Raw genomic sequence first — 57,052 nt, 5'->3', positions numbered from 1 at the left:
CAGGGAGTGCGTGTCGGAGCCACGGATACCGAGCTTGTTCTCCTTCGGGCCCACCACAAAACCGGGCATGTCCTTATCCACTATCAGCACGTTGATGCCGCGGTGCTTCAGCTCAGGGTTGGTTTGAGCTACTACCAGATATACAGAGGCTGAGCTACCGTTGGTAATCCAGTTTTTGGTGCCGTTCAGCAGGTAGTGGTCACCTTTGTCTTCGGCTGTGGTGCGCTGCATCGTCGCATCGGAACCGGCTTCGGGCTCGGAGAGGCAGAAGGCCCCGATGATTTCGCCGCTGGTGAGGCGGGGCAGGTACTTACGCTTCTGCTCTTCCGTACCGTACTTTTCCAGGCCCCAGCATACCAGCGAGTTATTTACCGACATAATGACGGAGCACGAGGCATCGACCTTGGAGATTTCCTCCATAGCCAGCACGTAGGAAACCGTATCCATGCCGCCGCCGCCGTACTCGGGGCTCACCATCATACCCAGAAAGCCCAGCTCGCCCATCTTCTTGATTTGCTCGGTAGGGAATTTCTGGTGTTCGTCGCGCTCAATAACGCCGGCCCAGAGTTCACTCTGTGCAAAATCACGGGCAGCTGCTTGTACAGCGAGTTGTTCTTCGGTGAGCTGAAAATCCATTGGTAATACGCTTGGGTGGGAGGGAAAAGTAGAGCCAGTAGACGGCGGAATAGGGTTCAAAATTAACCCTTAGATGTTGGACAATAAGCAGGACGCTGGCATTTTTATTCGTCCCGCCGCTACTACCGCTACTATAACTAGTAGATGCCCGGCAGGTTTGGGCTGGCAGTTTGACAGATTACCGTTTAGGAGCCACAAAACAACAGCCGCCCCAGAAGATAGAGCGGCTGTTGCAGAAGACTTTTACCAGCAATCCGGGATTAGCGCCGGTCGCGGCTGCCCATGAAAATGCTGACGTAGTAGAGCAGCGTAGCCAGGGAGCTGAGGGCCGCTACTACGTAGGTCATGGCAGCCCACCAGAGAGCATCCTTGGCCATCACGTGCTCCTGGGGCGTTACGATGCCGCGCTTATCAATCCAGGCCAGGGCCCGGCGGCTGGCATCGAACTCGACGGGCAGCGTAACGAAGGAGAACAGCGTGGTCAGGGAAAACAAGGCAATACCAACGCCCAACGGAATGAGAGACGTGCGAATCATCAGCACGCCGGCCAGCAGAATGAAGGGCATGAACTTGGACACGCCACTCAGGGCCGGCACCATGGCCGAGCGGAACTGCAGCATGCTGTAGGCCGTGGCGTGCTGCACGGCGTGGCCGCACTCGTGGGCCGCTACGGCCGCCGCCATGGCACTGCGCTCCTCATACACGGTTTCGCTGAGGTTAACGGTCTTATCGGCGGGGTTGTAGTGGTCGGTCAGGCGGCCTTCGGTGGAGATGACCCGCACGTCGGTAATGCCGTGGTCGGCCAGCATTAACTCGGCAATCTGCCGGCCGGAGAGGCCCGACTGCAGGCCAATCTGGGCGTATTTCTCAGACTTGCTGCGCAGCCGCCACTGGATGATCCAGCTTACGACCATCGCCGCAATGACGAGGAAATAAATAGGGCTTGCGTTGTAGAACATGGAGGAGGTTGCTTAGGAGTGAAGGTGGGCCTGAATCCGCTCGACGATTCGAGTAGTGCTGTAGCCCTGCACGAGCGGCACGGTGAGTACCTGCCCGCCATTAGCTAACACTAATTCGTGGCCGACAATTCCGCTGATGGCATAGTCGTCGCCCTTCACCAGAATGTCGGGCTTGATGAGCGTAATCAGCTCCAGCGGGGTCGGCTCGTCGAACAGAACCACGGCATCCACAAACAAAAGGGACGCCAGAATGCGCGCACGTGACACTTCGTCCTGCAGGGGGCGGCCCGGCTTCAGCCGGCTCACCGAGGCATCCGTGTTGAGGCCCAGCACCATTACGTCGCCCAGGTTGCGGGCCTTCTCCAGGTAATCGACGTGGCCCAGGTGCAGCAAGTCGAAGCAGCCGTTGGTGAAAACGACGCGCTTACCCTGCTCCCGCCACTGCGCCAGTTGGGGCAAAAGCGCCTCCTGGCTGACAATTTTATCCTTGCTCCACATCGGTTGTTACGGCGAGGGCCGGCTCGGCAACTACCTGCCTCAGCGTTCTGCCCGATTTCATCATACTGGCGACAAAGCTGATACCGCCCATAAACACCACTAGCAGGGTTTGGGAGCCGTGCACTACCAGAGCGTAGGCAATACCGGCTTCCTTGCTGATACCGTAGGCCAGCAGAATACCCTGCACCATCACGTGAAACGGCCCGATACCACCCGCCACGGGAGCGGCCATGCCAAAGGCGCCGAAGGTGAGAACGGCCAAACCGGCCCGCATATCGAGCGAGTAGGTAGCCGGGAAGCACCGGAAGGCCAGGTAATCCATCAGGTAGTAGACAAACCAGGTGAAGAAGGTGTGGAGCAGAAAAATACCCTTGTTCTCCATCTTCAGGATGCTGAATACGCCGGCCAACAGGCCTTTGGCAAAGACAACTACCTTGTTGAACAGCCGGTTCTGCCGCAGCCGCTCCAGATTCTGGAACAGGGCGTAGGCCAGGCCCAGCAGCAGCAGCAAGGCAATACCGCCGGCCACGAGCAGGGGCGTGCGGTTGCGGGCCAGCGCGTCGTAGCGCCCACCCAGTATCTTATCGGTTACGAACGACCAGAACGTGTTGAAGTCGAGCAGCAGGGTGCTGCCCAGCAGGCCCAGCAACACCAGCACATCGATTACCCGCTCCGTGACGACGGTGCCCAGAGCTACTTGCACCGGCACTTTACTCGTGCGCTGCAGAATAGAGCAGCGGATTACTTCGCCCATGCGCGGCAGCACCATATTGGCCAGGTAGCCCACCATCATGGCGTGGTACACGTCCCAATACGGCGCCTTGTGCTTGCTGGCATCGAGCTGCATTTTCCAGCGGTAGGCCCGGCTGAAATACCCCAGCGCCGAGAGAATCATGGTGATAATCAGCCAGGAGTAGTTGGCCTCCCGCATGTGCCGGCCAATACTGCTCAGGTCCTGTCCCTGCACGGCATACCACATCAGCAGCCCCGATACCGACAGCAGCAGGGCGTACTTTAAAATATTAAGTAGCGTTTTCATGAATACCGAACGGGCAATAAATACCGAAGAGAAGGTCGTCCAAGGGCCATACTCGGCTCTGGCCGAAAGCGTTGCCCTGCGGTAGCAGCCAGTGCTTATACCAACCGATTATGCTGGTCCGGAAACACGAGCGTGGGCTTGTGGGCGCGGGCTTCAGCAAAATCAATCAGGGCATACGAGAAAATAATAACGATGTCGCCCACGGCGACGCGCCGGGCGGCCGGGCCGTTGAGGCACACCATGCCTGAGCCCCGCTCCCCCCGAATCGTGTAGGTTTCGAACCGCTCGCCGTTGTTAACGTTGACGATGGTCACTTTCTCGTTTTCCACCATGTTGGCCGCGTCCAGCAGGTCTTCGTCGATGGTGACGCTCCCGACGTAGTGCAGTTCGGCCTGGGTAACCTTGGCCCGGTGAATCTTAGACTTGAGAACTTCGATATGCATGGGTACAGAAGGGGGTAATTTTCAGGGCGCAAAGGTAACTAAATCGGGCCGAACGCCTGAATGCCTCTCCTTGGAACCCATTTACTCCGGCAGCGTCACCAGCACGTTGTCGATCAGACGCACGCCACCCAAGTGCGCGGCCAGGCACAGAGCCACGGTGCGGCCGGCCACCCAGCCCGTGGTCAGGGGCTGCAGGGTCTGGGCATCAGCCAGGGTAAAGTACTCAAGCTGGATAGCCGGCTCAGTAGTCAGAAACTGCGCTACGGTCTGCTCCACGGCCTGGGGCGCGTGCTGCTGCTGCTGCACCAGGCCCGCGCCCAGCATCAGGGCCTGGTAGAGCCGGGGTGCCACGGCCCGGGCCTCGGGCGACAACCGCCGGTTGCGCGACGACATAGCCAGCCCGTCCGTTTCGCGGATAGTCGGATAGGCTACTACTTCCAGATCAAACGACAAATCGGCCACCAGCTGCCGGATAATGGTGACCTGCTGCAAATCTTTCTGGCCGAAATACGCGCGGTGGGGCCGGCTCAGATGAAACAGCTTGCTGACCACTGTGGCCACGCCGTGGAAGTGGCCCGGCCGGTGCTCGCCCTCCATCACCTGCTCCAGGGAGCCGAAATCGAAGCGCAGCACCGTGGGCTGGGGATACATCTGCTCTACCGAGGGCATAAACAGCGCCGTGCAGCCCGCCGGGCCCAGCAGCTCGGCATCGGCGTCGGGCACGCGCGGATAGAGGCGGAAGTCCTCAGGGTTATTGAACTGCGTGGGGTTCACGAACACGCTGACGACGACCACATCATTTTCCCGGGCGGCGGCGCGCACCAGCTGCAAGTGTCCTTCGTGCAGGGCACCCATGGTGGGCACCAGTCCGACGCGTAATTTGTTTTGTCGCCAGATTTCGGTTTGGGCTTGCAACGCGGCGGCCGATTGGAGTATCTCCATAGGGTGAAAAGGCCCGTTGGCAGAGTGCCCAGGCTGGTTTAATTGATAATTCGCTCAAAAATGCTTAATTTTGTGCATCCCAAAGTGTTGCCCTATCCCAATCACACCAACTGACTCTATATGTCCAAGTTGAGAATACTCTACGCTGCCACGGAAATTAACCCGTTTTTGCAGACGACCAAGGTAGCGGAGTTTCTGCGCATGCTACCGCAGGGAATGCAGGAGATGGGGATGGAAATCCGCATTTTTGTGCCCCGTTTCGGTATTATCAACGAACGTAAGAACCGCTTGCACGAGGTAGTGCGCCTCTCTGGTATCAACATCGCCGTGGGAGAAGAAGAAAAGCCGCTGATTATCAAAGTGGCCTCTATCCCCAATGCGAAGCTGCAAGTATACTTCATCGACAACGAAGATTACTTCCACCGCAAGTCGGTGCTCGTCGACAAAAACGATAAGTTCCACGCCGACAACGATGAACGGGCTATCTTTTTCTGCAAAGGCGTGCTCGAAACCGTGAAAAAGCTAGGCTGGGCGCCGGATATTGTGCACTGCAACGACTGGATGACGGGCCTGATTCCGATGTACCTGAAAACTACCTACAAGAAGGACCCGATCTTCAAGGACGCCAAGTCGGTATTCACGGTTTACAACAACGAGTTCAGCCACAAATTCGAGAGCGACATCATTGAGAAGGCTAAAATGCTGGATATTGATGACGAAATGCTGGCGGCCCTGAAGTCGGCTGACTTCGGCGGCTTCATTAAAGTGGGCATGGAATATGCCGACTCCGTGGTGAAATCCGACGAGGATTTCAGCGACAACCTGAATGCCCTGTTCTCCGAGTACTCGCAGAAGCGGCAGATCGGCCAAGTTGGCACCGGCGACAACCTGCTTTCCTCTTACTACACGCTTTATAATGAATTGGCTAATTAGTAACGCCTTCCGAATAGCCTCGGTTACTTTTTGCTCCTCTGCCCTGCTCTTCACCGCTACCGGCTGCGAAGATGCCAACGACCTAGGAGTTGAGGTGCCCGGCACCTCCCCCATCAGCACTGAATACCGCGATTATAGCGTTACTGCTTCCACCATCCTGCAGGACTCGGCCGAAACGCTGAACGCCGAGCGGGCCTTGGCCGGACGTATCAACGATGATGCTATTGGCACCACCACCGCCAAGGCGTTCTTTAACCTGCGGGCGGGCTCCGAAGAGCTGCCCAGCCTGTTCACCAACACCAAGCTGGACTCGGTAGTGCTGGTCATGAGCTTCGACCAGGTGTATGGCAGTGCCGCCCGGCCCATCAGCTTCGACCTGTATAACCTGGCATCGAGCCTGGAGGAAAAGAAAAGCTACAACGCCGGCGTAAGTGTGCCCCTGGGCACCCGGGTAGCTACGAATCTGATCAGCTCGCTAAACCGAACCAAAACCGAACAGCGGAAAAACGGCCTGAAGAAGCTGGCTGTGGATGCTAACGGCAAGTTTCTGTTGGACGCCACCGGCAAGAAGTATCCGGGTACTGTTGATAGCACGACGAGCATCACGGTACCAGATCAGACCATTCGCCTAGTACTCCACAAAGACCAGGTCCGCAACTCGGAGTTTGCAACTCAGCTGTTTACGGCCATGAAGGATGCGTCCTTTTCCCAAACCAGGCTGAACGAGCTGTGGAAAGGGTTGGGCCTGGTACCATCCGACGGCTATGCCGGCGCCGTGGCTGGCCTGAACCGGCTGTTTGACAACCGGGTATACTTCTACTTCACTGGCACTAAAACCGGCGCTACGGCCGTCACATCTCAGTCGTACAGCGTCCGGCTGGCCAACTCCTACGGCATAAACGACCCCAACGCTCCGCGCTACTACACCCAGCTCACCACGGATTTCAAAGCCCCGTTCAATGTGCTGACCGATCCAACCAAGTCGGCAACGACGGCGGATGGGCTGGCCTATATGCAAGAAGGCATCGGTTTGGGCACCAAGCTGGTGATTTCGGACATTGATGCGCTGAAAGGCCAGAATGCACTGGCCATCAACCGGGCCGAGCTGCTGATTCCGGTCAAATCGTCGGGGGCCCTGCTGTTTCCTTCCCCCACGCAAGCTTATCTCTACGAGCTGAACGCCAACAACCGGGTGCTGCTGCGCACGATAAACACCTCTCCCGCGGAGCGGATTGTTCAAACCAACTTAGCCAGCCCGCTGGGGCAGGGCAATGAAGCCATTGTAAGTCTTTACAATGTGAGCCCAACCAATAAGTATTACAGCGTAGTAATCACCACCTACCTGCAGGCCTACCTGGCCAATCAGTTGGGCGAACAACCCGCTGCTTTCATGTTGAGCCCATTTCTGCGGCGGTCGTTTGGCCTGTCGCTAAATAGAAGCGTGCTCGACGCCCGGAATATCAAGCTACGCGTATACTCCTCCAAGTTGCGCTAGCGCTCAGCTACTGTCACACGAATCACTCCGGCACGGCCTTTGTTAATGGGCCGGGCCGGAGTGATTTTTCTCTCAACATCTCTTTCTCTGACACACTATGTGCGGAATTGTCGCTTACATCGGGTACCGTGAGGCTTGCCCTATTATCCTGAAAGGCCTGCGCCGTCTGGAATATCGTGGCTATGACTCAGCCGGCGTGGCCCTGCTGAACGGGTCCCTGAACGTTTATAAGAAAAAAGGCAAGGTCCAGGAGCTGGAAAACTTCATTGCCGAGAAAGACACCCACGCCCACATCGGCATGGGCCATACGCGCTGGGCTACCCACGGTGAGCCAAACGACTCGAATGCCCACCCGCACTACTCCACCTCGGAGCGGATTGCCATTATTCACAACGGCATTATCGAGAACTACGCGGCCTTGAAGACCCACTTGCAGAAGCAAGGCCATGCGTTCCACTCCGATACGGATACGGAAGTATTCGTGAACCTGATTGAGGAGATTCAGAAGCAGAACAGCTGCTCGCTGGAAGAGGCCGTGCGCCTGGCCCTGCACGAAGTAGTTGGCGCCTATGCCATTGTGGTTCTGAGCAAGGACGACCCAGGCCAGCTGATTGCGGCCCGTAAAGGCTCCCCCCTGGTAATCGGCATTGGCAAGGACGAGTTCTTCCTAGCCTCCGACGCGACACCCATCATCGAGTACACAAACGAGGTTGTATATGTGAACGACTACGAAATTGCGGTTATCCGTGATGGTAAGCTCGACATTCGTACCAAGGAGGACGTGCAGCAGACACCCTATATCCAGAAGCTGGAAATGGAGCTGGACAGCATCGAGAAAGGTGGCTACGAGCACTTCATGCTGAAGGAGATTTTCGAGCAACCCCGCTCTATCCTCGACTCCATGCGGGGTCGTCTGGAGCTGGAGGCCGGCCATCTGAACATGGGCGGCATCCGGGCCTACGAGCGGAAGTTTGTGAATGCCGACCGGATCATCATCGTGGCTTGCGGCACCTCGTGGCACGCTGGCCTAGTGGCTGAGTACCTAATTGAGGATCTGGCGCGCATTCCGGTCGAAGTGGAATACGCTTCGGAATTCCGCTACCGCAACCCGATTATCACCGAGCGCGACATCGTTATTGCCATTTCCCAGTCGGGCGAAACGGCCGATACGCTGGCAGCCATTGAGCTGGCTAAGAGCAAGGGCGCAACCATCTTCGGTATCTGCAACGTGGTGGGCTCGAGCATCGCCCGCGCTACCGATGCGGGTGCCTACACCCACGCCGGCCCCGAAATCGGGGTGGCTTCGACCAAGGCCTTCACGGCTCAGGTTACGGTGCTGACGCTGCTGGCCATGATTGTGGGCCACAAGCGCGGCGCACTCACCGACTCGAAGATGCGTGAGCTGATGGTGGAGCTGAGCAACATTCCCGCGAAAGTGGAGAAGGCACTGAAGCTCAACGACGAGATTGAGGCTATTGCCGAAATCTTCCGCGATGTGCCGAACTTCCTCTATCTGGGCCGGGGCTACAACTTCCCCGTAGCTTTGGAAGGTGCTTTGAAGCTGAAAGAAATCAGCTACATCCACGCGGAAGGCTACCCCGCCGCCGAAATGAAGCACGGCCCGATTGCCCTGATTGACGAGAACATGCCGGTAGTGGTTATTGCCACCAAAGACAGCTCGTACGAGAAGGTCGTATCGAACATTCAGGAAGTGAAGGCTCGCAAAGGCCGCATTATTGCCGTCGTAACCGAAGGTGACACGGTGATTCCAGCTATGGCCGAATTCGTGATTGAGGTGCCCGCTACGAGCGAAGTGCTGATGCCGCTGGTATCGGTGATTCCGCTGCAGCTGCTCTCTTACCACATTGCGGTGCTGCGCGGCTGCAACGTCGACCAGCCCCGTAACCTGGCCAAGTCGGTTACGGTAGAGTAATCCACCCGCTAGCTTACGACAAAGCCCTGCCAGAGCAATCTGGCAGGGCTTTTTGTTGCGTTGATTCACGTATGCTCTACAGCGCGAAAGACTGGTTTCGCAGGGCCATGCTTTTCAGCAGCGGCGCAACCCGGTAGCGGGCATCGTGCGTGTCCTGATACAGCGCTTCGAGCACTTCGTACACCCGCTCTATCCCGAGGGCATTGGCCCACCCAAAAGGGCCCAGGCCGCTACTAGCGGCGGGCCGCACGGTGCGCTCTATATCGGCCAGACTGGCGGCCGATTCCTGCAGGGCATGGCAAGCTTCGTTGATGGCCGCGCAGACCACGCGCGGCGTGAGCAGCCCGACGCGGTCCTGCACCAGGCAGTAATCGGTGCCCAGGGCAGCGCATAGCCGTACCAGCTCCGGAGAATCTTCCGGCCGGTACAGGCTTGCTTCCAGCACCGGCCGGTCGAGTAAAGTGGGCAGGGCACAAAAGCCAAACACTGGCCCGAACGGTGGCTCTTCGCCCCGGAAAATCTCGGCCAGGGTACGGCTGCTGGTGTGGTAGAAAAGCGGCTGGCGCGGCTGTTCGTAGTGCAGCTCGGGCCAGGGCCGCAGGTCGAAAGCTACATCGGCCGCGCCAAGGCGGGTAAGCAGGTCGGGGGCCGTACCAGGGCAGAAGTCGTAACTGTGGGCCGGGCCGAACTTGCGCCGAAACTCCGCTTCCAGGTAATGGCCGTCGACGATAAAGAGGTGCATATTTTTCCGCTTACTTTTGACCTAAAGATAAACCATCCACCCGCACGCTCTTTTCTATGGCCAACACCATCATTTACTCGCCCGACGCTCCTGCTCCCATCGGCCCCTACAGCCAGGCTATTCAGGCCGGTAACACCGTGTACGTCTCGGGCCAGATTGCCCTGGATGCCACCTCGGGCCAGCTCGTCGGCAACGGCGACGTAGCCGCCGAAACCCACCAAGTAATGCGCAACCTGCAGGCCGTGCTGGGCGCGGCCGGCATGACGCTGCGCGACGTAGTGAAGTGCAGCATCTTCGTCAAAGACCTCGGCAACTTTGGCCTGATCAACGAAATCTACGGTAGCTACTTCAAGGACGACTATGCCCCGGCCCGCGAAACTGTGGAAGTGAGTCGCCTGCCCAAAGACGTGCAGGTCGAAATTTCGTGCATTGCGGTGAAGTAGCGAGATGGTGAAATAGGGAAATGGTGAGTTTTTCGTTCTGACTGCGCGTCATTGCGCATATTGAACAACAACTCCCTATTTCACCACCTTACAATTTCGTCTTATGAAAGAACTTGGACTAGGCCTGCTGCTGCTCGGCTTGCTGTCGTTGATTCTGCCCTTCCTGGGTATGAAATCCATGTTGCTCACCTGGATTGATCAATGGGGCACCACTGTGGCCTGGGTTATCCGGGGCGGCATCACGCTGCTGGGCCTCATCCTCTACCTTGCCTACCGCAACCGGGACTAGCAGTGAAATAGTGAGCTGGTGAAATGGTGAGTTGTTGTTCCGCTGACGGCGTTTGCGCGGATTGAACAGCAAACTCGCCATTTCACCACCTCACTATTTCACCATTTGATCTTTGTACCTTCGCGGCGCGTTTCTAGTCAGATTCGACGCGAATTTCTGTTTTTATGGAGAGAGAAGTACGGGTGCGCTTTGCGCCCAGCCCTACGGGACCGTTACATATCGGCGGCGTGCGCACGGCGCTGTATAACTATTTGTTTGCACGTAAGATGGGCGGCAAAATGCTGCTGCGCATCGAGGACACCGACCAGAACCGCTTCGTGCCCGGCGCCGAGCAGTACATTGCTGAATCCCTGAAGTGGTGCGGCATTGAGCTGGACGAAAGCCCCTGGAGCGAAACGCCCGGCCCGCACGCGCCCTACCGGCAGAGTGAGCGGAAGCCCATGTACATGGAGTACGCCATGCAGCTCATCAGCAGCGGCCACGCCTACTACGCCTTCGACACGCCCGAAGAGCTAGACGCCATGCGCGCCCGCCTGACGGCGGCCAAGGTGCCTAATCCGCAGTATAACAGCATTACGCGCACCCAGATGCGTAACTCCCTGACCCTGCCCGAAGACGAGGTAAAGCAGTTGCTGGACAGCGGCTCGCCCTACGTCATTCGCCTGAAGGTGCCGCGCAAGGAGGAAGTCCGCTTCAACGACATGATTCGCGGCTGGGTAGTAGTACACTCCAGCAGCATCGACGACAAGGTGCTGATGAAGTCGGACGGCATGCCGACCTACCACTTGGCCAACATCGTGGATGACCACCTGATGGAAATCACCCACGTCATTCGGGGCGAGGAGTGGCTGCCCTCGGCGCCGCTCCACGTGCTGCTCTACCGCTACTTTGGCTGGGAAAGCACCATGCCGCAGTTTGCCCACCTGCCCCTGCTGCTCAAGCCCGACGGCACCGGCAAGCTCAGCAAGCGCGACGGCGATAAGCTCGGCTTCCCCGTATTCCCGCTCGAATGGCACGGCACCGACTCCGAAACCGGCCAGCCCACAGTGAGCAGTGGCTACCGCGAAAGTGGCTACCTGCCCGACGCTTTCATCAACTTCCTGGCTTTCCTGGGCTGGAACCCTGGCTCCCAGCAGGAGATTTTCTCGATGCCCGAGCTGATTGAGGCCTTCAGCATTGAGCGGGTGAGCAAGTCGCCGGCCCGCTTCGACCAGAACAAGGTGCGCTGGTACAACGAGCACTACCTGCGTGCCAAGCCCGACGCCGAGCTGGCCCAGTTCCTGCTCACGGCGGTGAAAGAGCACAACATTGAGTGCTCCGAGGAAAAGGCCGTGCAGATTGTGGGCGCCATGAAGGAGCGCGTCACCTTCCCGCAGGACTTCTGGCGCGAGGCCCAGTACTTCTTTATTGCTCCCGAGAGCTACGACGAGCAGGTTATCAGCAAGAAGTGGAACGCGGCTACGGCTTCGGCCCTGCTGGCTTTTGCTCAGGAGCTGCCCGCCCATCACGACACCACACCCGACGGCATCAAAACCCTGCTGACAATGGTGCTGGAGCGTCAGGGCGTGAAAATCGGGCAGGTGCTGCAGGCGCTGCGCGTGGTAGTAACCGGCGTAGCCGCCGGCCCCGACTTAATGGCTATTATGAGCATTATCGGGGCCCGGGAAACGGCGCAGCGCATTACGGCGGCCGTAGAGCGCCTGGCGGCTAATACCAACGCCTAGAAGCTCGTTTTAAAATTCGCGCATCCGGCAGCAAGGCCGCTTCGTACTACGTGGTACGGAGCGGCCTTCTCGTTGGGAAGGGGCGCTGGCGTGGCAACCCCAACTACGGACGCGACATCATGGCTAAGAAACCCGTCAATAAGACCAAGAAAAACGACCCCGAGAAAAAAGCCCGGGTGCACAAAGACCTCGAAGGCTTCGAAATCAAGGTGAATCCGCTGGGAGAAATCACCTCGAACTACTCGATTGAGGAAATCAACACCTTCCTCAACCAGCACGTGCGTGACAAGAAGCTCGTGAACCGCGACGGACAATTCGGCGAAAAAGTAGAGGAGGAAGACGAGGACTTTCCACTCGAAAACGGCGCGGCCGAGCCCGAAGAATCGGATGAGGACTTCATGCGCCGCACCAGCAGCGAAACCAAGAAGAAGGGTGGCAAAAATGATCCGGAAGCCGATACCGAAAACGAAATCCGAGGGGAGCTAAGCAAAGAATAACCCCGGCTACCCGCCATAATAATCAGTACGCCAAGCCCTTCTCAAACGAGAAGGGCTTTTTATTTTCCTGCCGAGTCCCCGCAATTATTGCCAGTTCGCTATACTTGAATCCGTTATCTGACTTAACCTTTTTCCCTATGCAGTCCCACGACGTAGATTACCGCATTCTTGGCTCCGACATACAGGTGCTGGAAATTGAGCTGGACCCGAACGAAACTGTCATTGCCGAAGCCGGCGCCATGGTGTACATGGAAGAGGCCATAGCGTTTGAAACCAAGATGGGCGACGGCTCGGAGCCCGACCAGGGCATCTTGGGCAAGCTGTTTTCGGCCGGCACCCGCCTGATTACCGGCGAGTCGCTGTTCATGACCCACTTCACGCACCGCGGCGGCTACGGCAAAAGCCGCGTGGCTTTCTCGGCCCCCTACCCCGGCACCATCATTCCCGTCGACCTCAGCACCATGCCCCAGGGCCTTATTGTGCAGAAAGATGGCTTTCTGGCAGCGGCCCGGGGCACCAAAATTGGTATTCACTTCAACCAGAAGCTGGGCGCGGGCTTTTTCGGCGGTGAGGGCTTCATCCTGGAAAAGCTCACCGGCGATGGCAAAGCCTTTATTCACGCCGGCGGCACCATCATTGAAAAGCAGCTCAACAACGAGCTGCTGCGCGTGGACACGGGCTGCGTAGTAGCCTTCGAGCCCAGCATCAATTTCAGTATTGCACGCGCCGGTGGCCTAAAATCAATGATTTTTGGCGGCGAAGGGCTGTTGCTGGCGACACTGCAGGGCACGGGCCGGGTGTGGCTGCAGTCGATGCCGGTGAAGAAGCTGATTCAGGCGCTGGCACCGAATGGCGGCAATGCTTCGAAGGAGAGTGGTAGCGTTTTAGGTCGAATGGTGGGGGGAGTACTGGACCAATAATTGACTCTCGGATAACTGGCAGCGCCACGTTTATCGGTTCAATTCTGAATCGGTGAAGGTGGCGCTGGCTGTCTGGGCAGAAGCGTTGGATTTGTCCTGAGTGAGGTTGGCGGCAATAATTGCCAGGCTCGCCAGCAAAGCAAACACCAGCAGGCTGAGCAAGCCTAGCGTTGCTTTGGTACTTAGCGAAGATGGTTCCGAGGAACGGCTACGTTTCCGGCGGGACACGTAGGGGCGAGAGGAGGAGGTCGAAATAGCGGGCACGGGTGTGGTCGTGAACGTTAATAATCCGACAATATATGCTTTATTGGATTAAATCAACGCCATTTCGAGTGAAAATATTCTTAGTAGTAAAATTCTTATTGAAATAAGCACAACCATTTAATAATCAGTTTAGAACAGACACCCCCTAACGTCACAGCCTGTGTTATCTGCGTTGTTTAAATTTGTGTTTTAGGAAGTGCTTTGCCTTTTGCAATGGCCACTGAAACTAGCACTATACAAGGCCGCCGTATGGGGACGGCAGATGCTAAAGCTGCTGTAGAATTTCCTCCATGATTTCCCGGGAGTTGCTCAGCCGTGGCACTTTGTGCTGACCGCCCAACTTGCCTTTGCTGGCCAGCCAGCGCGTAAAGGCTCCGGAGCTGGCTACTGTGAGCAGTGGCGGCCCCAGCGCTAGGTCGCGGTGCCGCTTGGCGTCGTAGTCGGAGTTTAGCTGCCGTAACGTCTGGTCGAGGATGGTGCTGAAGTCGGCGGGCTGCTGGGGGGCGGTGCTAAATTCCACCAGCCATTGGTGCCCGCCGCGCGAGGTATCGGAAGCGTCGAAGTAGATGGGGGCCGCGGTGTAGTCACGGACGGTGGCGCCCGTAGCCTGGCAGGCGGCGGCTATGGCCGCATCGGCGTTTTCGATGACCACTTCTTCCCCGAAAGCATTCAAAAAGTGCTTCGTACGGCCCGTAATCCGAATGCGGTAGGGCGCCAGACTGGTAAAACGCACCGTATCCCCGATTTTGTAGCGCCACAGGCCGGCATTCGTCGTCATGACCAGCGCGTAGGTCTGGCCTAGCTCTACCTGCTCCAGCGTGAGCGTCTGCGGATTTTCGGCATCGAACTGCTCCAAGGGAATGAACTCGTAGTAGATACCGTGGTCAAGGAGCAGTAGCAGGTCTTCCGAATCGGGCTCGTCCTGCAGGGCAATGTAGCCTTCCGAGGCGTTGTAGATTTCCAGATAGCGCATCTGCTCCGAGGGAATCAACTGGCGAAACAGCTCCCGGTAGGGTCCAAAAGCCACGGCTCCGTGCAGAAACAGCCCCAGATTAGGCCATACTTCGGTGATGTTGTCGGCCCCGGCCAGCTCCGTGACGCGGCGCAATAACATAATCATCCAGGTAGGCACTCCGGCCAGCGCGGCCACGTTTACGTGGAGCACGTGGCGGGCAATCCGCTCAATCTTTTCCTCCCACTCATCCAGCAAGGCCAGCTCCAGAGGTGGAGTGCGCAGAAACTCGGCCCAGGACGGCAGGTTCTGCATAATCACGGCCGACACGTCGCCGACTCTGGACTCTGCTTCCAACGGCCGAAACGGGTTGGGTGCGTGCGTACCGCCCAACGACAGCGTTTTGCCGGACAGCACGCGGCTTTCGGGATAGATAACGGTGGCCAAGGCCGTCATGTCGCGGCCGGCGCGGTAGTGGCCCTCCTGCAACGACTCACGGGTGACGGGAATGTACTTGCTACGGGCGTTGGTCGTGCCGCTCGACTTGGCAAACCACTGCACCGTGCCCGGCCACAGCACGTCGGGCTCACCGCGCAGTACCCGCTCGATGGCCGGGTAGAGCTCCTCGTAGCTGCTGACGGGCACCCGCTGGGCAAACTCGCCGGCACTCGGTGCATCCGCAAACCCGTAGCGCTGCCCCCATTCCGTGGTGCGGGCCTTTAGCAGTAATTCCTGCAGTACCCGCGCCTGAACCTCATGCGGATTCTGGCGAAAATGGTCGATGCTGGCCAGCCGCCGCTGTACGGTCCACGTCAGAATAGAGTCAATCATTCAGGGTTCGTTGCCGGTGGTTCGGGAGCGGTTTGATGGTCGAGGGGGCCCATAAACGAAGCTCGCTGTGGATGGGTGGGGCGTATACGCAAATGTGGCCCGCGTAGCTGCCCCGCACAGGCCAACAAGCAGGCAGGCGGCGCAGCCTCAGACTTGTACGTTGCGTTTCAGCTCGAAATTCTTGCCCAGATACACCCGCCGCACGGTTTCGTCGGCGGCCAGTTCCTCGGCCGTGCCAGCCTTCAGCAGCTTGCCTTCGAAAAGCAGATAGGCCCGGTCGACGATGCTCAGCGTGGAGTTTACGTCGTGGTCGGTGATGAGAATACCGATGTTCTTGTTCTTGAGCTTGGCGACGATGCCCTGAATTTCTTCGGTAGCAATGGGGTCGACGCCGGCAAAGGGCTCGTCGAGCAGCACAAACTTGGGGCTGACGGCCAGCGCCCGGGCAATTTCAGTGCGCCGCCGCTCGCCCCCGCTCAGCACGCGGCCCAGGTTTTTGCGCACGTGGTTCAGGCTGAACTCGTCGAGCAGCTCCTCTACCTTGTCGCGCTGGGCCTGCTTGGGCATATCCGTCATTTCCAGCACCGACAGGATGTTTTCCTCCACCGACAGGTCGCGAAACACGGAAGCCTCCTGCGCCAGGTAGCCCACACCGCGCCGGGCCCGCTGGTAGATGGGCAGCTTGGTGATTTCCTCATCGTCCAGAAAAATGCGGCCGCTGTTGGGCTTCACCATGCCCACCGTCATGTAGAAACAGGTGGTTTTGCCGGCGCCGTTGGGGCCCAGCAGACCCACAATTTCGCCCTGCTCCACCGACAACGACATGTCGTTGACAACGGTACGGGACTTATAGGTTTTTACGAGGTGTTCAGCGCGCAGAATCATCAGTGCAAAGGTAGGCGTTAGAAAGCAGAAGCCTGAAGGCCAGCCGTAGCAGCCTAACCCAGCGGCTTCAGCACCTGATTGCGCAGCTGCAGCTGGGCCGGCGTAGGCGCGGCTACTTCCTCCACGCCATTTTTGACTTCCACCTCAAACTCCCGGGGCGTGGCCTGCCGTTCCTGGGCCGCCGCCGTGCCCGACTGAAACTGCAGGCGCACGGCATCGGCGGTGGTGGGCTCTACCAGGGGCCGCAGCATCTTCTCGGCGTTGGCCATCGTCACGGGTGTCCCGTTCACGGCCAGCACGGCGTCGCCGTCCTGCACGCCGAAGGCATTCTGATCAGGCTTGGTACTGGCCACGAAAAACTGCTTTTTATCGGTGTCGTAGCGGAAGCCCAGGCGGCCGAAGGCCTTCACGGTGCCGCGGCCGGTGGCCTGGTAGCGCCACCCAATTTTGTCGAAGTACTCGGCGTAGGGCAAAGGCTGCTTGCCAATGACGTACTGGTCGAAGAACTGCTGGATGGCGGGGTTGGTCAGGGCCACGACTTCGGGAATCAGCTCGGCATCTTCGAAGGAACGCGTGGGGCCGTATTTGGCGCGCAGGGCCAGCAGCACGTCGCGCAGGGTTTGCTTGCCCTGGCTCAGCTCCTGAATGCGGATATCGAGCAGAAAGCCGATGAGCGCGCCTTTGTCATACACGGTTTCGTACATGTCCTTGTAGGGTGCCTCCAGAATCTTGCGGCTCATCTCGGTGAACGATACGGCCGGGTGCTTGGCGGCCTTATCAATCTTGCCTTTCATCCGTTCCCGAAACTCGGCGGGCGTACTCAGGCCCCCGCGCACCTGTACCAGCTGGGCAATGTACTCCGTTACGCCCTCGTACAGCCACAGGTGCTGCGACATCTTGGGGTTGCGGAAGTCGAACTCCCCGATTTCGCGGCTGTGGATATTCAGCGGGGCCAGCATGTGCAGAAACTCGTGGGAGGCTACCTCCTGTACCATGCTGCGCAGGCCGTCCTCGTCGGGCACTTCGGGTAGGAAATACACCGACGAATACGAATGCTCCATGGCGCCGTAGCCGCCTTTTTTGCTGGCCAGCGGGGAGTTGAAGCTCGGGAAGTACATTAGGAAATGGTAGGTCGGCACGGGCATCTGGCCGAAGAACTTGGTCAGGGCCTCGGCCATGGGGCGCATAATCTCGCGTACCTGCACGGCCTTCACCGCCCCCGTTTCCGACACTACCGACACGGCAATGCGCGCCCCACCGGTGCTGAAGCTGGCCGTATCGGGGCGGCTGTAGAGAATGGGCGAGTCGGCCAGCTCCACGTAGCTGGCGGCCGTGAAGACGTCCTGGGTGGGCGTGGCACGGCGGGCGGCCAGGGAGCTGGCCCCGTAAAGGTCGGCCGGCTTGGCCACAGTTACCTGGTAGGGCTGCATCTTGTAGCCTTCGAGGTAGCCGTAGAGGCCGTAGTGGTTGAGCACGAAGTTCTGACCAGCCTCGAAGTTGGTGCCGCCGGGCTGGAAGATGAAGCTGTCGTCCTGCTTCACGTCCCAGGTGTCATTCACCAGGTACTCGATGCGGGCCAGGCTGGGGGCTTTGTCAATGATAAACAGGTTGTCGCCCTGCTGCTTCACTTTCAGCTTCTGGCCTTTGCGGTCGAGGGCCGTGAAGCCCTGCACGAAGCGGCCATAGTCTTTCTTGGAATACGAGCCGGGCACCACCGAGGGCATTACGTAGGTAGCCTGGGCTTCCTTCACCGGCGGCGTGTTGATAACCACCTTCACCTGGTCGTTGGTCGTGTGCTCCAGGTCGAGGGTAATCTGATAGCCAGCGGGCTGCTGGGCAACGGCGGGCATAGCGGTAGCCAGCCCAAGGCCCAGGGCGAGATATAACAATTTCATGCGGGAGGGAATAGTAACAGGGACTAGAGTTACAACGTCTGGCGAAGGTACGCAGTACGCCGGGTCAGCCAAAATTGCCCTTCTGAAACCCTTCGGTGAGAATTTCCCTGCTTTCTTATGCCGCGTCTTAAAACCATCAGCCGCTACACGCTGAGCCTGGTGTTCATTGGCGCCGGCCTGCTGCATTTCATCAAACCCGAACCGTACCTGCGCATCATGCCGCCGTATTTGCCCTGGCACCGGGAGCTGGTGCTTATCAGCGGCGTGGCGGAAGTAGCGCTGGGCCTGTTGCTCCTACCCTCCCGCACCCGGCGCGGGGCCGCCTGGGGCATCATTGCGCTGTTGCTAGCCGTGTTTCCGGCCAACGTGTACATGGCCCAAACCAGCGGCGCGGGCCTGGGCGTAGCGCCCTGGCTGCTCTGGGCCCGGCTACCCTTGCAGGCAGTGCTCATCTTGTGGGCATGGTGGCACACGCGGCCCGACGAAGCACGCGCTACATCCTAGGCACCGAAGCGCTCAGCCAGTTCAGCTATTCTACCCAGCGAATATCCTTCACCCGCAGTTGCAGGGTGCGCTGCCCGCGGTACTCGTTTATTTCCACCGTGTAGCACACGTTAAACGGGTGCCCGTCGGAAATTCGCTCCTGGTACTCGCCCAGCCCAAAGCCAATGGCATCCACGGTGTGGTGGCCGTCCTGGGTCAGGGTCAGCTTCAGGTGGGAGTTGCCCACGATGCGGGCCGAGTCTGGGGTGGCATACACGTACTCCGACTCGAATACCGGATTGGGGTTGCCGGGGCCGAAGGGCTCCATCTGGTGCAGCAGCTTGTAGAAGCTCTCGGTGATGTCGGCCAGCTTCAGCACGCTGTCGATTTCCACCGGCGGAATCAGCTGCTCGGGCAGAATACGGCCGGCTACTACCTGCTCGAACCGCTCCCGGAACTTGGGCACGTTTTCGACCGGCAGCGTGAGGCCGGCGGCATACATGTGCCCGCCGTACTGGTCGAGCAAATCGGCGCACTCACTGATGGCCTGGTGCACGTCGAAGCCCACTACCGAGCGGGCCGAGCCGGTGGCCTTACCGTTGCTCTGGGTCAGGATGATGGTGGGCCGGTAGTACTTGTCGAGGCAGCGCGAGGCCACAATGCCGATGACGCCCTTGTGCCAGTCTTCCTTGTAGAGCACCGTGGAGCTGGCGTTGCGCAGCGAGGCATCGTCCTCAATCATGCTCAAAGCCTCTTTGGTGATGCTGGTATCGAAGCCGCGGCGCTCAATGTTGGTTTTATCCACCACGCCGGTTTTCTCCACCGCTTCTTCCTTGCTTTCGGCCAGCAGCATAGCTACCGAGCGTTTGGCGTCGCCCATGCGGCCCGCCGCGTTGATGCGGGGGGCAAAGCCAAACACGAGGCTGCTGATCGTCAGCTCCCCGTCGCGCAGGCCGGCCAGCTCGCGCAGAGCTGCCACGCCGGGCCGCTGCCCCTGCACCCGGTCGTTGAGCAGGCGCAGGCCGTGGTAGGCCAGAATGCGGTTTTCACCGGTGATGGGTACAATATCGGCCGCAATGCTGATGGCCACCAGATCCAGCAGCTCATACAGCGGCGCCTGGTCCATGCCCAGGTGCTGGCACAAAGCCTGCATCAGCTTGAAGCCCACGCCGCAGCCGGAAAGCTCCTTGAAAGGGTATTCGCAGTCGGCGCGCTTGGGGTCGAGTACGGCCACGGCCTTGGGCAGCTCGGTCCCGGGCAAGTGGTGGTCACAGATAATGAAGTCGATGCCCCGCTCGTTGGCGTAGTCAATCCGGTCGATGGCCTTCACGCCGCAGTCGAGGGCAATGATGAGGCTGAAGTTCTGAGCAACGGCGAAATCGATGCCGGCGTCGGAAATGCCGTAGCCTTCCTTGTAGCGGTCCGGAATGTAGTAGTCGACCCGCTCGGGACCGAACAGGGTGCGCAAATAGGAAAATACGACAGCTACCGAGGTGGTGCCGTCCACGTCGTAGTCGCCGAACACCAGCACCTTCTGGCCTTCGTGCAACGCGGTCAGGAGGCGTTCCACGGCCCGGTCCATGTCGCGCATGCGCAGCGGATCAGGAAGATGGTCGAGGCTGGGCCGGAAGTATTCGTAGGCTTCGTCGTAAGAACACACCCCGCGCTGGCAGAGCAGCGCGATGATGGCCTCGTTTACGCGCAGGGCGTCAGCCAGGTGACTGACCTTGGTAGGTTCAGGCGCAGGCTTGCGGATCCATCTTTTTTCCATGATTCAGCGGCGGGCCCTAACGGGCGTTATCTTCAAAAGTAAGAAGAAAACGGCGGTCCTTCCGAATACCGGCGTTTTGGCGCGGGCTGAATTCCTATTTTTGCCTTCCTCTTGCCCGAGCCCGCACCCATGAAGAAGCTGATTGCCTTTTACAAGCAGTACAAACAGTACATCCTGACCGACGGGCTGATGTATCTGATATTCCTGCTGGCCCTGGCCATCATGTTCACCTTCTTCCGGTAAGCAATTATTACCTGCGGCCATCAGTCCGAGCAGCGCGAGGAATCTCGCGTGCTGACGTTGCTGGAGAAAGAACAGCCTAGACAATATTGTCATGCTGAGCTTGCCGAAGCATCTCTACTGCAGCAGTAATTAATTGCCATTGCAACGAAGCGGTAGAGATGCTTCGGCTGCGCTCAGCATGACGTTCAACACGCCGACTAGTTTACTGCGTCGCCGCGCAGCTTGCGGAAGCGCTTGCGGGCTTCCGCCGTGTAAATGCTGCCGGGGTATTTCACCAGCAGCTGGTTGTAGAGCGTTTTAGCTTTTTCGCGGTCCTGCAGGTTTTCCTCGGCAATGCTGGCCGTCAGAAACAGGGCGTCGTCGCTGAGCACGTCGTATTTAGGGTTGGCCGTAATCTTCTCCAGCGTGGTGAGGGCCGCCGGGTAGTCGCCCATGCGGCGCTGCAGCTGGGCCTTCAGGTACCAGGCATCGTCGGTGAGGGCGTGGCCGGGGTACTTCTGCAGGAGGTTATCGAGGCCCTTGAGGGCGGCAGGCAGCTTATTCTGGAACACGAGCAGCTCCACGGCCGAGTAGTCGCGCAGGGCCACGCCCGAGGTGTCCATGGCCGTGTTGTCGGTGATGAGCAGGCTGAGTTGCATGGCGTCGTTAGCAATTTCGCGGCTGGTGGCTTCCTTCAGAATGTCCAGGTGGCTTTTGGCCAGCTTGAAGTCGCCGGCGTAGTAGCTCAGGCGGGCATTGCGCAGCTTGGCCTCGTAGCCCACCGGCGAGTCTTTGTGCGACTTCTCCACCTGCGAATACAATAGCGTGGCTTCCCAGGGCTCACTGCGCAGCAGGAAAATGTCGGCCAGGTTGATTTTGGCTTCATCCACCACGTCGAGGCTGGCGCGGGGCAGGTCGATTACCTCCTGCAGCATGGTCATGGCCTTGTCCTTCTCATCGAGCTGGAAGGCATACAGGGCTGCCATGTTGCGCAGCACCGGAGCGGTTTCGGGCGTTTTACCCAGCTCCGTCAGCACCTGCTGGTACTCCCCGATCAGGCCGCGGATCTTGGCCGGGTCGACGGGGTAGGTGGAGCGCACCTGCTCCTCGCGGGCCTGCACCAGCCGCTGCCGGGCCAGGCGGTAGTACATGCCGCTGCGGTACTCGCGCGTCACGTAGTCGAAGCCGGCAATGGCGCTTTCGTAATCTTTGTTGCGCTGGGCAATGCTGGCCAGCTCCATCACGCGGGCTCCGTCGGTGCGGCCGCGCCGGTCGAGGGCTTTGGCCTGTACTAGGGCCCCGGTAAAGTCGCGGCGCTGGGTCTGGAGCCACAACAGCAGCTCGCTGTACACAGCCCGCTCGGGAAACTTCTGCACGTTGGCAAACAGCACCTTCTCTAGGGCATCGAAATCCTTGTCTTCGCGCAGGCTGTTCTGCAGCATGTTGCGCACGAAAGGCAGCTGCTGCTCGTCGTCCTGCACCAGGCGCAGGGTTTCGCTCATCACCTTATCCGTCTGGCCCGACTGGGTGTAGAGCTGAATCAACTGGGGCGCATACTCGGTGTCGTCTTTAGTCAGGATGCGGCCCTTCAGGTAGGTTTTCTCGGCCCAGTCCGGCAGGTTGCGGCGCATGAATTCGGTAGCAACAGGCGCTACCTGGGCCGCCGTCAGCTGGCTCACGACCCGCTCGTACTGCTTGGTGGCGGCCGGGGCGTCGCCGGCGGTGGTGTAGAGGCTGCCCAGCGCCACGCCGTAGGATGGCTCCTCGGGGCGCTGACGAATGGCCTTTTTCACCAGCTTTTCCGCCTCCTTGTAGCGCTTCAGGTTTTCGAGCACCGTCAGGTATTCGGGCAATACGTTGGGGGCCGCCTGCTCCTCGCTGCGCAGCCGACCGAAAAGAAAGGCAGCCTTCTCGTTTTCGCCCTTGCGCGCATACTCCCGGGCCAAGGCAATGCCGCCGTCATCTTGGGCCTGCACCGCGTGCAAACCCAGCCCCAGGCACAGCACCAAAGCCGAACCAACCTTTGTAAACCGACGCAAAGAAAACAGACGCATAGCGCAGAAGTCAATCAAGTAATAGTCTGAGACTGTAAACCGGGGCGGGCCTACTTTCATTCACTCCGGTTTGAAAACCAGCTTGCTAACGTACAACCGGCCCCTGGCGGACTTGTCTACGGCCGAAAAGAAGCCGCTGGAGAAGGCAAGGCTGCTTGTGGGCAAACAAAAAGGGCTGTACCCGAAGATACAGCCCTTTTTCGTGCTTCTGGTTTTCTAGTGGCCTAGAAGAACTTGGTGCGCTCGTCTTTGATGTTGGCGTTGGCCTTCACCGCTTCGTAGATGGCACCATCGGCGCGGGCCGTGCGCTGAGCCGTCAGTTGCTGACGAATCTGCTTCACATCGGCGGGAGCAGTGGGCTTCTCTACTTTCACGGGCTCTACAATCAGCACACCCTGCTCACCCTGGAACGGGGCCGACTGCTGACCGGGCTTCACCCCAAAGGCTTTGCCCACGGCCAGAGGCTCACCGCCCAGGCCCTGAATTACGCCGGTGCCGAGCACCACGTTGTCAGCGGTTTTCACCTGAGCCGTGGGGCCGTAAGCGGCGGCAATCTGCTCCAGCGTGCCTTTCTTACCGTTCAGCTTAGCAATGATCTGCTTGGCTTTCTCCTCGTTGCGCACGGCAGCCGTCAGCTCGGGCTTCAGGCTGGCTACGGTGGCGGTGCCTTTGGCGCGCTCCTCGGTCAGGACAGCAATTACGTACTGGTCGCCCAGCTCGTACACTTCCGATATGTCACCGATTTCGGTTTTCTTGCCACCGGGGTTGGCCCCATAGGCCCAGCGCACTACTTCGCGGGCATTCTGGATGTTGTTCACCGCCCGGTCGCTGGCACCCAGACCTTTGGCCTCCTGCTTCTGCAGGGTCTTGTCGGCGGCTACGGCCGCGCGGAACGAAGCCAGATCCGTGGCTTTACCCTTCAGCTCCTGCGCCCGGGCGTAGGCAGCTTCGCGGGTAGCCTCAGAGGGCACGATGCTTTTCTGCACGGCCGCAATCTGGTAGGTCTGGTTGGTTTTGGGAGCGGTAACCTTGATGATGTGGTAACCGAAGGAAGTCTCTACGGGGTTGGGCAACAAGCCGGCCGAGGTAGCACCGAATACGGCTTTCTCGAACTCGGGCACCATGCGGCCCTGCGTAAACCAGCCCAGGTCGCCGCCAGTAGCGGTGGTACCGTCGGTGCCGAACTGACGCGCCATGGCGGCGAAGTCAGCGCCACCTTTGATTTTGGCCAGCAGGTCTTTGGCTTTGGCCAGGGCCGCGGCTTTGGCTTCGGGCGTGGTGCCTTCGGTCTTGATCAGGATGTGGCTGGCGCGGGCGGCAGGCTGGGCACCGGCTTTCTGGCCGGTTACTTTGAAGATGGAATACAGGCCGTTTTCGGCGTAGGGGCCATATACCTGACCAACCGTGAGGGGCAGCTGCTGACGCAGCTTCTCGGGCATATCGGCCGGCGACACGTAGGCCGAGCTGTAGGGGTGCTCGGGGTCGGTGTTTAGCTTGGCAAACAGCGAATCGTTGGGAGCGGTACGGAACTGGGCAGCCAGCTCGTCTACCGATTTGCGAACGGCCGTGCTGTCTTCCACCGAAGCCGTTACCGGAATGGTCACGTACTCGATAGTACGGCCGTCTTCCACTTTGTAGCGGGCTTTGTTCTTGTCGAGGTAGGCCTGCAGCTGCGCATCGGTCACCTTCACGGCCGAATCCGAAATCGAGAAGTAAGGCACGAACAGGTAGCGGATGCTAGCGCGCGTGTTCTGGTTCTCGTTGTAGAGCTTGGCTTCGGCCGTCGTTACGTAGGTCGAGAGCTTGAGCAGGTTGTTGTACTTGTTGCCCATGCGCTCGGCGGGCAGGTTGGCTTCGAAATTGCGCCACGCGTCCTGCGACTGAGGGGGCAGCTTTTCGAGGTTGCGCAGGTACTCAATCACCTTAGTGCGGTCGAACTGGCCGGTCTGCTGGTCGGTGAAGGCTTGGCGGATGCTGGGATGAATGTTCTTGCCCTGCACCATGTCGGTCAGCTCGTCATCCGATACCGTGATGCCCAGCTTTTCGAACTCCTTCTGGAAGGCAATGCGGTAGATGGTCTGGTTCCAGGCCTGGTCGCGCAGGTAGCCCATCGTGGCTTCGTCGGGCTGGCGGCCCTGCTGCTGGATGAAGTTTTGCTTGGCCTGCTCCAGGGCAGCCTGAAACTGTTCGTAGTCTACTTTTTCGCCGGCTATTTCGCCTACCGAATTATCATTACGGTTAAACAGACGGTTGTTACCGCCTATCAGGTCTCCCCCGACGATAAAGAGCAGCAAGCCGATGGCGACGATGCCAACAGCCCAACTCGATTTTTCTCGGATCGTGTTAATTAATGCCATTTACTTGAAAAAAAGCGCGGTAAGAGAAGTAGAAAGAGGCGCAAAATAACCAGAATCTGCCGGACATTCAAAGCCAGCCGAATGCAACGCCGCCCGCGGGCGGGTACGGAGACGCAACTTTCAGGTAGAAAGCTAGTTTCGGGGCTTCTTGCGGGGTTCGGCTATGCCGGATTTTGTCGGCGTTTTTGGGGCTTGCCGCTGCTGCGCCAGGAAGTTGGCTTCCTTTTCCCGCTGTTTGAGGTAGCGGTAGTACATAATGCAGCCCAGGGAAATCATGAACAGCCAATAATTGCGCTGCAGGCTTTCCAGGGGCACCTTGGGGTTGTTTTCTACCAGCGTCTGGTACACCCCGATGACGAAAGTGACGACGCCCAGCGAAAACAGGATGGTGCGTCCCATGGACGGGTCGATGCGCATGCTCATACGGGTAAATCGTTATTGCTTTGGAGCATCCGGGTTGATGCTGAACACGCCGGTAGGCTCCGCAATGCTGTAGCGCGAAAAGTCCTGGTTGGCCGTCAAGCCTTTACCCGTCAGGATTTCGGTTTGGGTCTGCACCCGCACCAAGGTGGCTGGCTGGGTGTAGATGATGGCCTTGACCCGGTCGTAGAACAGCTCTTCGGTGTTCATCTTCTGCTGCTTCACCTGGTTGGCCACGCGCACGTCGCCGCGCACCACATACAGGTTTTTGGCCTTGTCGTACTTGGCGTACTTGCCCTCCAGGGTGTTAATTACCGTGCGGCCGCCTTCCCCGTAAAAGCTCACCTTCACGCCCTTAGGGTAGATCTGGTCCCCGGTTTCGAAGGTTTGCTCCAGCGGGGCCGTGAGCCGGATCTGCAGCTCGGCCGAGTCGCTGAGCAGGGTCAGTACGTTGGTCGTCTCGGCGGCCGGGCCGGTATACACAACCTTCTTCTTGGCGACTTCCGTTTCCTTTTCCTGACAGCCCGCGCTACTGCCTGCTGCCAGCAGAACACCCCACAACAACCAACTTGCGCGCTGAACCGGCATAGCGAAACGGACCTTACTCAATCCGACGTTTGATAAACCAACGGTTATTCAGCGTCACGCCCAGTTGCATGCGGATGTAATCTTCCTTCACGTTGCTGATCGTGCGCGAGGTGCCGCCTTCCACCAGGGTGCTGGCGTCGGTGTTGCCGCGCTGCCCGTAGGTGAAGCCCAGGCTGACCACGGTGGCATCGAGGGGCGTAGCCGAGGGCATGGGGAAAGCAAAGCCCCAGCTCACGGCCCGGTCGTAGAGGGTTTTGCCATTGGGGCGGTAGGGCAGCTGGCTTACGCTAAGGCCGGCCCGGTAGCTGATGCGCTTAAAGTAGTTCTCGACCGAGGTAGCATCGGGCGTGTACTCGCCGCCCAGGCCCAGGCGCAGGGTGTTGTCGAGCGGAATGGTGGCCCCGATACCGCTGAAGCCTTTGAATTTGGACCACTGCTGCTGGGCCACGTCCAGGCTGGCGCTCCAGTTCTTGTTGTTGTCGAAGCTGACGCCCAGCTGCGCGAGGGCCGGCAGGTTGGCGGCACCTTTCTCGTCGTTGGCCAGCGTTATCTGCTCCAGCACCAGCCCGTTCACATCCGTGCGGCTGAGCGTGGTAGTGCGGGTGCCGCTCAGGTTGCTTTTGAAGCTATAAACCGCGCCCAGGTTGTAGTTGAGCTTTTCACTGGCCTTGCCGCGGTAGTGCACGCCACCCCGGAAAGCAAAGTCTGAGTAATGAACCCGGTCGTTGAGGGCCGACTTGGTAATGTCGTCCGTGGTGGTAGTGCCGGCTGGCACCACGGTAGAGCCCACGGATTCATCTATCGTTCCGAACACATACGCCGCCGTAACGCCAACCGAGAGGCCCTTAGCCAGCCGGTAGGCGTGCGACATATAGGCCTCGGAGATTTCGCCTTCCCCTTTCTGCTGAATAATCTGAGTGCTGTTCGGGTCGTTGGCTACCGTGCCCACGTTGTTTGACTCGTAGTCGACCGAGCTTAGCGGACGCAGACCAACGGATGCGGCCCAGCTTTTGGAGATGGGCAGGCTCAGGGCCAGATAGCTCAGGTTGCCGCTGCCGGTCTTGTTAGAAGACGTAGCGTTACGCAGCGTTTTGTACTGCCCGTTGAAGCCTACTTCGTAGGTGGTGCGGGCCGTATAGTACAGCAGCGCCGGATTCAGATCGTTGACGTTGATGCTGTTAGGCGCGGCCACGCCGACGCCGCCCATGCCCATCTGCCGCACCCCGCCCACGTTGGCGCTGTAGTCGCCCAGCCCCAGGCGCGAATAGGGAGAGTTGCCCAGGCCTTGGCCATAGACGTTGGGGGCGGCCATCAGGCCCAATACTACCAGCCCTACAAAGCCAGCGGATTTAGTTTTCAACATTATGCACCAGTATTCGGTGAAGCCCAATGAGCACGAGCTCCGGAATGACAAAGATACGGCCTTTCAGCCGTGGTTGAAAAAAGCCGGCGTCGCCCCCGGCCAGTACCACGCGCAGCCCAGGATTCTGGGCCTGATACGCGTCAATAAAACCGTTGACTTCGGCCACGGCTCCGTTCAGCACGCCGCTTCGAATAGCGGCCTGCGTATCGTCGCCGGTCAGGGTCACGGGAGCCGCCGTGTCAGTCGGCATTGCTACCAACGGCAGGCGGCCGGTAAACGTGTGCAGGGCCTCAAACCGCAACCGGAGTCCCGGCGCGATGCTGCCGCCCCGAAACGTGCGTCCGTCTTCCACCCAGTCGCACTTGATGGCCGTGCCCGCATCAATGATGAGCGTGCTTTGGCCCGGCCAGAACCAGGCAGCTCCTGCGGCCGCGGCCAGTCGGTCGGCGCCCAGCGTGTGGGGCGTAGCGTAGGCATTGCGGATGGGCAAGGACGTGGTGGCCGGCACAAACTCCAGCACCCGGCCCCGCACCAGCTGCTGCCACTGCTGCGCCCAGCGGCCGGTATCCTCGGCCACGGAACTGACCACCACGTGCTGCGGCGTCAGCCTGGCCAGCAAGGTATTCACCTGCTCCACGGCCGGTAGCACCGCCGTTTCCAGCAGTACGTCACCCTCGAAGCAGCCGTATTTCACGGCAGTGTTGCCAATATCGAGGGCCAGGGTACGCATGAGGAAAGAAGACAGAGAGGTGCTTACTGGTTTCAAGCCAGCTTGCTGGTGCCGCCGCAGGGCGCGGCCGTAAACCAAACAGGCTGGCTGTATGAGTCAACAGCCAGCCTGCAGGTTGCTTGGTTACAGGAAATACTTCAGTCGGATAACTTCCTTTTCGCTCAGGAAGCGCCATTTGCCGCGGGGCAGGTCCTTTTTGGTAAGGCCCGCGTACTGCACCCGGTCCAGGGTCACGACCTCGTAGCCCAGATGCTCGAAGATGCGGCGCACGATGCGGTTACGACCCAGATGCAGCTCGATACCCACGAAGTGCGGGTTGCCCGCTACCACGGCAACGTCATCCACATCGGCTTTGCCATCCTCCAGCTCCACACCGGCCGCAATTTTGCCCAGGTCCTCTTCCGTCAGCGGCTTGTTCAGCTCTACCTGGTAGATCTTCTTGTTCTTGTGTGAGGGGTGCGAGAGTTTCTGTGCTACTTCGCCATCGTTGGTGAACAGCAGCAGGCCCGTCGTGTTGCGGTCTAGGCGACCTACCGGGAAGATGCGCTCCTTTGAGGCCGAAGCCACCAACTCCATTACCGTGCGGCGGCCTTCGGGGTCGTCGGTGGTTGTCAGGAAGTCCTTCGGCTTGTTGAGCAGCACGTACACGTGCTTTTCCCGCTTCAGGTTGGTCTTGCCGTACTGCACCGTGTCGGTGGGCTGCACCTGGTAGCCCATTTCCGTCACCACCTCCCCGTTCACCTTAATTTCGCCAGCGGCAATTAGCGCATCGGCTTCCCGGCGCGAGCAAATGCCAGCATTGGCGATGTAGCGGTTCAGCCGCGTCGTGTCGGCCTGCTCTTCCTCATCGCGCCGGCGCTTGTTGCCGCGGTTTTTGTCTTCCTCGTAGTGGCGCAGGTTGCGGTAGTCGGGCGCTTCGCCGGCTACTTCACCCCGCTTGGGCTTATCAGCCCGGTTGTCAAACGCTGGCTTGGCTGGGCGTTCCGTGCGCTCGGGCCGGTCCCCGTAAGGCCGGGCCTCCCGCTTGTCGCCATAGGCTGGCTTATCGCCGAATGCACGCGGCTTGGCGTCGCCGCCACGCGACGCACCTTTGTCGCCATACGGCTTGCTGCCAAAGCTAGGTCGCTCACCGAAGCTGCGATTGCCGAAACCACCTTCGCGGCGGTCGGGCGTGCTCCGCCGCTCATCCCGGTCGCGGCTAAAGCCACCCTCACGGCGCTCGGGCCGCTGGCCTTCCTCCCGGTTGAAACCGTTCTCCCGACGTTCAGCGCGAGGCTGCTCGTCGCGGTTGAAGCCTTCCGGCACGCCACGAAAGTCGAACGGACGCGCCGGCCGGATGGCCCGGTTGGGCCCGGTGTCGCCGTCGCGCTCCTCGCGGTGGAAATCTACCGGGGGCTCGGGCATGCTGGGCTTAGGCTGAGCGAACGGATTTACCTTATTGAACTTACGGTTCCGCTCACCGGCACCACCGCGGGGCACGGCGGGCTTGCCTTCCTGCCGGTAGGGCTGGCCGGGCCAGTTGGCCTTGGGGTTGTAGGGCTGAGCAGGACGCTCGTCGCGGCGCTCTTCGTTACGGCCCTCAAAGCGGCGCGGACCATTGCGGTCATTGTCGCGGCCGAAGGAGCGGCGGTCGTCGCCTCCTTCGCGGCGGGGGCCACCAAAACCGCCCCGGTTGCCAGCGCCCTCGTTACGGCCGAAGCCGCCGGAGCTGTTGCCGAACTTACGCGGGCCACCCTCGCTGCCGCCGAAGCGGTTGCCGCCCCCATAGCTCGGACGGTCGGAAGAAGGGCGCGAGGAGAAGTCGCGGCCACCGGAATCATTGCCGGAGCGGCTACCACCAAACCCACCTTCGCCGGGGCGGGAAGTGAATTTGCGCGGCCCACCGCTGTTGCCAAAATTGCCGGCCGGCCGGTCGCCGGGGCGTCCCCGCCGGGCGGAGTTATCGTTGTTGTGTTTCTTGCCCATGGTTGCAAGTATAAGTGCCGTATCGCTACGGTACGAGTTAAAAAGTAATAGGGAGAAGGGCTAACGAATTAGCCCAGAAAACAGTGCCCGGACCAGCGGCGCGGATGGTGAAGGCCGCCTGCCGAAAGTCCGGGCAAGGAATAAGGGAAGGAACGCGGCTAGTCGCGGCGCGCCATTTTAGCTTCGATGGAGTGCTGGGTGTGCGGTACGGCGCGCAGGCGCTCTTTCGGAATCAGCTTGCCGGTGCCGATGCACACGCCGTAGGTGCCGTTCTTAATGCGTACCAGTGCGTTTTCGAGCTGCTGAATGAACTTCATCTGGCGCGAGGCCAATTGGTTCATGCTTTCCTTTTCGGCCGTGTCAGCACCGTCTTCCAGCACTTTGGCGGAGGAGGCAGTGTTGTCGGTACCCGAATCGTTTTTACGGCTCAGTGTTTCTTTGATGAATGCTACTTCCTTGCGGGCTGCGTTGAGTTTATCTTGGATGATTTCCGCAAACTCAGCCAGTTCTTCCCTGGAATAGCGTAGGTTTTCTTCACTCATGGGGTTTCAGGGAGAGGTTAATAAATTGAATATTAAGTTCTTACCAAGCAAGGTCTTAGCAAAATCCCGGCATATCTGGCTTTTAAACAGCATCCTTTTCAAATAAGTTTGCTATTCAGCCTCCCGCAGAGGTTGGGTTCCCGGTTTTGGCGTATTCCCGCGCTATTTGGCCGCAAAGCTACGCTTTTGTCCGATAATCAGCCAGCTACGATTTTTCTTTGCCGAAAGCTCGACGCTACCGTTCGGCTAGAAGCTCAGCATGTGAATAGCCGCGGCAGCAGCTTCCACGCCTTTGTTGCCGTGCTTGCCACCCGCCCGGTCCTGCGCCTGTTCCAGCGTATTGGTCGTTACCAATCCGAAAATAATGGGTTTATTGAACTTCAGCCCGACGTTGGTCAGGCCCTGGGCCACGGCGTGGTTGATGTAGTCGTCGTGCTTGGTGTCGCCCCGGATAACCACCCCGAGGCAGATTACCGCATCTATTTCCTCGTGCTGGGCCAGAAACTGAGCCCCCAGAGTTAGTTCGAAGCTGCCTGGTACCGTGTTGCGGTAGATGTTCTCGTCTTTGGCGCCGTGCTGAATCAGGGTATCGTAGGCACCCTGGGCCAGCACATCGGTGATTTCGCGGTTCCATTCGGCTACTACAAGGCCAAAGCGCTTCTCGGAGATATCGACAAAGGTGGTAGCGGTGTAGTCGCTCAGGTTTTTCAGGGAAGTAGCCATAAGCCGGTCTTCGTTAAGTTGGGCACGTTACTATAAAATAAAGCTGCGCCCTCCTTACGGAAAAGCGCAGCTCTTATTTGTGTCTTCAGGGAAGCTTACTTACCCGTCAATCCTTCGGCGCGGGCCTTGAACTGCTTGGCTTCGGCTACTTCCTGGGCGTTCTGGTAGTCGTTCAGGATTTTGTCGTAGGCCTTCACGGCTCCGTCGTAGTCCTTGGCCATTTCGCGGGCCGCAGCTTCCTTCATCAGGTAGCCAGGGGAGAAGAACTCATTGGCGTTGTGGCTGGCGGCTTTGCTGTACAGATCAGCGGCTTCCTTGTACTTGTTGAGCTCCATGTTGGCATCGCCCAGCAGCGCGTAGGCCCGGGCCTGCACCAGCAGGTCTTTCGAGCTGAAGTCTTCCAGGTAGTCGATAGCGGCCTGGTATTGTCCCTGCTTTAGGGCGCCTACGCCAGCGTAGAAGTTGGCCAGGTTGCCGGCTTTGGTTCCACCGTACTCCGAGGCTATGGCTTCGAGGCCGTCGTACTGACCGTCGCCCTTCATGGCTTTCTTCAGCGAGTCGGCCTCCCAGTAGTTCACCGCCTGGAACATGGCCGCCTGGGCCTTGGTGTCCTGCGAGGAGCGCCAGGTGAAGTAAGCAAAAGCACCAACTACGGCTACGACCAGCACCGTCAGCAAGCCCAGCAGGATACCTTTCTTGCGACGCAGGAAATCTTCGGTGTCGGCTAGGCGGGCAGCCAAAGCATCCGGGTCTTCGAGCATGGGGTGCGCCGTTACCAGGTCACCTTCGAGCGGCTGGTTCGGGTCCGCCGGAACGGGAGTCTGCTGCGGACGATTCTGCGGGCTATTGCGCGTGTAGGGAATCTTAGACATTACTAGGCTTTCAAAAAGGGCGGCCGGACAGCCGGGTAAAACTCCGCTTCGACGTTAGTCGCGGATGTATGGGTAATCCTGCTGTACGTAGACGTCTTTGTACAGCTCGTCGGCAGTGGGGAAAGGCGAATTCTCGGCAAACTCGACCGACTCCAGCACCTGCGCTTTTATCTTCTCGTCGATAGCCGCCAGCTCCTCTTCCGTCGCCATGTTATGGGTCAGGATGGTGTGGCGTACCGATTCGATAGCATCACGCGAACGGTAATCTTCCAGTTCCTCTTTCGTACGATATTTAGCCGGGTCGCTCATCGAGTGACCTTTGTAGCGGTAGGTTTTGAACTCCAGGAACGTGGGGCCTTCCCCGGCGCGGGCGCGCTCGGCGGCCCGGGCCACAGCGTCGTGAATGTCTTCCACGTTCATGCCGTTGACGGGTTCGGAGGGCATGTCGTAGCCGCGGCCGATGTGGTAGAGCTCCGTTACGTTGGAGGTGCGCTGCACTGAAGTACCCATGGCGTAGCCGTTGTTCTCAACCACGAAGATGACGGGCAGCTTCCACAGCATCGCCATGTTGAAGGCCTCGTGCAGGGCACCCTGCCGAACCGCGCCATCGCCCATGTAGCAGATGCAGAGCTTGCCGGTTTTGTTGTACTTCTCAGCAAAGGCCAGGCCGGCACCCATTGGTACCTGCCCGCCCACGATGCCGTGGCCACCGACGAAGTTCACTTCCTTGTCGAACATGTGCATGGAGCCACCCTTGCCTTTCGAGCAGCCGGTAGCTTTAGCATACAGCTCGGCCATGATAGCATTGGGCGAGGTGCCCAGGGCCAGCGGGTGCGCATGGTCGCGGTAGGCGGTAATCCATTTGTCACCTTTTTCCAGGGCCGATACGGCACCAGCGACGCAGGCTTCCTGACCAATATAGAGGTGGCAGAAACCCTTAATCTTCTGTTGACCGTAGAGCTGACCAGCCTTCTCCTCAAACTTGCGCATGAGCTGCATCTGCTCATACCAAGCCATGTAGGTTTCCTTGGGAAATTGCGGCTCAGCAGGCGACGTAGCCCGGGGAGCATTGCTCTCGGGCTGCTGATCGTGCGTCGGCGGCAATACTGGGTCGGGTTGCTTCACCGTACCGGTGGCACCGTCTGCCTTAGGGGTGGTCTTCTTGCTCGACGATTTTTTCGCCGAATTGGAAGCGCTTGGGGTAGCCTTTACTTTCGTCTCCGCCATCGTACTCTCGGTTGTTCGCGTTTGGGATGCGAAAGTACGTAAAAGGATTGCAATTCCGAACCTGAATGATTCTTGAAACACTACATCTGCTGTTCTTCAAAAACTATGATGAAGCGACGCTGCAGCTCTCGCCTCATATCAATTGCTTTATCGGCGACAACGGCAGCGGCAAGACCAACCTGCTCGATGCTATCCATTACTTGGCATTAACCAAAAGCGCTTTTACCACATCTGACGCCCAGAGCATTAAGCAGGGCGAAGAGTTCTTCGTGGTGAAGGGCCGGTTTTGCACTCCTCCCGACGATGTGCGCGAAACCATACAGTGCAGCCTACGTGCCGGGCAGAAGAAGGCCGTGACACGCAACAAGCAAGCCTACGAGCGTATCTCCGACCACATCGGCCGTTTCCCAGTGGTGCTCATCTCTCCGTACGACACTGACCTTATCCGACAGGGCAGCGAGGAGCGGCGGCGCTATTTCGACAGCCTGATTTCGCAGCTCAACCATGAGTACTTGGAGTTGCTCATTCAGTACAACCACATTCTGCGGCAGCGCAACGCCCTACTCAAGCAGGCCGCCGACCGCCAAGGCTACGACCGGGACTACCTGTTAGCATTAGATGAGCAGCTGGCCCCCGTGGGCACGCAGCTCGTGCAGCTGCGGCAGCAGTTCCTAGCCGACTTCACTCCTATCTTTCAGCGCCACTATCAGCAGCTAGCCGACAGCCGGGAGCAGGTAACCTTAGACTATAAGAGTCAGCTACCCGGCGCTGACTTTGGCCATCTGCTACGCACCTTCGAGCGCAAAGACCTGGCCCTCCAACGCACTACCGTCGGGCCTCACAAGGACGACTTTGTATTCCTAATGGATGAGGTATCGGTGAAGAACTACGGCTCGCAGGGACAGCAAAAATCGTACGCTATTGCACTCAAGCTGGCTCAGTTTGAAATAGCGGCAACGCGCAAGCAACACAAGCCCATCCTGTTGCTCGACGACATTTTCGACCGGCTGGATGAGAAGCGAATCACCCGCCTGCTGCAGCTAGTAGCCGACCAGACCTTCGGCCAAGTTTTCCTGACCGACACTCACCTTGAGCGTACCGACCGGGCACTGGCCAACCTTTCCGAACAGATCAGCCGGTTTCGGGTAGAAAATGGCAAAGTGACGGCGCTTTAGCTGCCGTCTCCCCTACCTTTGTAGCTGGTTGCAATCAAGCTTTCCGTGACTCCGGCAAGCTCATCAGTTCGCGCGTATTATATAGCTTGATTTTGAAAAAGTATAACTCGCCCGAAAATTCCCGCAAAGCTGATATCCTGACTTTGCAGGAGGGAATTACCGCCCTGCTGAAAGCTTACCGGATTCAGGGCAAGCTGAACGAAACGATGGTTGTTTCCAGTTGGGAGCGAATTATGGGCAAGGCCGTGGCCCTAAAAACTCAGGAAGTCTACATCAGCCAGGGCAAGCTGTTTGTCCGGCTCAGCTCAGCCCCGCTCAAGCACGAGCTGGTAATGGCCAAGACCCGGGTACTCGACCTGATAAATGCCGAGGTTGGGGAAAAGGTCATAAAGGAGGTCGTCTTTTTATAGGCAGCTTCTGCTTCCTGAGGTGTAGCTTCCACGCCGCTATTTTTCCAGGCCAGCGTTGCTGCTGCGGCTTGCTTTTCCTTTGTTGTATTGCTTACCTAAGGCTCCGCAGGATGTGGGGCCTTTCTTGTTTCGTCCCATTCATCTTGGGAGAACACCTGGGGCTACCTGACAGCTCCGGTTCCAGCACTTTGTTCACTTCACTTTCCCTCTCACCCATTACTCCCATGCCCGATTCCCTCAAGCCCGAATTCAGACCTGTTTCTTACTCACGTGTCACGTTGACTGAGTTGATGATTCCCTCCTATGCCAACTTCGGTGGCAAAATTCACGGCGGCATTCTGCTCTCACTGATGGACAAAGTAGCCTACGCTGCTGCCTCCAAGCATGCCGGCAACTACTGCGTCACGGTCAGTGTAGACGGAGTCAATTTTCTGCAGCCCGTCGAGGTAGGCGAGTTGGTGTCACTACTAGCCTCGGTGAACTACGTTGGACGCACCTCGCTACTCGTAGGCATTAAAGTCATTGCGGAGGATGTTCGCACCGGCACCGTGAAGCATACTAACACTTGCTACTTCACCATGGTTGCCAAGGACGACGATGGACGACCAACCACGGTTCCCGGCCTGACTTTGGAAACTCCCGAAGACAGCCGCCGCTTTCTGGAATCCATAAAACGCCGTGAGTTTCGGGAGCGTCACAAAGCTGAGTTTGACAATGCCCTGTCGGCGCTGGCGGTGCACCAGGACATGCATCTGCTCCAGCAGGAACGGTGTCAAATAGCTTACTGATTCTGGCCTGAATCCGGCCTGCTTTGTTCAATAATTCGTCTCGTTGTTATACAGCCGACCTACTGCAGGAATGACAAAAATGTTTCACGTGGAACATTTTTGTCATTTAGGGCCATACACCTTCATGAGGAGCTCATTGTAGGCTTCCAATAGCGCTATATACTTAGTTTGTAACGCCATAAGCTGTTTTACAGGATCATTATCCGGCTGCTGTAACGCATTTACACGACCTGTAACAACTGCAGCAGGCGTTACAGTTACAGTTGTCGCAACAAAAGGTAAAACACCTTGCTGTAAAGAGGTAAAATCGTTCGAAAAATCATGTCCGATAATTTCACCCACTCGCTTTACAAAAGCGTAATCCAGATTATCGTCTTTGAATTTACGGTAGATAGTAGGACGGGTAATACCAAGCTCCTCCACGATGCGGGTAATCGAAATACCGCTGTTTTTAATGGCTTCTTGAAGGATTTCGCCTTGGTGTGGCATAGTGGGCAGGTTGTAATAAGGACAGGCTGTAAAGATGCCAAAAGTGTTTCACTGAAACAAATCAAACGTGTAAATACAACTACTCGTTACGCGTGTAACAATGATACAAGATGTTAAATGTAACACGAAACAAATTACGCTTTTACATATACATGTTACACGCACAATCTATTACACCGTATCATCATGTGTAACTATTTACTCTGTAACACTATCTCGCAGGTTACTTCCTTTGATGGCTTGGCAAACGCAAAACCTATAATAGACGCCATCGGGCCGTGTTTATTACAGAATGTGGCCCGTGTAACGGCAGTAGCCGAGCAGAAATGAAATGTTCTTACTCGGCGCAGGACCCGCACGCTATTCGTCCAGCACCGCCAAGAGTACGTCTGGGTAGTCGGTTGTGATACCTGTTACACCGCTCTGAATAAGGCTGCGCATCATGTTGGCACCGTTCACAGTCCAGGGAACGAGCTGCATTCCGTGGGCATGTACGGCTTGCAGCAGGCTAGCGGTAAGCAGGGGATAATTGGGGCCGAAGACCTGCGGAATGAAGCCAAGCTCGTCCAGATGCTCAGTTAAGGGCCGGGCATCTTCTACTAGCAGGCACAGCCGGATGAGCGGCGCTACCAGCCGGGCGACACGCAGAATCCGGGGGTCGAAAGAAAGCAGCGTGGCCCGGCCCAGCACCTGCTCCTCCCCTAGCACGGCCAGCACCAGCGGAACAAATACCGTAGGATCAGGATGAAAGATACCGTCACCGCCGGGCTCGGTTTTTAGTTCAATGCTGTAGCGGAGTGGCGCCCGATTCAGGTGGATGGCCTGGGCCTCAACTGAGCGTAGCACATCCCTTAACAAGGGCTTGGAAGCCGCCAGATTTTGTTGCCGGGGAAAGCGTGGGTGGGGAGTCAGCCCGCAGTCAAACCGCTGAATCTCGTCGTATGAAAGCTGGAAGAGATTGTAGCGCAGCTCCTGCTCAGGCGGAATGGGCTTTCCGGAAGGAAGCCGGCATATAGCGGCCGAAAACCACGGCTCGTGCGAAACCACTACCTGCCCATCGGCGGAAATAACAACATCCATTTCCAGCACATCAACGCCAAGAGCCACCGCATGCTGGAACGCGGGCAAGGTATTCTCGGGAAAAAGCCCCCGGCAGCCACGGTGCCCGTGAACTTCGGGGCGCGTAAGAGCAGAATAAGTAGCCATAGCGTAACGTACGCAGGACCCGGCGTCAAGGCGAAAGCACGGCTGTAGTAACGCCCTAGGGCAAGAGAGCAGGCGCCCCCAGAAAGAAGCAGCCTGGAGCGCAACAAGGCTTTATCCGACTCAAAAGCCGCCAGTGCAGGCCCACGCACGACGCACACTGGAATAGGCCGCAAAACCAATAGTTTTGTGGTCCAAACTCTACCTATTCTTCCCCTCGTATGAAAAAGATTGTTTTGCTGTTGCTGCTGGCCGTACTGGGCGTTGGCGGTTATCTGTACTACCGTAGCCTCACTACCGGCCCTGAGTACTCCTTGATGCAGGCGGCTAAAGCCACGCAGGACCACGATATGACAGCCTTTGAGCGCTACGTGGATGTGAACAGCGTGACGGGCAGCCTCGTTGACCAGGTGACGGCGCAAAGCTCGGTGCTGGGCATGCTTAACCCCGGCTCGTTTGCTTTCAAAGGTGCTCTGCGCCTGCTGAAGCCCCAACTGGCCAAGGCCGCGCACAAAGAAGTGCAGAACTACGTGGAGACGGGTTCGTTGGAAGCCGCCGCAGCCGCTCAGCCCGAACGGGTAGTAAAGGTCTCACTGGCCGGCCTGGCTAGCAAAGTGGTCAGCACCGATAGCAAGTTTAAAGACATCAAGTACGTGAACGAGCAGAACGGCCAGGCACTGGTGGGCATCGAGATAACCCAGCCCAAGTACGATACCACGATGGTGATAGAAGTGAAGATGCAGGACCAGGGCGACCACTGGCAGGTGAAGGAAATCACGAACACCGGCGACCTGCTGAAACACGTAGCGCGCATGGAAAAAGACCGGCTGCTAAAACGCGACTAGCGCAGTCTTGCCTGTTAAAAGAAAAGCCCCGCCACAGAATTGTGACGGGGCTTTTTTTATGGGTTGAGCGGGGAGCTATTTACGCCCCGAAAAGAGGAAGTAGATAATAGAGCCACCGAAGGGGAAGAACCAGATGATAAGTCCCCAGATGATTTTTTTGCCGATGGACCAGTCCTGCTTGATGAGGCTGATGACGGCCAGCACAGCCAGGATCAGGTAGGCAATTCCGAAAATCGTGAGCGAACCGTCGGACCGGCGCCCGGAGCAGCTGGAGAGCAACGAAACGAAAGTCAGCAGAAGGGCGGTAACCGGCAGACGGTTGGCGAGGGCAGCAATCTTATTCATGTGGAGTCAGGTGTAGGAAGAGTGGAGGAAGAATATGCCGCTCTTTACGCACGAGTCCGGGAATGGATATAATCCGAACTATTCTATATATTCAACAACCTGATTATCAGTTAATTAAAATACAAAACGTTGGATTTCGCTCCAAAAATGAGGCGCTGCTTCCGGTAAGAATATGAGCGTCAGTATGATACCGTACAAGGCGCCGTAAAAGTGAGCATCATGGTTGATGTTGTCGCCCCGGCGGCGGCCCATATAGTAGGAATAGCCTAGGTACAGGAAGCCGAAGATGAAGGGCTTGATTGGAATTAGAATGGGGAAAATGATGATGCCCTGCCCCTCGCCGCCCACGGGGTTGAAGAGGATACTGGCAAACAGTACGGCGGCCACTCCGCCCGAGGCCCCGAGGCTGCGGTAGTCAGGGTCGTTGCGGTGGCGGAAGTAGGTGGGCAGGTCGGAGATGATGATGCCGCCGAGGTAGAGGGCCAGAAACTGCAGCAGGCCTACCGTGGTGCCGCTGTTGGCTACCAATACGCCCTGCACTACCTGCCCGAAGGAGTAGAAGGCAATCATATTGAAAATAAGGTGCATCCAGTCGGCGTGCAGAAAGCCGGAGGTCAGCAGCCGGTACCACTCGCCGTGCTTACTGACCCGCACCGGGTTCAGAATCCAGCTTTCCATCAAATCCTGGTTGGACCAGGCATAGATGGAGATACCAGCGGTAAGGATTAACAGAACAATGGGGACATCAAGGTTGAGCATGGATTCGGATTAGAAAAGAGAAGAGGATTCAAAGTCGATTTTAAGGCTTCTGAGAGCCTGGCAGTGCTTAGAACGAACAAAGACCTAGCCCAAACGGCTAAGTCTTCGCAACGGGCCTAAAACCGGGCTATTTGGCAGGCTTAGCTTTCACGCTCCATCAGCTGCAACGCCAGACCACGCAATGGCTCTTTCCGGGCCGCCGCCACCTCCACCCGCTCCAGGTGCTGCAGCGCATCCTGGAAGTACTCGTTGATGAGCGCCTCGGTCTGGGCCCGGATACCCAGCTCGTCGTACACGGCCCGCACGGCCTGCACTTTGCCGTCGGCATCGGTCACGGGCTGACCAATGTGGCGGCCCAGCGTGGCGGCCTGCTCCGGACCGGCCTGCGCCTGGGCGGTAAGTAGTAAGAAGGTCTTCTTGTCGGAAACGATGTCGCCGCCGACGCGCTTACCAAAGGTGGCCGCGTCGCCGTACACGTCGAGCAGGTCGTCGCGGAGCTGGAAGGCCAGACCGATATCGGTACCGAACTGGCGCAGGTGGTCGGCGGCCTCGGCAGATGCGCCGCCCAGCAGGGCACCCAGCTCCAGGCAGAAGCCCAGCAGCACGGCCGTTTTCAGCCGGATCATATCCAGGTACTGCGCGATGCTGACCTGCTCGTCCTTCTCGAAAAGCATGTCCCACTGCTGGCCTTCGCAGACCTCAGCAGCCGTCTGGCTGAACTTGCGCAGCACGGTAGCCAGCAGCTCGGGCCGCACGTCCAGAAACAGCTCGTAGGCCCGCACCAGCATCACGTCGCCGCTGAGGATGGCCACGTTGGCATTCCATTTTTCGTGCACCGTGGGCTGGCCGCGCCGCAGCGGGGCCTGGTCCATGATGTCGTCGTGAAGCAGGGTGAAGTTGTGGAAGACCTCGGTGCCCAAAGCCGGCTTCACGACCGGGTCGAGGTCGTCGGTGAAGAGGTGGGCGCCCAGCAGCGTGAGCAGGGGCCGAATCCGTTTGCCACCCAGGGCCATGATGTAGCGGATGGGTTCGTAGAGGGCCTCGGGGGCCTCGCCGTAGCGCTGCTGCGCCAGGGCAGCAGTGATTTTATCAGAGAAGAAAGACAGATTCACAGAGCATCAAAAAGGTGCGGTGGAAAGGTACGGAAGGTGAAATTGTGAAATGGTGGGGGAGAAAGTTTTCTTGGCGCACTTCAGGAGCGGCCAAGTACGTTCTCCTATCCTACAACCTCCAGCCTCTCATTATGTCACTGTCGAGCTGTTTTAGAGCCTTGTTTTGCCTGCTGTTACTGCTACCCGAGTTGACCGCAGCTCAGACCTCCTACAACCGCTGGGAAGCCCAGTCACCGGCCCCGGTAGCCAAGCCGGCACGTCCCGCAACTGCCCCGCCGCCGACTCGCAACACTGGTGTGGTCGAACTGGAAACTATTGCTGAATCAGCAACCGAAGCGTCTGACAAGACCAGAGGTAACGTGGTAGAAATAATGCCCGAATTTCCGGGTGGCTACCCAGCGTACCGGCAGTACGTTCAGAAGAACCTGAAACGTCCCAAAGGACCGCGGGCAGCGGGCGTAGTGCTGGTCACGTTCACCGTGCTGCCATCAGGAGCCGTAACAGATGCCCACGTAGCTGCAGGCAAAGGTATCAGTCCCGCCTACGACGCTGCCGCCGTGGAGTTGATCAGCAAAGCACCAGCTTTTATGCCGGGCAAGCGAGCTGGGAAGCCAGCAGCTATTGAGGTAAAGCTACCCGTGGAGTTCTGAAAATCGGATGCGGCCAGAAGCAGAAAGCCCCGATACCATTTCTAGTATCGGGGCTTTCCAATTGTGCAATTGTGAGATCTTCGCAGTCTACCGCCGGCGCTTGTCGCCACCGCCGCTGCGGCCGCCACCTTTGCCGCCGGGGCCACGGCCACCGCCGGGCTTCTCGTTGCGGGGGCCTCGGCTGCGGTCCGAACGATCATTGCCGCGGCTGTGGCGGCGCTCGTCCTTCTCGCGGCTTTTCTCGTGGTCGGGACGGTTATCCACCACTTCGAAGTCAATGGTGCGGTCGAGCAGGTTGGCGGCTTTCACGATTACCTGGATTTCGTCGCCGAACTGGATGATCTTCTTGTTGCGCTGCCCGATGAGACGGTAGTTGTCCTTATCGAGCTCGTAGAAGTCGCCGGGCAAGTCGCTCAGGCGGATCATGCCTTCGCACTTGTTCTCCTCGATTTCCACGTACAGGCCCCACTCGGTGAGGCCCGACACGACGCCCTTGAACTGTTCGCCAATCACGTCGGCCATGAACTCGACCTGCTTGTACTTGATGCTGGCGCGCTCGGCATTGGCGGCCAGCTTCTCGCGCTCGGAGGAGTGCTTGCACTCTTCCTCCACGGGCTCGGTCTTCACGTTTTTGCCACCTTGCAGATAGTGCTCCAGCAGGCGGTGGGCCATCATGTCGGGGTAGCGGCGGATGGGCGAAGTGAAGTGCGAGTAGTGCTCGAAGGCCAGGCCGAAGTGGCCCAGTGGCTCGGTGCTGTACTTGGCCTTCGACATGGTGCGCACGGCCAGCGTCTGGATGACGTTCTGCTCGGGCCGGCCCACCACTTCCATCGACAAATCGTTGAGCTCGGTGCTCAGCTTTTTGGGGTTGCTCAGGTCCAGAGTGTGACCAAACTTCTGGGCGAAGAGGGCAAAGTTCTGGAGCCGGTCGGCGTCGGGCGCATCGTGGGTGCGGTACACCATCGTGAAGCGCGGGTTGGTTTTCTTGAGCTTGAACACGAACTCGGCCACCTTGCGGTTGGCCATGAGCATGAACTCCTCAATCATCTTGTGAGCATCCTTGCGCTCCTTCACGTACACGCCCAGCGGCTTGCCGTTCTCGTCGAGGCGGAACTTCACTTCCTGGGTTTCGAAGCTGATGGCGCCCTTACGAAACCGCTCGGCGCAGATCTTCTTGGCTATGTCGTTCATCAGCACGATTTCGGCCGCGTACTCGCCTTCGCCGCTTTCGATCCGCTCCTGAGCCTCCTCATAAGAGAAGCGGCGGTCGGAGTGAATGATGGTTTTGCCAAACCACGAATCGTAGAGCTTGCCCTTCTCATCGAGCTCAAACACGGCCGAGAAGGTGAGCTTGTCCTCGTGGGGGCGCAGCGAGCAGACGCCATTCGAGAGCCGTTCGGGCAGCATCGGAATCACCCGGTCGACCAGGTAGACCGAGGTGGCGCGGTGCTTGGCTTCCTTCTCCAGCATGGTGCCGGGCGTCACGTAGTGGGTCACGTCGGCAATGTGCACCCCAATTTCCCAGTGGCCGTTTTCCAGCTTCTGAATGCTGAGGGCATCGTCGAAGTCCTTAGCGTCGGCGGGGTCAATGGTGAAGGTGGTGATGGGACGGAAGTCGCGGCGCTTGGCAATTTCCTCCTCCGGAATCCGGTCCGGAATGGCTTCGGACTCCTCCTCCACGTCGGCGGGGAATTCGAAGGGCAGGCCGAATTCGGCCATGATGGCGTTAATCTCGGCCTCGTTCTGGCCGGCGGGGCCAAAGCTGCGCACGATTTCGCCCACCGGCTGGCGGCTGCTGTCCTCGGGCCACTCGGTGATGCTGACCAGCACCTTCTCGCCGTCGTTGGCGCCGTTCAGTGCTTCGTAGGGTACGAACACATCGAAGTAGAGCTTGCGGTGGTCGGGCGACACGAAGCCGAAGCCGCCCTGCAGCTTGAGCTGGCCCACGATTTCGGTTTTCACCCGGTTCACCACTTCCACCACGTCGCCCACCGGGCGGCCGTCGCGCTGGCCGCGCAGGCGGATGCGGACCGTGTCGCCCTGCATGGCAAACTTAAGGCGGTCGGTGAAGACGCGCACATCAGTTTCGCTTTCCTCCGAGATGATGAAAGCATACTGGCTGGTGGCCAGGGCCACGGTTCCGGTAATGGTGTCATTGCCCGGCTGGCCCCGCTCCCGGTACTGGGGCGCGGCGGGCTGACCGTCGCCGGGCTCGTCGAAGCCCTGGGTGCGGCGGCGGCGCACGATGGGGTCGTTGCCGAACTCGGCTTCGACGGGGCGGCCACCTTTCACGAAGGTTTTGCCGTGGTCTTTGCGCTCACTGGCCAGGGGCTGCACCTTCAGAGCTTCCGCGTCGGTGAGGCGGTAGTCATCATTTTGGAGCAGGGTCAGCTGGCCGGCGTTCTTGAGGGCTTTGAGGTGAGCAAACACGTCTTCGCGCTGCTCCTTGGTGGTCACGCCCAGGCGGCGTGAGAGTTGACGATAGGAAAATACTTTACCGGGGTTATCGGCAAAAATGCGGTACACCAGGTTTTTGGTTACTGGGGCTGGCTCACTTTTCGGAGCGCGGGAGGCTTTCGCGGAAGCGCGGGGAGCCTCGGATTCGTCTTTTTTCTTCATTAGAAAACAAGGGTGCCGCCAGTGGTTTTCGGTTTCGCAGGCGGCGCAGATAAATGGAAATTACGCCGGACTCAGTAGCCCGGCGCGGGGTTGATTAGGAGTTGAACGCGGCCCACGCGGCCGGGTTATAGTCGCGGCGCAAAATGGCGGGTCGCGGGGTTTGAGGGATAATACGGAATAAATTCGAGAAGAACTATATGCGGAATGTTATGGAATGATGACAGGGCTGATATGGTAGCGGTTAAGGATTTGGGAGACTATAGATAAGTGCTGTCATTCTTCATCTGACGTACGCAGAGCGAAGGACCTTATGGGATACGAACGGCAAGCGTTGTCACGACTCGTGCTAGCGTGATAAGGTCCTTCGCGGGGCTCAGGATGAGAAGGGAATGGATGTTTAACTACGCTTCCACGGCCCGGCGGGCTACGGCGGCACGGATGTCGCTGGGCTCGTCTTTGGGAATGGCAGCCAGCAGCTGTTTGGTGTACTCGTGCTGGGGGTTGGCGTAGACCTCGGCGGCGGGGCCGCTTTCCACGATCCGACCCTGACTCATGACCAGGAGTCGGTCGGACATGAAGCGGGCCACCGACAAGTCGTGGGTAATGAACAGGTAGGTGATGCCGAAGTCGCGCTTGAGCTGGTTGAGCAGATTCAGCACCTGGGCCTGCACCGACACGTCGAGGGCTGATACCGACTCGTCGCAGACGATGCACTTGGGTTGCAGAGCCAAGGCGCGGGCAATGCAGATGCGTTGGCGCTGCCCACCCGAGAATTCGTGCGGATAGCGCAGGTAATGCTCTTCCTTGAGGCCCACAGTACGCAGCAGCTCCAGCACCCGGGCCTTTTGCTCCTGCTTTGTGCCGCCCACGTTATGCACGCGCATCGGCTCCAGAATGGCTTCGCCCACCGTCATCATGGGGTTCAACGCCGCGTAGGGGTCCTGAAAAACCATCTGGAATTCCTTGCGCCGTCTGCGCAGTTCGCCGGCGGGCAAGGCCGCCAGATCCGTGTCTTCGAACAGAATGCGGCCGGCCGTTGGTTCCACCAGGCGCAAAAGAGCCCGACCCAGCGTGGTTTTGCCGCAGCCCGACTCGCCCACCAGTCCCACGGTTTCGCCCCGGAAGATGTCGAAGCTGACCCCATCCACGGCCCGCACAAACTCGGGTTTGCTGAACCAGCCCTTGCGAATGGGGAAGTGGACGTTCAGGTTTTCTACCCGCAGCAGCACCGGCTGTGGGCTGCCGGCAGGTACCCGGGCCGCCTCAGCAGCCAACCTTGGATTGAGCACCTTCCCTTGCGTTTCACCGGCCAAAACTGCCTCATTTTGTTCCACGGGGAACGTTTTGGTGGTTTCAAGAGAAATGTTATCAGAGGTAGCAGTTACGGCAATTGTTGAGCTTTCCGACGTGGAACGGGTGAATTTTTCCACGAGGTTGCCCGCGGCGTCCTCCGTCATGAAATCGGCCACCACGGGCAGCCACTGCCGGCCTACGGAAAGTTTGGGCCGACAGGCCAGCAAACCTTTCGTGTAGGGATGCTGGGGGTTGGTGAAGATGTCGAGCACCGAACCCTGCTCTACTACCCAGCCGCGGTACATGACCAGAATCCGGTCGGCAATTTCGGCCACCACGCCCAAATCGTGGGTGATGAAGAGCACGGCGGTGTTGTGCTGGCGGCGCAGCTCGTCGATGAGCTGCAGCATGCGGGCCTGCACAGTTACGTCGAGGGCGGTGGTGGGCTCGTCGGCAATGAGGATGGCCGGGTTGCAGGCCATGGCCATGGCAATCATCACGCGCTGCTTCTGGCCGCCACTGATTTCGTGGGGGTAGCTGGTCAGGATTTTCTCGGGGCGGGGCAGCTGGGCCATGCGAAACAGCTCCACGGTGCGGGCCTCAGCTTCCTTCTGCGTTAGTGTGGTGTGCAGGCGCAGGGCTTCCACCACCTGACTGCCGCAGGTATACACCGGATTCAGGGACGTCATCGGCTCCTGAAAAATCATACTGATGTCGTTGCCGCGCACTTTTTGCAGCTGCTGATCCGAAAGCTGCAGCAAATCCACTTCGCCCAGGGCCTCAGAATGAAACTGTGCCGTGCCCGAGGCAATGCGGCCGGGCGGCAGCGGAATCAGACCCATCAGGGCCAATGAGGTTACCGACTTGCCCGAGCCGGATTCGCCCACGATGGCCACGGTTTCGCCCCGGTGCAGGTCGAACGATACGTCCTGCACAGCCCGCACGTCGCCGCGGTGGGAACGAAAGTCGATGGTCAGGTTGCGGACGGAAAGAATGGGCTCGGGCACGGGAAACGGGAAATTCGGGACGACAATCGGTAAAGATAGGCAGGCGGGCCGTAGCTTGCCGGCCGGGGCTTACGTAAGGCCTAATAAGCCCTCCATCACACCCAAAACACTTTTTTTACGCACTATGCAGTATCGCAAACTAGGCAAAACCAACCTTTCCGTCTCCGAAATCAGCCTCGGCACCTGGCAGGTGGGCGGCAAATGGGGTGACCCGTTCAGCCACGAAAACGCCGACCAGATTCTGAATGCCGCCGTGGACAGCGGCATCAACTTCATCGACACGGCCGACGTGTACGGCGACGGCGAGAGTGAAAAGGCCGTGGGCCGGCTCGTGCGCAGCCGCTCCGAGCAGGTATACGTGGCTACCAAATGCGGCCGGCAGCTGCAGCCCCACACTGCCGATGCTTACCAACCGGACGTATTGCGCAAGTTCGTGGAGCAGAGCCTGCGCAACATGCAGCTCGACACCATCGACCTGATTCAGCTCCACTGCCCCCCTACCGAGGTCTATTACCGGCCCGAAATCTTCGAGGTGTTCGACCGGCTTAAGGAAGAAGGCAAGATCCGGCACCTGGGCGTGAGCGTGGAAAAGGTGGAAGAAGGCCTCAAAGCCCTAACCTTCCCAAACGTATGCTCCATCCAGCTCATCTTCAACATGTTCCGCCAACGACCCCAGGAGCTGCTGTTCAGCGAAGCCAAGCGCCACAACGTGGGCCTAATCGTGCGGGTGCCGCTGGCCAGCGGGCTGCTCACGGGCAAGTTTTCGCGCGACACTACCTTCTCAGCCGACGACCACCGCCAATTCAACCGGGAAGGGGCCGCCTTTGACAAAGGCGAGACCTTCTCAGGCGTTGACTACGAGGTGGGCCTGGAGGCCGTAGAAGCGCTTAAAAAGGTATTTCCCGACCAGCCTAACCTGGCGCCTGTCGCCCTGCGCTGGGTGCTGATGTTCGACCAGGTGAGCTGTGTGATTCCCGGCGCTTCCAAGCCCAGCCAGCTCGAATCAAACCTGAGAGCAGCCGAGCTGCCGGCCATTACCGAGGAACAGATGCAGCAGGTGCGCGCCATCTACGACCAGCGCATCCGGCCCATGGTGCATTATACTTGGTAAAACGGCATTTTGAAGCTTTAAAAGGGCTTAACCCAGGCTTTGCAGGGCTTGCTGCAGGAAGGCAAAGGTTCTAGGAGCCCGCTGCTCTAGTTGGGCCAATCCGGTTCCGATGCCATCCTCAGGCAAAACAACCGTGCCGCCAGCAGCCAGATGTTGGCGGACCGGGGCCAAATCATCTTCAATCATGCGGCAGTTGGCTTCAAACGCAGCATCGGTCCAGAAATCGGCTTCCTGCAGGCGAGGCCGGCGTTTGACCCGAATTCCCACGGCATTGGGCTCATCTCGCATTTCAATGGCCTGCCCACCTTTGCCGCGGCGCTGCTCATTGTCACCGAACAGGTAAAGCGTAGTAGGATTAACCTGTAAGTCGGTGCGGTAGATTCGTTTCTGTTTCAGGATCATGGTGCGAATAGCGGGACTTGGCCAGCCCCTAAGATACTGCCTGCAGCTCGTTTTAAGTCATAAAAAAAGCCCGTTGGAGCAATCCAACGGGCTTTTTTTGCTTTTAAAGTGGCGGCTACACCACTTCCGGAGTTTCGGCGTCGCGGCGGGGTACTTCGGGGGCGGCTTCGGCGGCCCTTTCTTCGGCGAAGAACTTGTTCTGATTGAACAGAATCAGCATTACCCCGATGAAGATGGCCGAGTCGGCGATGTTGAAGATGGGCCACAGCGACAGGTGCGTCCCTCCGACCAGCGGCCAGGAGGCGGGCAAAAAGCCTTCGTAGATGTCCACGTACAGCATGTCGATAACCTGGCCGTGGAACCAGGGCGTAGGCGCGCCAAACGGGGCATTATTATAGATTTTGCCGTAGAAAATCGAGTCAATCAGGTTGCCCACGGCCCCACCCAGAATCAGGGCCACGCAGGCTATGAAGCCGGGTACGGCCCGGCGCTGCCACAGCTTATAGATGTAGTAGCTGATACCCACCATGGCCACCAACCGGAAGCTGGTGAGCAGGATTTTACCGTAGGGCGGTGGCAGCTCCACGCCGAAAGCCATACCGGGGTTCAGCGTATAGTGCAGCTTGGCCCAGTCGCCAATCAGGTGAATCTCGCCCGCCATGCCGGGCTGCATGTAGGTGTGCGTAGCCCACTTCGAGAGTTGGTCGATGACGATGACCAGCAGCGCCAGCAGGTAGTATTTCCAGTACTTCATAAGCAGGTAGTGAGAAGCGAGACGGTAGAAGTGGGTGGAAAGCCTGACAAAAGTGCAGCCTGCTACCCTCTCTCCTCTCCGGGTACAAAGGGACGAAGAATTTTAGACTTTCCCGTGGGAAGCGGGCCAGCCTTGCTCCTGCCCTCTGGTATATATTTTTCGGGCGTTTTGTGCCCTTTTGAGCCGAATTTGCGGGGTCGGAAAACACTTTGTGCGCCGGTGTGCCAACCGACCTTTTTACAAAGTCGGTTGGCACCTTAGGCTCAGCTGTTTGCGACTTCCAGCTGCACGGGCACCGAATACTCATCGAATTCGAGCACCGAACCGCCGCTGATTTCGGGCGCGAAATCCAACGCCAGGGCCTGAATTTCCTCCCGGATGTAGGCACCGAACGACTGCACAGCGGCTTCCAGCTCGGGCTGCTGACCCAAAGTCACGCGGATTTTGTCCTGTACTTCCAGTCCGTTGTCCTTGCGCAGATTCTGCAGGCGGTTCACCAGCTCGCGGGCCACGCCTTCCTGGCGCAGCTCCTCAGTCAGGGTCACATCGAGGGCCACGGTGAGCGGGCCGTCGGTGGCCACGAGCCAGCCGGGCAAATCGTCGGTGCGGATTTCCACGTCGTCGGGGGCCAGGGTATAGGTTTCACCCTCAATTTCGACGGCCAGCTGCCCGGTTTTTTCGAGCGTGCTGATTTCCTCGGCCGTCATCTGCTGAATTCGGGCGCCTACTACCTTCAGTTTCGGACCGTATTGCTGGCCCAGACGCTTAAAGTTGGGCTTCACCGACTTCACCAGTACGCCGCTGGTATCGTCGAGGAACTCCACGTGCTTCACGTTCACCTCGGCGCAGATCAAATCCTCGACCTTGCCGACTTGCTCCCGCGTGGTGTCGTTCAGCACGGGCACCAGGATGCGCTGCAGAGGCTGACGAACCTTCAGCACCGACTTCTTCCGCAACGAGTGCGTGAGCGAAGAAATGCGCTGGGCCAGTTCCATCCGCTCTTCCAAAGCCTTGTCGATACGGGCTTCGTCGGCCTGCACGAGCAGCGTCAGGTGCACCGATTCGGCGGTCCATTGTTGGGCGTTGCCTTCCTGACGCAGGCCGTCGGTCATGTTCTTGTAGAGCCATTCGGCGAAGAAGGGCGCAATGGGAGCCATGAGCTGGGCCACGGTCACGAGGCATTCCTGCAGGGTTTCGTAGGCGGCGCGCTTGTCAGTGGTCAGCTCGCCCTTCCAGAAACGGCGGCGCGAGAGGCGCACATGCCAGTTGGAGAGCTGATCGGTCACGAAATCCTGGATGGCGCGGGCCGCTTTGGTGGGGTCGTAGCCGTCGTAATAGCCGCGCACTTCAAGGATGAGGGACTGGAGCTTGCTCAGAATCCAGCGGTCCAGCTCGCTCAGCTCGGCGTGGGGCACGCGGCCGGTTTCGGTGGCCTGGAAACCGTCGAGGTTGGCGTAGAGCGAGTAGAAGGAGTAGGTGTTAAAGAGCGTGCCGAAGAAGCGGCGCTGCACTTCGGTGATGCCGGCGAGGTCAAACTTGAGGTTGTCCCAGGGCTGGGCGTTGGCAATCATGTACCAGCGGGTGGCGTCGGGGCCGTACTGGCTGATGGTGGCAAACGGGTCGACGGCATTGCCGAGGCGCTTGCTCATCTTGTTGCCGTTCTTGTCCAGCACCAGGCCGTTGGCCATGACGTTCTTGAAGGCCACGGAATCCTCCAGCATCACGCCCAGGGCGTGCAACGTGAAGAACCAGCCGCGGGTCTGGTCCACGCCTTCGGCAATGAAGTCGGCCGGGAAATTCCGCTCAAACACGTCCTTGTTTTCCAGGGGGTAGTGCCACTGGGCGTAGGGCATAGCGCCGCTGTCAAACCACACGTCGATGAGGTCGGTTTCGCGGTACATGGCCTGGCCGGTGGGGCTCACCAGGAAAATATCATCTACGTAGGGGCGGTGCAAGTCGATTTTCTTGGTCGATTCAGCTTCGCTGCCGTCGGCCATCACCCAAGCGCCATTTACCTTGCGGTAGGGGTTGTGGGTCATGATTTCGGCGGCTACGGCCTTGTCGATTTCGGCGCTGAGCTGCTCAATGCTGCCGATGCAGATTTCCTCGGAGCCGTCCTGGCTGCGCCAGATGGGCAGGGGCGTGCCCCAGTAGCGGGAGCGGCTCAGGTTCCAGTCCACCAGGTTTTCCAGCCAGTTGCCGAAGCGGCCGGTGCCGGTGCTTTCGGGCTTCCAGTTGATGGTTTTGTTGAGCTCGATGAGCCGGTCTTTTACCGCCGTGGTTTTGATAAACCAGGAGTCGAGCGGGTAGTAGAGCACGGGCTTGTCGGTGCGCCAGCAGTGGGGGTAGGTGTGCTCGTACTTTTCCACTTTGAAGGCCGTACCGTCGCCTTTCATACGGATGGCAATGCTTTCGTCCAGGGTTTTGTAGTCGGCGCCGCTCTGGTCGTGGCCGTCGTAGTTTTTCACCCAGCGGCCCCCGAATTCACCCATTTGAGCCACGTAGCGGCCGGTGCGGTCCACGATGGGGCCCAGCTTGCCTTCGTCGTCGGCTACTAGCAACGCGGGCACGTCGGCCAGGGCTGCGGCGCGGAAGTCGTCGGCGCCGAAGGTGGGCGAAATGTGCACGATGCCGGTACCGTCCTCGGTAGTGACGAAGTCCCCGTTGATAACGCGGAAGGCGCGCTCCTCCCCTTCAAAGGCCGGAAAGCCCTTGTCGTGGCCGAACAGCCGCTCGTAGTTGATGCCAACCAGGTCGGCCCCCTTGAAGGTTGCTTCGATGCGCCAGGGCAGCACTTTGTCGCCGGCTTTGTAGTCTTCGAGCGAGGCGTCTTTGCCTTTCTCGGCGAAATGACGACCCACCAACGCCTCGGCCAGTACCACCCGGATGGGCGCGTAGGTGTAGGGGTTGAAGGTGCGTACCAGCACGTAGCTGATGTTTTTGCCCACGGCCAGACCGGTGTTGGCCGGCAAGGTCCAGGGCGTGGTCGTCCAGGCCAGGATGAAGGTTGGCACGTTCTCGGCGCCGGCAAAAAGCTGGGCGGATTTCTCATCCTGCTTCACCTTGAACTGGGCCACGATGGTCGTGTCCTTCACGTCGCGGTAGGTGCCGGGCTGGTTCAGCTCGTGCGAAGACAGACCCGTGCCGGCGGCCGGGGAATAGGGCTGAATGGTGTAGCCTTTGTAGAGCAGGCCCTTGTCGTAGAGCTTTTTGAGCAGCGCCCAGCAGCTTTCGATGTACTCGGGCTCGAAGGTGATATAGGGGTCGTCGAGGTCTACCCAATAGCCCATTTTCTCGGTGAGGTCGTCCCACTGGGCCTTGAAGCGCATGACAGTTTCGCGGCAGCGCTGGTTGTACTCCTCAATGCTGATTTTCTTGCCGATATCCTCCTTGGTGATGCCCAGCTCCTTTTCCACCTGCAGCTCGATGGGCAGGCCATGGGTATCCCAGCCGCCTTTCCGCGACACCTGCTTGCCCAGCAGCGTCTGGTAGCGGCAGAAGATGTCCTTCACGGTGCGGGCCATGACGTGGTGAATGCCGGGGGCGCCGTTGGCCGAAGGCGGCCCTTCATAGAACACGAAGGTGGCCTGCCCTTCCCGGGTGCTCACGCTTTTCTCAAAGATGCCGTTTTGCTTCCACCAGGCCAGGATATCGGTGCCGACCTGGCCGTAGTTGAGCGGCTGCTTGTATTCGGGGTAGTTCATTGTTGAGGACTTAGTAGCTAGCCTTTAGCCGCCTCACCCCTAGCCCCTCTCCGAAAGAGAGGGATTAGAAATAGAAGTAGTAGAGCTAGTAAGAGAACTAGATTGTAAAATTTTAGAGCTAGTCCCCCTCTCTTTTGGTGAGGGGCTAGGGGTGAGGCGCTACGACTCCAGCGTATCCGGGCTCTTCTGCAGCGGGATGCGGCGAAGGTTGATTTCCGCGTCGTCGTCTTCCTCGTGGTAGGTGTGGTCGAAGTGCTGAATGAAGGATTCGTTGATGTTCTCGTCCTTGCCGTGCTCGAAGGTGACCAGCAGGCAGGGCAGCAGAATCAGGTTCGAGAAGTTGGTAATCAGCAAGCTGGCCGACATGAGCAAGCCCAGGGCCTTGGTACCGCCAAACTCGGAGAAGGCAAACACCGAAAAGCCCAGAAACAGCACGATACTGGTGTAAATCATGCTGGTGCCGGCCTCCGAAAGCGTGGTGCTGATGGCGGCCTTCACCCGGTGGCCGTTGGCGGCCAGCTCCTGCCGGAACTTGGCCAGCAGGTGAATCGAGTTGTCGCCATCGATGCCCAGGGCAATGCTGAAAATAAGCGCCGTGCTGGGCTTGAGCGGAATGCCAAAGTAGCCCATAATGCCGCCGGTGAGCAGCAGCGTGAAGAAGTTGGGCAGCAGGGTGAAGAACACGGCCCGGATGCTGCGGAACAGAATCAGCACCACCAACCCGACCAGCACGAAGGCAATGACCAGACTCTCCTTGAGCATGTTGATCAGGTACTCGTTGCCTTTGGTGAACAGAATCGTGGTGCCGGTGAGCTTCACGTCCATGCCCGTACCGTTGAAAATCTGCTTGATCTGGGGCTGAATCTGGTTGGTGAGCAGCGTGTCGAGGTTGCGGGAGCCGATGTCGGCAATCTTGAGCGAAATCCGGGCACTCTGGGCCGTAGAGTCGGTGAAGGAGCGGATCAGCTTGCTGTCCATGCCCCCGCCGGCGCCCTGCGAGCGGGCCAGGTAGCTGAGGATAAAGTTCTTCTCGGAGTTGTCGGGCAGGCGGTAGTACTCGGGGTTGTCGTTGTAGAAAGCCTGGGTCGAGGCCTTGAGGAAAGTCACGACGCTGACGGGCGTGGTCAGCACGGGCTGGGTGCGCAGAAACTTCTCGAACCGGTCGATTTTCTCCAGGTTCTTGAGCTTCATAATGCCGCGCTTCGAGCCCGTATTAATGACGATTTCCAGGGGCATTACTCCGTTGAAATGCTGCTCGAAGAACTTCAAATCGGCGTTTACCGAGCTGTCCTTGGGCAAGTCGTCTACCATAAAAGACACGGACTTCACCTTCACGATGCCGCCGATGGACAGGGCAATCAAGGCCAGAGCCGCCAGATACACGGTGCCGCGGCGCTCCAGCACGAGGTGCTCAAAGAACTCCAGCAGTTTGGTCAGCGGGGTAGCGTCGAGGTGTTCCAGCTGCTTGGGCGTAGGCGGGGGCAGGATGGTGAAGACAATCGGAATCAGGATGAACGACACCAGGAAAGCCACGAAAATATTGACCGTGGCCACCAGGCCAAACTGGTAGAGAATGGCAATATTGGTGAAGCAGAACACCACGAAGCCGATGGCCGTGGTAGTATTGTTCATCAGCGTAACGAGGCCGATTTTGCTGATAACGCGCGTCATGGCCAGCACCTGATTCCCGGATTTGCGGTAGTCGTAGTGGTAGCGGCTCAGCAGGTAGGTACAGTTGGGAATGCCGATGACGATGATAATGCTCGGTATCAGGCCCGTGAGCAGGTTGATTTTGTAGCCCATGAGCACCATCGAGCCGATGCACCACACCACCACGATGAGCACAATCAGGATGGGGAATACCACGGCGGCCCAGGTGCGGAAGAACATGAATAGCGTCACGGCCATCATCACCACCGTCAGGGCCACGAAGAGCTTCATTTCGGCCGCCACCTTGGTGGTCATCGTGGCCCGCACGTAGGGCAGGCCGGCGTAGTGCATCCGGATGCCGGTTTTCTGCTGAAACCGCTCGGCGTGGGCCAGAATTTCCTTCATTACACTCTCGCGCTTCGAGGAGTTCAGGAACTTGGGGTCCATGGTAAGGGCCAGCAGCGTGGCACCCGTGGTGGGCGAAATTAGCTGGCCTTTGTAGAACTCCTGGCGGTTCACAACCCGCATCAGGGAGTCCAGCTCGGCCTGGGTCTGGGGGAATTCCTTGAAGATGGGGCTGGCCCGGAAGCTCTGGTTGGCAGTGTCCTTTTCCAGCTTGATGAGCTTGGTAACGGACAGTACCCCGCTCACGCCCTGCACCTTGCCCAGCGTGTCGGTCAGGCTGCGCAGCTCATTGAAGTTGCCCAGCTTATACACGCTGCTGTCCTGCAAACCGAGCACAAACACGTTGCCGTCCTCGCCAAAGGTGCGCTTGAACTGCTGGAAATACACCATGTCCGGGTCGTCGGGACTCACGACCTGGGCAAAGTCGTAGGTCATTTCGACTTTGCGGGCATGCCAGCCCATGAACACCGTAATAGCGGCCAGGAGCAATACCAGAATGCGCCGGTTCTTGATGGTAAATAAGGCGAGTTTACTCCACATAGGCCGCTAAAATTTAGCAAAGGTACGCAATGACAGGCGGTTGAAAACAGCAGGTAGGTCAGGGCAGGACCCTGGACCAACCGTCGGTCATCCTGAGCGGCGCCAAGCAAAGCGAAGGACCTTATCCCGTCAGAACAAGTCGTTGGTACAACTCTCGTTCAACGGGACAAGGTCCTTCGCGGGGCTCAGGATGACAGCCGAAGCGGCAGGCGGGCTACAGCTTCTCGAAAATGCGCGAAACGCTCACGGCCTCGCCGATGTAGGCACGCAGCTCGGAAATAGGCATGCGGGTTTGCTCGCGCGAGTCGCGGTGGCGCACCGTTACGGTTTCGTCCTCCAGGGTCTGGTGGTCGACGGCAATGCAGAAGGGCGTACCAATCAGGTCCTGGCGGGTGTAGCGCGTGCCAATAGAGTCCTTCTCCTCCACTACCAGGCGGAAGTCGTGGCGCAGGCTGTTGTAGATTTCGTTGGCCTTCTCGGGCAGACCGTCCTTTTTCACCAGCGGGAAAATGGCAGCCTTTACCGGCGCAACGGCTGGGTGCAGACGCAGCAGCTTGCGGGTTTTGGTTTTCTGCTCCTCCCCTTCGCCCTCGACGATGGTTTCTTCCTGAAACGCCTGGCAGAGCGTGGCCAGGAACAGCCGGTCAGCACCCACCGAGGTTTCCACCACGTAGGGCACGTAGTTGCCGTAGGGCTTGCCGGTTTCGGGGTTGACGTCGTTGTCGAAGTAGTTCTGCTTTTTGCGGCTCAGCGTCTGGTGCTGAGTCAGGTCGTAATCGGTACGGGAGTGGATACCCTCGATTTCCTTAAAGCCAAAAGGAAATTCGTACTCGATATCGACGGCAGCTTTGGCGTAGAAAGCCAGCTTGTCGTGGTCGTGGAAGCGGAGCTTGTCGGCCGGCAAGCCCATGGCCTCGTGCCAGCGGCGGCGCGTCTCTTTCCAGTGCTGGTACCATTCGTCCTCAGTGCCAGGGCGAATAAAGAACTGCATTTCCATCTGCTCAAACTCCCGCATGCGGAAGATGAACTGGCGGGCTACAATCTCGTTGCGGAAGGCCTTGCCGATCTGGGCAATGCCGAACGGCACCTTCTGGCGCGCCGACTTCTGCACGTTCAAAAAGTTAACGAAGATGCCCTGGGCCGTTTCGGGGCGCAGGTAAATCTGGCTCGAGCCTTCGGCAACGGCCCCAACCTGGGTCGAGAACATCAGGTTGAACTGGCGCACGTCGGTCCAGTTGCCGGTCTTGCTCGCGGGGCACAGGATTTTCTCGTCGATGATGAGCTGCTTGACGCCGGCCAGATCCTCGGCCGTGAGCAGGCGGCCCATTTCGGCCAGCAGGGTTTCAGCCCGGGCTATTTCGCCGTTTTTCTCGTACTCAGCAGCTTTGTCTTCGAGCAGCACGTCGGCGCGGTAGCGCTTCTTGCTGTCGAGGTTGTCAATCATCGGGTCGGAGAAGCCGTCGATGTGGCCGGAGGCTTTCCAGGTGAGCGGGTGCATGAAGATGGCCGCGTCGATGCCCACCACGTTCTGGTTGAGCTGGGTCATGGCCTTCCACCAGAGCAGCTTCAGGTTATTCTTCAGCTCCACGCCATTGGGGCCGTAGTCGTACACGGCGGCCAAGCCGTCGTAGATTTCGGAGGAGGGAAACACGAAACCATATTCCTTGGCGTGCGACACGATTTCGGCCAGGGTGCCTTCGGCCGTGTTGGCGGCAGTTTTCTGCGGGGCGTTGCTCATATTCAGGTACTGAGGTACAGGAGAAGAGGGCAAAAGTAGCAGAAACCACGGGAGCCGCGGCAGAAAGCAGCTCGGAAAAAGCCACTAATTCGCAGCCAGTAGCCAGGCTGAGGTCTTCTACTTCAACAGATTAGCCCGACGCCCAACCCCAAATCGGTTCCTGCGTTAAGCGCATGCAAACGGGCAATACCCAACTTTGGCGTAACAATTTCATAATCTTGCCCCGCTTAAAGGTCCCTCTACCTTTGGAGTGATGAAAACCGATTTCCCATTAATTCCCCTTTTATGTTTGGCTTAGAGCCTCATGTGCTTTTGCTGCTAATAGCCTGTCTGGTAGCAGCTTGCGCCTTCGAATTCGTTAACGGTTTCCACGATACGGCCAACGCCGTGGCTACCGTCATTTACACCAATGCCCT

51 protein-coding genes (2 of these 51 only partly in view) are annotated in these 57,052 nt (G+C 58.7%); 16 read left to right on the top strand and 35 right to left on the bottom strand.

The annotated features are described in order from the left end of the window. The 6 genes from LGH70_RS21450 to panC form a co-directional block, all read right to left on the bottom strand. A protein-coding gene (locus LGH70_RS21450; protein ID WP_226189877.1) for an acyl-CoA dehydrogenase crosses the window boundary here: on the bottom strand, positions 1-636 show its 5' portion. It extends 504 nt beyond the left edge of the window; the window shows 636 of its 1,140 coding nt (coding positions 1-636); the start codon lies at positions 634-636; the stop codon falls past the left edge of the window. Positions 637-896: 260 nt separating this feature from the next. Beyond that, positions 897-1,595 carry a zinc metallopeptidase gene (locus LGH70_RS21445; RefSeq protein ID WP_226189876.1) on the bottom strand — a complete coding sequence of 233 codons (699 nt, stop codon included), beginning with the start codon at positions 1,593-1,595 and terminating at the stop codon, positions 897-899. 12 nt (positions 1,596-1,607) lie between these two features. Beyond that, positions 1,608-2,093, bottom strand: a complete 486-nt coding sequence (gene rfaE2 / locus LGH70_RS21440; RefSeq protein WP_226189875.1) for a D-glycero-beta-D-manno-heptose 1-phosphate adenylyltransferase — start codon at positions 2,091-2,093, stop codon at positions 1,608-1,610. Further along, positions 2,077-3,132, bottom strand: a complete 1,056-nt coding sequence (locus tag LGH70_RS21435; protein WP_226189873.1) for a lysylphosphatidylglycerol synthase transmembrane domain-containing protein — start codon at positions 3,130-3,132, stop codon at positions 2,077-2,079. The genes rfaE2 and LGH70_RS21435 overlap by 17 nt, the downstream gene beginning before the upstream one ends. Positions 3,133-3,227: 95 nt before the next feature. After that, complete coding sequence (panD, locus tag LGH70_RS21430; RefSeq protein ID WP_100338329.1) at positions 3,228-3,575, bottom strand: aspartate 1-decarboxylase; 348 nt, start codon at positions 3,573-3,575, stop codon at positions 3,228-3,230. 81 nt (positions 3,576-3,656) lie between these two features. Continuing rightward, a complete protein-coding gene (gene panC, locus LGH70_RS21425) occupies positions 3,657-4,517 on the bottom strand; it encodes a pantoate--beta-alanine ligase (RefSeq protein WP_226189871.1) in 861 nt (286 codons plus the stop codon). Between the two features lie 120 nt (positions 4,518-4,637). On the opposite strand from panC, the gene LGH70_RS21420 reads away from it, so the two are divergent. From LGH70_RS21420 to glmS, 3 genes are all read left to right on the top strand, one after another. Beyond that, positions 4,638-5,450 carry a glycogen/starch synthase gene (locus LGH70_RS21420; protein WP_226189869.1) on the top strand — a complete coding sequence of 271 codons (813 nt, stop codon included), beginning with the start codon at positions 4,638-4,640 and terminating at the stop codon, positions 5,448-5,450. Continuing rightward, positions 5,434-6,945, top strand: a complete 1,512-nt coding sequence (locus LGH70_RS21415) for a DUF4270 family protein (protein ID WP_226189868.1) — start codon at positions 5,434-5,436, stop codon at positions 6,943-6,945. Before LGH70_RS21420 ends, LGH70_RS21415 begins: the two co-directional genes overlap by 17 nt. Before the next feature lie 97 nt (positions 6,946-7,042). After that, entirely contained in the window at positions 7,043-8,878 is a 1,836-nt protein-coding gene (glmS, locus tag LGH70_RS21410) for a glutamine--fructose-6-phosphate transaminase (isomerizing) (RefSeq protein WP_226189867.1), read from the top strand. A gap of 76 nt (positions 8,879-8,954) precedes the next feature. Here the strand turns inward: glmS and LGH70_RS21405 are convergent, their stop codons facing one another. After that, on the bottom strand, positions 8,955-9,620 hold the full coding sequence (locus LGH70_RS21405; RefSeq protein WP_226189866.1) for a 3-hydroxyacyl-CoA dehydrogenase family protein: 666 nt from the start codon (positions 9,618-9,620) through the stop codon (positions 8,955-8,957). Positions 9,621-9,676: 56 nt separating this feature from the next. Here LGH70_RS21405 and LGH70_RS21400 point away from each other — a divergent pair, with 56 nt between their 5' ends. The 5 genes from LGH70_RS21400 to LGH70_RS21380 all read left to right on the top strand — a co-directional run bounded on the left by LGH70_RS21400 (position 9,677) and on the right by LGH70_RS21380 (position 13,493). Continuing rightward, on the top strand, positions 9,677-10,063 hold the full coding sequence (locus tag LGH70_RS21400; protein WP_226189865.1) for a RidA family protein: 387 nt from the start codon (positions 9,677-9,679) through the stop codon (positions 10,061-10,063). Positions 10,064-10,166: 103 nt separating this feature from the next. Continuing rightward, positions 10,167-10,352: a hypothetical protein gene (locus tag LGH70_RS21395; RefSeq protein WP_226189864.1), complete on the top strand. Its 186-nt coding sequence runs from the start codon at positions 10,167-10,169 to the stop codon at positions 10,350-10,352. Positions 10,353-10,516: 164 nt separating this feature from the next. After that, on the top strand, positions 10,517-12,076 hold the full coding sequence (gltX, locus tag LGH70_RS21390; RefSeq protein WP_226189863.1) for a glutamate--tRNA ligase: 1,560 nt from the start codon (positions 10,517-10,519) through the stop codon (positions 12,074-12,076). Between the two features lie 119 nt (positions 12,077-12,195). Further along, positions 12,196-12,573: a hypothetical protein gene (locus tag LGH70_RS21385; protein ID WP_226189861.1), complete on the top strand. Its 378-nt coding sequence runs from the start codon at positions 12,196-12,198 to the stop codon at positions 12,571-12,573. A 137-nt stretch (positions 12,574-12,710) separates the two neighbouring features. After that, the gene (locus tag LGH70_RS21380; RefSeq protein ID WP_226189859.1) at positions 12,711-13,493 is read left to right on the top strand and encodes a TIGR00266 family protein; all 783 of its coding nucleotides are present in this window, start codon (positions 12,711-12,713) and stop codon (positions 13,491-13,493) included. Positions 13,494-13,523: 30 nt separating this feature from the next. Here LGH70_RS21380 and LGH70_RS23690 read toward each other — a convergent pair whose 3' ends face one another. The 4 genes from LGH70_RS23690 to LGH70_RS21365 form a co-directional block, all read right to left on the bottom strand. After that, positions 13,524-13,655, bottom strand: a complete 132-nt coding sequence (locus tag LGH70_RS23690; RefSeq protein ID WP_262905432.1) for a hypothetical protein — start codon at positions 13,653-13,655, stop codon at positions 13,524-13,526. Between the two features lie 367 nt (positions 13,656-14,022). Beyond that, the gene (locus tag LGH70_RS21375; protein WP_226189857.1) at positions 14,023-15,540 is read right to left on the bottom strand and encodes a GH3 auxin-responsive promoter family protein; all 1,518 of its coding nucleotides are present in this window, start codon (positions 15,538-15,540) and stop codon (positions 14,023-14,025) included. Positions 15,541-15,687: 147 nt separating this feature from the next. Beyond that, the gene (gene lptB, locus LGH70_RS21370; RefSeq protein WP_226189856.1) at positions 15,688-16,425 is read right to left on the bottom strand and encodes an LPS export ABC transporter ATP-binding protein; all 738 of its coding nucleotides are present in this window, start codon (positions 16,423-16,425) and stop codon (positions 15,688-15,690) included. A 53-nt stretch (positions 16,426-16,478) separates the two neighbouring features. Further along, a complete protein-coding gene (locus tag LGH70_RS21365) occupies positions 16,479-18,320 on the bottom strand; it encodes a M61 family metallopeptidase (protein WP_226189855.1) in 1,842 nt (613 codons plus the stop codon). A 117-nt stretch (positions 18,321-18,437) separates the two neighbouring features. On the opposite strand from LGH70_RS21365, the gene LGH70_RS21360 reads away from it, so the two are divergent. Continuing rightward, positions 18,438-18,824: a DoxX family protein gene (locus LGH70_RS21360; RefSeq protein WP_226189854.1), complete on the top strand. Its 387-nt coding sequence runs from the start codon at positions 18,438-18,440 to the stop codon at positions 18,822-18,824. 25 nt (positions 18,825-18,849) lie between these two features. On the opposite strand, the gene recJ is transcribed toward LGH70_RS21360, so the two are convergent. The 12 genes from recJ to pdhA form a co-directional block, all read right to left on the bottom strand. Continuing rightward, positions 18,850-20,574 carry a single-stranded-DNA-specific exonuclease RecJ gene (gene recJ, locus LGH70_RS21355; protein WP_226189853.1) on the bottom strand — a complete coding sequence of 575 codons (1,725 nt, stop codon included), beginning with the start codon at positions 20,572-20,574 and terminating at the stop codon, positions 18,850-18,852. Between the two features lie 440 nt (positions 20,575-21,014). Further along, positions 21,015-22,850: a tetratricopeptide repeat protein gene (locus LGH70_RS21350; protein ID WP_226189852.1), complete on the bottom strand. Its 1,836-nt coding sequence runs from the start codon at positions 22,848-22,850 to the stop codon at positions 21,015-21,017. Positions 22,851-23,074: 224 nt separating this feature from the next. Then, positions 23,075-25,207, bottom strand: a complete 2,133-nt coding sequence (locus LGH70_RS21345) for a peptidylprolyl isomerase (protein ID WP_226189851.1) — start codon at positions 25,205-25,207, stop codon at positions 23,075-23,077. Positions 25,208-25,339: 132 nt separating this feature from the next. Further along, positions 25,340-25,624 (bottom strand): hypothetical protein, encoded by a 285-nt coding sequence (locus LGH70_RS21340; protein WP_226189850.1) that lies wholly within the window; start codon positions 25,622-25,624, stop codon positions 25,340-25,342. An 18-nt stretch (positions 25,625-25,642) separates the two neighbouring features. After that, on the bottom strand, positions 25,643-26,236 hold the full coding sequence (gene lptC / locus LGH70_RS21335; RefSeq protein ID WP_226189848.1) for an LPS export ABC transporter periplasmic protein LptC: 594 nt from the start codon (positions 26,234-26,236) through the stop codon (positions 25,643-25,645). Next, positions 26,229-27,578: a BamG family beta-barrel-assembly machinery protein gene (gene bamG / locus LGH70_RS21330; RefSeq protein ID WP_226189846.1), complete on the bottom strand. Its 1,350-nt coding sequence runs from the start codon at positions 27,576-27,578 to the stop codon at positions 26,229-26,231. Before bamG ends, lptC begins: the two co-directional genes overlap by 8 nt. Further along, positions 27,565-28,308 carry a type III pantothenate kinase gene (locus LGH70_RS21325; protein WP_226189844.1) on the bottom strand — a complete coding sequence of 248 codons (744 nt, stop codon included), beginning with the start codon at positions 28,306-28,308 and terminating at the stop codon, positions 27,565-27,567. The genes bamG and LGH70_RS21325 overlap by 14 nt, the downstream gene beginning before the upstream one ends. Before the next feature lie 123 nt (positions 28,309-28,431). Beyond that, on the bottom strand, positions 28,432-30,273 hold the full coding sequence (locus LGH70_RS21320) for a pseudouridine synthase (protein ID WP_226189842.1): 1,842 nt from the start codon (positions 30,271-30,273) through the stop codon (positions 28,432-28,434). Between the two features lie 158 nt (positions 30,274-30,431). Beyond that, positions 30,432-30,815, bottom strand: a complete 384-nt coding sequence (locus LGH70_RS21315; protein ID WP_135465508.1) for a TraR/DksA family transcriptional regulator — start codon at positions 30,813-30,815, stop codon at positions 30,432-30,434. Between the two features lie 246 nt (positions 30,816-31,061). Further along, positions 31,062-31,538 carry a 6,7-dimethyl-8-ribityllumazine synthase gene (gene ribH, locus LGH70_RS21310; RefSeq protein WP_226189840.1) on the bottom strand — a complete coding sequence of 159 codons (477 nt, stop codon included), beginning with the start codon at positions 31,536-31,538 and terminating at the stop codon, positions 31,062-31,064. A 95-nt stretch (positions 31,539-31,633) separates the two neighbouring features. Then, positions 31,634-32,410 carry a tetratricopeptide repeat protein gene (locus LGH70_RS21305; protein WP_226189838.1) on the bottom strand — a complete coding sequence of 259 codons (777 nt, stop codon included), beginning with the start codon at positions 32,408-32,410 and terminating at the stop codon, positions 31,634-31,636. A 54-nt stretch (positions 32,411-32,464) separates the two neighbouring features. Continuing rightward, positions 32,465-33,427, bottom strand: coding sequence for a pyruvate dehydrogenase (acetyl-transferring) E1 component subunit alpha (gene pdhA / locus LGH70_RS21300; RefSeq protein WP_226189931.1), 963 nt, complete (start codon positions 33,425-33,427; stop codon positions 32,465-32,467). Between the two features lie 275 nt (positions 33,428-33,702). Here pdhA and recF point away from each other — a divergent pair, with 275 nt between their 5' ends. The 3 genes from recF to LGH70_RS21285 all read left to right on the top strand — a co-directional run bounded on the left by recF (position 33,703) and on the right by LGH70_RS21285 (position 36,010). Next, a complete protein-coding gene (gene recF / locus LGH70_RS21295) occupies positions 33,703-34,812 on the top strand; it encodes a DNA replication/repair protein RecF (protein WP_226189836.1) in 1,110 nt (369 codons plus the stop codon). A gap of 92 nt (positions 34,813-34,904) precedes the next feature. Then, positions 34,905-35,222: a DciA family protein gene (locus LGH70_RS21290; RefSeq protein ID WP_226189834.1), complete on the top strand. Its 318-nt coding sequence runs from the start codon at positions 34,905-34,907 to the stop codon at positions 35,220-35,222. A 290-nt stretch (positions 35,223-35,512) separates the two neighbouring features. After that, positions 35,513-36,010, top strand: coding sequence for an acyl-CoA thioesterase (locus LGH70_RS21285; RefSeq protein WP_226189832.1), 498 nt, complete (start codon positions 35,513-35,515; stop codon positions 36,008-36,010). A 102-nt stretch (positions 36,011-36,112) separates the two neighbouring features. On the opposite strand, the gene LGH70_RS21280 is transcribed toward LGH70_RS21285, so the two are convergent. Next, positions 36,113-36,499 (bottom strand): helix-turn-helix domain-containing protein, encoded by a 387-nt coding sequence (locus LGH70_RS21280; protein WP_226189831.1) that lies wholly within the window; start codon positions 36,497-36,499, stop codon positions 36,113-36,115. A gap of 360 nt (positions 36,500-36,859) precedes the next feature. Next, complete coding sequence (locus tag LGH70_RS21275; protein WP_226189830.1) at positions 36,860-37,705, bottom strand: glycerophosphodiester phosphodiesterase family protein; 846 nt, start codon at positions 37,703-37,705, stop codon at positions 36,860-36,862. Between the two features lie 218 nt (positions 37,706-37,923). Here LGH70_RS21275 and LGH70_RS21270 point away from each other — a divergent pair, with 218 nt between their 5' ends. Next, positions 37,924-38,547 (top strand): DUF2939 domain-containing protein, encoded by a 624-nt coding sequence (locus tag LGH70_RS21270; protein WP_226189829.1) that lies wholly within the window; start codon positions 37,924-37,926, stop codon positions 38,545-38,547. A 75-nt stretch (positions 38,548-38,622) separates the two neighbouring features. On the opposite strand, the gene LGH70_RS21265 is transcribed toward LGH70_RS21270, so the two are convergent. From LGH70_RS21265 to LGH70_RS21255, 3 genes are all read right to left on the bottom strand, one after another. After that, positions 38,623-38,892, bottom strand: a complete 270-nt coding sequence (locus LGH70_RS21265) for a PLD nuclease N-terminal domain-containing protein (protein WP_226189828.1) — start codon at positions 38,890-38,892, stop codon at positions 38,623-38,625. 114 nt (positions 38,893-39,006) lie between these two features. Further along, complete coding sequence (locus LGH70_RS21260; protein WP_226189827.1) at positions 39,007-39,651, bottom strand: rhomboid family intramembrane serine protease; 645 nt, start codon at positions 39,649-39,651, stop codon at positions 39,007-39,009. A gap of 140 nt (positions 39,652-39,791) precedes the next feature. Beyond that, positions 39,792-40,763: a polyprenyl synthetase family protein gene (locus tag LGH70_RS21255; protein ID WP_226189826.1), complete on the bottom strand. Its 972-nt coding sequence runs from the start codon at positions 40,761-40,763 to the stop codon at positions 39,792-39,794. Between the two features lie 131 nt (positions 40,764-40,894). Here LGH70_RS21255 and LGH70_RS21250 point away from each other — a divergent pair, with 131 nt between their 5' ends. After that, positions 40,895-41,413 (top strand): TonB family protein, encoded by a 519-nt coding sequence (locus tag LGH70_RS21250; protein WP_226189825.1) that lies wholly within the window; start codon positions 40,895-40,897, stop codon positions 41,411-41,413. 87 nt (positions 41,414-41,500) lie between these two features. Here LGH70_RS21250 and rnr read toward each other — a convergent pair whose 3' ends face one another. After that, entirely contained in the window at positions 41,501-44,032 is a 2,532-nt protein-coding gene (rnr, locus tag LGH70_RS21245) for a ribonuclease R (protein ID WP_226189823.1), read from the bottom strand. A 401-nt stretch (positions 44,033-44,433) separates the two neighbouring features. Continuing rightward, positions 44,434-46,332, bottom strand: coding sequence for an ABC transporter ATP-binding protein (locus tag LGH70_RS21240; protein WP_226189821.1), 1,899 nt, complete (start codon positions 46,330-46,332; stop codon positions 44,434-44,436). Between the two features lie 124 nt (positions 46,333-46,456). Here LGH70_RS21240 and LGH70_RS21235 point away from each other — a divergent pair, with 124 nt between their 5' ends. After that, positions 46,457-47,443 (top strand): aldo/keto reductase, encoded by a 987-nt coding sequence (locus LGH70_RS21235; RefSeq protein WP_226189819.1) that lies wholly within the window; start codon positions 46,457-46,459, stop codon positions 47,441-47,443. 27 nt (positions 47,444-47,470) lie between these two features. Here LGH70_RS21235 and LGH70_RS21230 read toward each other — a convergent pair whose 3' ends face one another. The 5 genes from LGH70_RS21230 to LGH70_RS21210 all read right to left on the bottom strand — a co-directional run bounded on the left by LGH70_RS21230 (position 47,471) and on the right by LGH70_RS21210 (position 56,636). Then, positions 47,471-47,845: a DUF7831 domain-containing protein gene (locus tag LGH70_RS21230; RefSeq protein WP_226189817.1), complete on the bottom strand. Its 375-nt coding sequence runs from the start codon at positions 47,843-47,845 to the stop codon at positions 47,471-47,473. 115 nt (positions 47,846-47,960) lie between these two features. Then, positions 47,961-48,599 (bottom strand): lipoprotein signal peptidase, encoded by a 639-nt coding sequence (locus LGH70_RS21225; protein WP_226189815.1) that lies wholly within the window; start codon positions 48,597-48,599, stop codon positions 47,961-47,963. 263 nt (positions 48,600-48,862) lie between these two features. Further along, positions 48,863-52,303, bottom strand: a complete 3,441-nt coding sequence (gene ileS / locus LGH70_RS21220) for an isoleucine--tRNA ligase (RefSeq protein WP_226189813.1) — start codon at positions 52,301-52,303, stop codon at positions 48,863-48,865. Positions 52,304-52,462: 159 nt separating this feature from the next. Then, complete coding sequence (locus LGH70_RS21215) at positions 52,463-54,898, bottom strand: efflux RND transporter permease subunit (protein ID WP_226189811.1); 2,436 nt, start codon at positions 54,896-54,898, stop codon at positions 52,463-52,465. Between the two features lie 214 nt (positions 54,899-55,112). Further along, positions 55,113-56,636: a glycine--tRNA ligase gene (locus LGH70_RS21210; RefSeq protein ID WP_226189929.1), complete on the bottom strand. Its 1,524-nt coding sequence runs from the start codon at positions 56,634-56,636 to the stop codon at positions 55,113-55,115. A gap of 285 nt (positions 56,637-56,921) precedes the next feature. Between LGH70_RS21210 and LGH70_RS21205 the strand changes: the two genes are divergently transcribed. Beyond that, a protein-coding gene (locus tag LGH70_RS21205) for an inorganic phosphate transporter (RefSeq protein ID WP_226189810.1) crosses the window boundary here: on the top strand, positions 56,922-57,052 show its 5' portion. The gene runs 1,270 nt beyond the window's last position; only the first 131 of its 1,401 coding nucleotides appear in the window; its start codon is at positions 56,922-56,924; the stop codon falls past the right edge of the window.

This window comes from Hymenobacter nitidus, from assembly GCF_020447315.1.
Classification (GTDB): Bacteria; Bacteroidota; Bacteroidia; order Cytophagales; family Hymenobacteraceae; genus Hymenobacter; species Hymenobacter nitidus.
The sequence above is the reverse complement of the archived record's forward strand: the minus strand, read 5'-3'. Positions and strand labels throughout refer to the sequence as shown.

Excerpts from the sequence above, each read along its gene's own strand:
- LGH70_RS21445 (WP_226189876.1), bottom strand. The coding sequence starts at position 1,595 with ATGTTCTACAACGCAAGCCCTATTTATTTCCTCGTCATTGCGGCGATG.
- rfaE2 (WP_226189875.1), bottom strand. The coding sequence starts at position 2,093 with ATGTGGAGCAAGGATAAAATTGTCAGCCAGGAGGCGCTTTTGCCCCAA.
- LGH70_RS21435 (WP_226189873.1), bottom strand. The coding sequence starts at position 3,132 with ATGAAAACGCTACTTAATATTTTAAAGTACGCCCTGCTGCTGTCGGTA.
- panD (WP_100338329.1), bottom strand. The coding sequence starts at position 3,575 with ATGCATATCGAAGTTCTCAAGTCTAAGATTCACCGGGCCAAGGTTACC.
- panC (WP_226189871.1), bottom strand. The coding sequence starts at position 4,517 with ATGGAGATACTCCAATCGGCCGCCGCGTTGCAAGCCCAAACCGAAATC.
- LGH70_RS21420 (WP_226189869.1), top strand. The coding sequence starts at position 4,638 with ATGTCCAAGTTGAGAATACTCTACGCTGCCACGGAAATTAACCCGTTT.
- LGH70_RS21415 (WP_226189868.1), top strand. The coding sequence starts at position 5,434 with ATGAATTGGCTAATTAGTAACGCCTTCCGAATAGCCTCGGTTACTTTT.
- glmS (WP_226189867.1), top strand. The coding sequence starts at position 7,043 with ATGTGCGGAATTGTCGCTTACATCGGGTACCGTGAGGCTTGCCCTATT.
- LGH70_RS21405 (WP_226189866.1), bottom strand. The coding sequence starts at position 9,620 with ATGCACCTCTTTATCGTCGACGGCCATTACCTGGAAGCGGAGTTTCGG.
- LGH70_RS21400 (WP_226189865.1), top strand. The coding sequence starts at position 9,677 with ATGGCCAACACCATCATTTACTCGCCCGACGCTCCTGCTCCCATCGGC.
- LGH70_RS21395 (WP_226189864.1), top strand. The coding sequence starts at position 10,167 with ATGAAAGAACTTGGACTAGGCCTGCTGCTGCTCGGCTTGCTGTCGTTG.
- gltX (WP_226189863.1), top strand. The coding sequence starts at position 10,517 with ATGGAGAGAGAAGTACGGGTGCGCTTTGCGCCCAGCCCTACGGGACCG.
- LGH70_RS21385 (WP_226189861.1), top strand. The coding sequence starts at position 12,196 with ATGGCTAAGAAACCCGTCAATAAGACCAAGAAAAACGACCCCGAGAAA.
- LGH70_RS21380 (WP_226189859.1), top strand. The coding sequence starts at position 12,711 with ATGCAGTCCCACGACGTAGATTACCGCATTCTTGGCTCCGACATACAG.
- LGH70_RS21375 (WP_226189857.1), bottom strand. The coding sequence starts at position 15,540 with ATGATTGACTCTATTCTGACGTGGACCGTACAGCGGCGGCTGGCCAGC.
- lptB (WP_226189856.1), bottom strand. The coding sequence starts at position 16,425 with ATGATTCTGCGCGCTGAACACCTCGTAAAAACCTATAAGTCCCGTACC.
- LGH70_RS21365 (WP_226189855.1), bottom strand. The coding sequence starts at position 18,320 with ATGAAATTGTTATATCTCGCCCTGGGCCTTGGGCTGGCTACCGCTATG.
- LGH70_RS21360 (WP_226189854.1), top strand. The coding sequence starts at position 18,438 with ATGCCGCGTCTTAAAACCATCAGCCGCTACACGCTGAGCCTGGTGTTC.
- recJ (WP_226189853.1), bottom strand. The coding sequence starts at position 20,574 with ATGGAAAAAAGATGGATCCGCAAGCCTGCGCCTGAACCTACCAAGGTC.
- LGH70_RS21350 (WP_226189852.1), bottom strand. The coding sequence starts at position 22,850 with ATGCGTCTGTTTTCTTTGCGTCGGTTTACAAAGGTTGGTTCGGCTTTG.
- LGH70_RS21345 (WP_226189851.1), bottom strand. The coding sequence starts at position 25,207 with ATGGCATTAATTAACACGATCCGAGAAAAATCGAGTTGGGCTGTTGGC.
- LGH70_RS21340 (WP_226189850.1), bottom strand. The coding sequence starts at position 25,624 with ATGCGCATCGACCCGTCCATGGGACGCACCATCCTGTTTTCGCTGGGC.
- bamG (WP_226189846.1), bottom strand. The coding sequence starts at position 27,578 with ATGTTGAAAACTAAATCCGCTGGCTTTGTAGGGCTGGTAGTATTGGGC.
- LGH70_RS21325 (WP_226189844.1), bottom strand. The coding sequence starts at position 28,308 with ATGCGTACCCTGGCCCTCGATATTGGCAACACTGCCGTGAAATACGGC.
- LGH70_RS21320 (WP_226189842.1), bottom strand. The coding sequence starts at position 30,273 with ATGGGCAAGAAACACAACAACGATAACTCCGCCCGGCGGGGACGCCCC.
- LGH70_RS21315 (WP_135465508.1), bottom strand. The coding sequence starts at position 30,815 with ATGAGTGAAGAAAACCTACGCTATTCCAGGGAAGAACTGGCTGAGTTT.
- ribH (WP_226189840.1), bottom strand. The coding sequence starts at position 31,538 with ATGGCTACTTCCCTGAAAAACCTGAGCGACTACACCGCTACCACCTTT.
- LGH70_RS21305 (WP_226189838.1), bottom strand. The coding sequence starts at position 32,410 with ATGTCTAAGATTCCCTACACGCGCAATAGCCCGCAGAATCGTCCGCAG.
- pdhA (WP_226189931.1), bottom strand. The coding sequence starts at position 33,427 with ATGGCTTGGTATGAGCAGATGCAGCTCATGCGCAAGTTTGAGGAGAAG.
- recF (WP_226189836.1), top strand. The coding sequence starts at position 33,703 with ATGATTCTTGAAACACTACATCTGCTGTTCTTCAAAAACTATGATGAA.
- LGH70_RS21285 (WP_226189832.1), top strand. The coding sequence starts at position 35,513 with ATGATTCCCTCCTATGCCAACTTCGGTGGCAAAATTCACGGCGGCATT.
- LGH70_RS21280 (WP_226189831.1), bottom strand. The coding sequence starts at position 36,499 with ATGCCACACCAAGGCGAAATCCTTCAAGAAGCCATTAAAAACAGCGGT.
- LGH70_RS21275 (WP_226189830.1), bottom strand. The coding sequence starts at position 37,705 with ATGGCTACTTATTCTGCTCTTACGCGCCCCGAAGTTCACGGGCACCGT.
- LGH70_RS21270 (WP_226189829.1), top strand. The coding sequence starts at position 37,924 with ATGAAAAAGATTGTTTTGCTGTTGCTGCTGGCCGTACTGGGCGTTGGC.
- LGH70_RS21265 (WP_226189828.1), bottom strand. The coding sequence starts at position 38,892 with ATGAATAAGATTGCTGCCCTCGCCAACCGTCTGCCGGTTACCGCCCTT.
- LGH70_RS21260 (WP_226189827.1), bottom strand. The coding sequence starts at position 39,651 with ATGCTCAACCTTGATGTCCCCATTGTTCTGTTAATCCTTACCGCTGGT.
- LGH70_RS21250 (WP_226189825.1), top strand. The coding sequence starts at position 40,895 with ATGTCACTGTCGAGCTGTTTTAGAGCCTTGTTTTGCCTGCTGTTACTG.
- rnr (WP_226189823.1), bottom strand. The coding sequence starts at position 44,032 with ATGAAGAAAAAAGACGAATCCGAGGCTCCCCGCGCTTCCGCGAAAGCC.
- LGH70_RS21235 (WP_226189819.1), top strand. The coding sequence starts at position 46,457 with ATGCAGTATCGCAAACTAGGCAAAACCAACCTTTCCGTCTCCGAAATC.
- LGH70_RS21230 (WP_226189817.1), bottom strand. The coding sequence starts at position 47,845 with ATGATCCTGAAACAGAAACGAATCTACCGCACCGACTTACAGGTTAAT.
- LGH70_RS21225 (WP_226189815.1), bottom strand. The coding sequence starts at position 48,599 with ATGAAGTACTGGAAATACTACCTGCTGGCGCTGCTGGTCATCGTCATC.
- ileS (WP_226189813.1), bottom strand. The coding sequence starts at position 52,303 with ATGAACTACCCCGAATACAAGCAGCCGCTCAACTACGGCCAGGTCGGC.
- LGH70_RS21215 (WP_226189811.1), bottom strand. The coding sequence starts at position 54,898 with ATGTGGAGTAAACTCGCCTTATTTACCATCAAGAACCGGCGCATTCTG.
- LGH70_RS21210 (WP_226189929.1), bottom strand. The coding sequence starts at position 56,636 with ATGAGCAACGCCCCGCAGAAAACTGCCGCCAACACGGCCGAAGGCACC.